Source organism: Rhizobium sp. NPDC090275, assembly GCF_044772225.1.
In the GTDB taxonomy this organism is placed as follows: Bacteria; Pseudomonadota; Alphaproteobacteria; order Rhizobiales; family Rhizobiaceae; genus Rhizobium.
The window spans coordinates 1-57004 of sequence record NZ_JBIVYL010000017.1; the positions used below are offsets into that span (position 1 = coordinate 1).

The following is a 57004-nucleotide window of genomic DNA, read 5'->3' on the forward strand; positions in this document are numbered from 1 at the left end:
ACGCGCTACTGTCCTGCCGGTGTTTACGAGTGGGTCGAGAAGGACGGGCAGGAGACCTACGTCATCAACGCCCAGAACTGCGTCCACTGCAAGACCTGCGACATCAAGGATCCCAATCAGAACATCAACTGGGTTCCGCCGCAGGGCGGCGAGGGGCCTGTTTATCCGAATATGTGAGACAGCCAAATCGGATTGATAATCAAATCGATGGCGGCGGACGCGTTCTTGCCGCGAAAACCGCCTTCGATGAGGCAGGCGTTGGTGACTAGCTGCCAACGGGTCCTTGCGCCGCTGTCCCGGCGCACAGCGCCTGCCTCAACCTTCACCATGAACTTACCGTCGGACGGCTGCACCGCAGCCGTCCCCCAATGCCGCAGCGTCACCGCTGCTGGCAGCCAAAATCCGGCGTCAGTTCTTCCTGGAGTAACCGAACATCGCTTTGACTTCGAGATATTCCTCTAGCCCAAACGTTCCATTCTGCCGGCCGTTGCCAGACTGCTTGTAGCCGCCCATCGGCGCACGCATGTCTCCGTTGTCGCCATTGAGGAATACCCGACCGGCCCGCAAGGCATTGCCAACCCGCCGTGCCGTCTCAGGCGAACTCGAAAACAGGTAGGCGCCAAGCCCATAGGGCGTGCCGTTCGCGATCTCGATCGCTTCTTCTTCGGTATCATAGGTCATTACCGAGAGAACCGGCCCAAAGATTTCTTGCTGCGCGATGGTCATTGCGGGCGTTACATCGGCAAAGATCGTAGGCTTCACGAAATAGCCTTGAGATTGCCCTTCGGGACGCGACGTGCCACCACATAACAGACGCGCTCCCTCCTTGATACCCAAGGAGATGAGGTGCTGAATGCGCTCGAACTGATTGCGATTAATAACGGGACCGAGAGTCGTGTCAGGAAGCTGCGGGTCACCAACCCTAATCTTGCCGACCTCGTCGAGCATGTAGTCCAAGACCGCTTGCAACTGCTTCCGCTGCACAAGTACACGGCTCGGCGAGTGACAGGATTGACCGGAATTGAACATTCCTCGTGTGACATTCCAGCGCGCAGCTTCCTCAAGATCGGCATCCGGCAGGATAATATTCGCCGATTTCCCTCCCAATTCCTGGACCACGCGCTTCACCGTTGGCGCTGCGTCAATTGCCACCTGAACTCCCGCGCGCGTCGAGCCGGTAAACGAAACCATGTCGATATCGGGGTGAGTGCTGATTGCATGGCCGACAGTTGGGCCGTCGCCGAAAACCAGATTGAAAACGCCGGCAGGCACATCCGCCGCGTCCAATATCTCCGCCAGAAGATGCGCGCTGACAGAAGAATACTCGGATGGCTTGAGAACAACCGGCGTGCCTGCAGCAAGCGCCGAGCAGAGTTTGCCGCAGATCGATTGGACCGGCCAGTTCCAGGGCGTAATCAGGCCCGCCACCCCGATGCTCTCCCGTCTAATGAGCGTGCCTTTCGTAACAACCTCGAACGGGTACTCTTCAATAAGGTCGATAGTCTGCTCTAATATTTGCAGCGGGCTCTTCGTGTGTACATTGACGCTCCGCGGTGCACCGAGTTCACGACTAATGGCCTCCGAAAGGTCAGCCTCGCGCTCCTTGAATGCATTTATAATCCTGCGAAATAAGGCAATCCGGTCTGCTTTGCTAGAACTGGCGAATGCCGGGAATGCGGACCTGGCCGCAGCAACTGCCCGATCGACGTCCGACGCGGAACCCATGGCGAGCGTGGCATAGACCTCCTCCGTGGCCGGATTGATCAAGTCGATCTGCCGGGGCTCGGCAGGTTCGACCCAGCGACCGCCAATATAGAACTTGTCGTAGTGTCTCATATTCAAATCCATCTTCTGGGCCTCGTGGCTGCAATTCACAAAACTTGCGCTCTCGGTGCAGCAAATTCAGTGCCAAAACCGAAGGCTTTCGCAGTCACAAGTCCCTCGGTCCGGACGAGTCACGCGTGTTGAAGTGGATGGATCGAAAGCACGGTCTGTGCACGACGAACTCTGTCACTCAGATGCGTCGTACACTAAGTATCCGAAAACCCGAACGGTGCCTCCATCCGCCGATAGCTGTCGGGAAGTATCTGGCGTCCCAGGGGCGGTTCAGAACGTGCCACGCATTCGGTGCGATGACAGATCTGACATGCGATTCCGATCGGCGTTGGCGCTTGGGTTTGAGGATGATCTACGTTGTAAACCAGCCGATCCGCATACTGTGCCTCACATACGATCGCTACCGCTCGTTCCGCTGACGAGCGACGGTGTCCAATCCCGCCAGCATGGACGGCCTTGGCTACGGAGAAGTAGCGTTTGCCATCAGGCAACTCCAACCACTGCGTGAATACTTGGCGCGGAGACGCAAAGCACTGGTGTACAGTCCACAAGGGGCAACCGCCCCCGTGCAGAGCGAAGGGGAATGAACCGCTATTCAACCTCTTGGAGACGTTGCCGGCAGGATCAACCTTGATGAAGAAGAACGGAATTCTTTCCTGCCCCGGCTTCTGCAACGTCGTGAGCCGATGCGCAGCCTGCTCAAAGCTCACGTTGAACTGCCGCGCCAGCAGCTCGATGTCGTAGCGACGGCTCTCCACTGCCCGCGCGAAAAGACCATAGGGCATTATAATAGCACCCGCACAATACGCGGCTATAGCTCGCGTTGCGAGCTTCGCAGCGTTCGTAGAGTTGAACTGTCCCTCCCCGACGGTCGCTTGGATTTCCTTCTCGAACTCCAGATATGCAAGCTGTTGAGCCATGAGAAAGTTCAGGCTCGATTGTTCCCGACCCTCGTCGACAAGCAGTTCCTTGCGATGCCAATCGAGCCGGCGCAACGACCCCATCATGACCTCGGCGGGGAGATAGCGCACCCTCACCTTATGTTCGCTTTGGAAATAGGATGGCAGACCACCCGCTTCGCTTATCCTTGCCGCAAGCCTTTCTGAGGCTGCGTCCAGCACTGGGAAGAAATTTCGTCGGGCAGACAGAAAGCTGCGGACCTCGGAAATTGGGTCTGCAGCAGGGGTGTCGCCTTGATGAAGACGTTTGTCGGCCAATGCGAATTGTTCTTCCCGGTAAGCTGTATGCAACCTAAGCATCGCCTCGGCAAACCCGGGAAAACTGTGAGCTACATCGGCAATCTCGAGTGGCCCGAAGTCAATATCACTGAGAATTGGATCTCTGATAGCGGACTGGAGACGCGCGACGAGGTCGGGGCCTGAGCTGCTCGTGAAGTCCGAGAAGTCGATCTTGTAGGCCTTCGCGAGCCTCAGCAACGTCTCAGCGGTAACAGGTCGCTGGTTGCGTTCCATCAAAGCGATGTACGAGGCCGATATCTCCAGATCGGCTGCCATTTCGGCCTGCGTCAGCCCGAGATCACGACGCAAGCGTCGAATTCGTGGCCCAAGATATACACCCTGCTTCTCCATACACTCATTACAACATTACAAAGAGACTTTGTAAAGTTTGACAACAAGACACCGCTGACTATCGCAAGCGTAGGGTCGTCACGGTAGTTTCTTCGCAACGCAGCACGAAGACCTTAGGAGGAACCATGTCTTATCAAGCGCTAGTTGAGGAAGCACAGAAACTGATTTCGTCGAATGAGAAGTGGACAGGCGTCAGCGCAGACGCTGTTGCGCGCATGCGTCTTCAGAATCGGTTTCAAACCGGACTGGACATCGCCCGTTACACAGCTGCGATCATGCGAAAAGACATGGCAGCCTATGACAGAGATCCCGCCAATTACACACAGTCTCTCGGATGCTGGCATGGCTTCATTGGCCAACAGAAGATCATCTCAATCAAGAAGCACTTCGGCAACACCGATCGACGCTACCTCTATCTTTCAGGCTGGATGGTCGCGGCTCTGAGGTCCGAATTCGGTCCGCTTCCCGATCAGTCGATGCACGAAAAGACAAGCGTTCCGGCACTGATCGAAGAACTTTACACATTTCTCCGACAGGCTGACGCACGCGAACTCGGGATGCTCTTCCGCGAGATCGACAAGGCACGCGCAAACGGAGACAAGGTCCGCGAACGTCAACTGCAGCACTCGCTCGACAATTTCCAGACCCACGTCGTTCCGATCATTGCCGACATCGACGCCGGCTTCGGAAATGCAGAAGCCACCTATCTTCTCGCCAAGAAGATGATCGAAGCAGGCGCGTGCGCCCTCCAGATCGAGAACCAAGTGTCGGACGAGAAGCAGTGCGGTCATCAGGATGGGAAAGTTACGGTCCCGCATGAGGACTTCGTCTCCAAGATCCGCGCGGTTCGGTATGCCTTCCTGGAACTTGGAGTCGATGACGGCATCATCGTCGCCCGTACGGACTCCCTGGGTGCGGGCCTAACCAAGCAGATCGCTTTCTCTGCAAAAGACGGTGATATCGGCGACCAATACAATTCCTTCCTGGATTGCGATGAGGTCGAAGCCAGCCAGATCACCAATGGCGACGTCCTCATCACTCGCGGTGGAAAAGTCATGCGACCGAAGCGCCTCCGCTCCAACCTGTTTCAGTTCCGCCAAGGCACGGGCGCAGACCGGTGCGTCCTGGACTGCATCAACGCTTTGCAAAATGGCGCTGACCTTCTCTGGATTGAGACCGAAAAGCCGCACATAGAGCAGATCGCCGAGATGGTTGACCGCGTGCGCGAGGTCATTCCCAATGCCAAGCTCGTCTATAACAACTCGCCGTCGTTCAACTGGACACTAAACTTCCGACAGCAGGTCTTCGACGCGTGGAACGAAAGCGGAAAGGACACATCGTCTTACGACCGCAGCAAACTGATGAGCGAGACGTATGATGGCACCGAACTTGCTACGGAAGCGGACGAACGCATCCGCACCTTCCAACGGGATGCAGCGAAACGGGCGGGCATCTTCCATCACCTGATTACCCTGCCAACCTACCACACGGCGGCATTGTCCACCGACAACCTTGCGAAGGAGTACTTCGGTGAACAGGGCATGCTTGGCTACGTTGCAGGAGTACAGCGCAAGGAGATTCGCCAGGGCATCGCGTGCGTCAAACACCAGAACATGGCCGGCTCCGACATTGGAGACGATCACAAGGAATACTTCGCAGGCGAAGCTGCGCTGAAAGCGGGTGGCGAACACAACACGATGAACCAGTTCGCAGCCTGAGCAGTAATAAATCGAAATCTAGCGAGGGGCGCTCCTGCGCCTCCTCGCACCGGGAGGAAAATCAATGCCAACGATCGAAGATCCGAAACCGCAGCCTGAGCGTTCGCGGGCAGTATTCTCGAACGAGGACTTCGAGCTCATCCGAGTTGCTATCCGGCACTACATGCAGGAACTGCGTGACCGCCCGGAGTCCATTAAGTATTCCAACCTCTATCACCGTCTCGGCCGCCTCGGCTGAATGAACGCCCAAGGGCGTGATGGATTGGACAAATCTGATCATGAGTGAGCGCAATCATCTGTGCGACGTTCAAGTGGAGCACGACGAGAGTCGATTGAACCCTGCCGTTTTACAGGAACAGTCGCTGGCGATCGAAGACTTGCTAGAGACGAGTCAATTCGAATTGGTCGGGCGCAATCACGGGCCTTACCGGCTGAAGCTGTCAACTCGTGGCTCCAGACTATCTTTGCATGTTGCCAACGAGGAAAACGTGCTGATTGTCTCGCACATCATGTCTTTCACTCCGTTCAAGGACATCATTTGCGAATATGTCATGATCTGCGAAGCCCATCTGCGGGCATCGATGACGGGCGATCCCTACCGAATAGAGTCGATCGATATGGGCCGGCGAGCCATCCACAACACCGGCTCAGAGCTTTTGCAACAACGGCTGTCTTCGCGGATCAAAACCGACCTCGACACGGCGCGACGGCTGTTTACGGTGATTGTGGCTCCATACACCGTAAGCCTTTTTGCCTGAGAGAGCGATGCTCCTGGCCAACGCGGACGTTTTTGCTGATACCGGTCTCATCTTAGCTTGACACCGGCACGGAAAAACCGCCGGCAGGCTTGCAGCGTTGGTAGCACGATGGAACAAATGTATTCCGCGGTTGGGACTATCGAGCGCGGATCTCCAGCACCGCGGCAGCCTCAGGCGACGTGCAGGACCTCTGCCGACAGAAGCAGAAGGAAGGTATCGTCATCCAGCCGCTCGGCGATCTCGCCGGTGTCGGTAACGTAATCGGTGCGCGGATGCGTTGCGACATCAAGCGCCAAACGCGATGTCAGTATCTGCTCGATAACAACGTAATGCGCGCCCGAGCTGCTCTCACAGTGAAAGCGGTTCGTCTCTTTGTACTGCGCCATGATCAAATTCCTCAAGAAATGACCGTCACGCCGTCAATACTTGGCAGCCGCCTGCCGATAGTCAAGAACACCCACCCTACTCAATAAGTTTTCTGTTAACAGAAGGATCAGTGCAGCGAGCGGCCCGGCTCAATGCGCGGGCTGCTGCTTTGCCCTCGCGACGATCTGCGTTGGGTTGACGAACTGTAGCGCGATCACCAGCCAGAACAGCGTCGTCACCATATAGACGACGGCCATGGCATCGATCGACTGGCCAGCCCGCACGCCGGAGGCAAACACCGCGTAATAGAGCGACACGACGAGGGTCTGCGTGGTCGGCCCGGCGATGAGGAAGGTGAGCTCGAACATCGCGATCGTGCGAACCAGCACCAAGAGCAATGCCGCCAGCATGCCCGGCAAGAGCAGCGGCAGCAGGATACGCACGAACAGGCTGGTGGTGCCAGCGCCGAAGACACGGGCGGCGGCTTCGATGCGCGGGTCGATCTGCTCGATGAAGGGGATCATCACCAGCACCACGAAGGGAAGCGACGGCACGACATTGATGAGAACGACGCCCCAGAAGGTTCCACCCAGTCCGAGTTGATAGAGCACCGTCGCCAGCGGGATGCCGTAGGTCAGCGGCGGAATGAGCAAGGGCAGAAGGAAGAGCAGAATGACCACGCGCTTGCCGGCGAAGTCGCGGCGCGCGAGCGCATAGGCAGTCATCACGCCGAGAATGCCGGAGATGATGACAACGGTGAAGACGATCTCGAAGGTGACGAGGACGACGCTGGAGAGCTGGAATTCTTTCCAGGCGCTGAAATACCATTTGGTCGTCCAGCCGGCCGGCAGCCAAGTGCCGAGCCATCGTGTCGCGAACGAGTTGACGACGACGGCGGCGATGACCGCAAGCAGGTTGAGGACGAAGAGCGTGGCCAGCGCCCATATGGCGAAACGCCAGATCTTCGAGGTGAGGCCTTGGTCGCGGATCATGGTCAGCCTTTCGTGCCGCCGGCGGGGCCGCGGTAGAAGAATGAGCGTGCGCCAAGAACGGCTAGCACCACAGCCAGTTCGACGCCGCCCATGATGAGCGCGATCGCCGAGCCCAGCGAGTGATCATACTGCTCGAACGCGGCCTGATAGGCGGCAATCGAGATGACGCGGGTCGGGCCTGCCGGTGCGCCGAGCAGCACGGCAGACGGAAACACCGCGAACGCCTGCACGAAAGCAAGGCAGAAGGTCACCGCCAGCCCCGGCACCAGCAGCGGCAGGAAAACGCGCATGAAACGCTGCCTCGGCCCGGCCCCAAGCGTGGCGGCTGCCTGCTCGATCGCCGGATCGATGCCGGTGATGTAAGACAGCGTCAGCAGGAAGGCGAAGGGAAAGCCGGTGATCAGCAGCGATGCGAACACGCCCCAGTAATTGTTGGTCAGCTTGATCGGATTATCGATGATGCCGATCATCAGAAGCGTGTGGTTGAACCAGCCGCGTGGTCCGAGAAATGTCAGCAAGCCGTCGGCGACGAAAACGGTGCCGAGCGTGATTGGTAGTACCAGGATGGTCGTCAGCAGACGCTGGCGATGCATCAACCGGACACGGAAAGCGACGGGCACGGCGAAGGCGAGATTGATGATCGTCACCGGCAGCGCCAGCCAGAGCGTCGCGCCGATGGTGTTGTACTGGAAGGGATCGCTGAAGAATTTAGCGTAATTGGCGTACCATGCTCCATCCTTCGGCGTCAGCGAATCCACGACGCCGTAGAGAAACGGATAGACGAACAGCGCGATCATGAAGGCAAGGCCGGGGAGGATCAGCATGGTGGTGCCGTCGAAGCCCCGGGCGGCCAGCCGCGTTCGCAGCGATGGCGCGCTCATCGTGCGCTGTCCCCGAAAACCAGCGCCCTGCCCGCGATCGGCTTCAGCCGGGTCGCCGTTCCGCGAGGCAACGCGTCGTCAGCGCGGAAATAGAGGTCGGATCCGTCGGCCGAGCGCGCCAGTCCGAAGAAGGCGCGGCCGCGATACTCCATGCTTGATACGGTAGCGGCGATCCCCTCGTCGGCTGCCACCAGATCCTCGGGGCGCACGGAGAGGATGGCGGCGTCGCCGGGCTTGAGCGGCGTGCGCATCGTGCCGGTGATCCGCGCGCCGGCGACGTCGATCTCTGCCTCGTCGCCTGAGACCGAGACTACCTTGCCCGGCACCCGGGTGCGAAACCCCATGAAGTCGGCAACGCCGACATTGACGGGGCGCTGATAGAGATCCTGCGGCGAGCCGATCTGCTCGATGTGCCCCTGGCTCATGACAACGATGCGGTCGGCGAGCGACAGCGCCTCGTCCTGGTCATGCGTGACGTAAATCGTCGTCGAGCCGATCTGATCATGGATGCCGCGGATTTCGGCGCGCATCTCCAGGCGCAGCTTGGCGTCGAGATTGGACAAGGGCTCGTCCATGAGCACGATAGGCGGGCGGATGACGATGGCGCGGGCGATCGCCACGCGCTGCTGCTGGCCGCCGGAGAGCTGCCCCGGAAGTTTGTCCGCCTGGCTTTCCAGGCGCACCAGCGCCAAGGCGTCGTTGATCCGCTTGTCGGCCTCCGGTCCCTTGATGCCCTGCATGGTGAGACCGAAGCCGACATTCTTGCGCACGCTCATATGCGGAAAGAGTGCGTAGCTCTGAAACACCATTCCGAACCCGCGACGCTCGGGCTCAAGCTGGTCGATGCGCTTGCCTCCGAGACGGATCTCCCCGCCAGACAGTCCCAGAAGGCCCGCGATGCAGTTGAGCGCCGTGGATTTGCCGCAGCCGGACGGGCCGAGCAGGGCCACGAATTCACCGGGCTCGATCGCAAGATCGATACCATCGAGCGCGTTGTAGGCGCCGAAGGAGCGGCTGAGCCCATCGAGTTCAAGACGCGCGGTGCCGCGCGAAGAGGCCACCGTATTCGCTACCGAGTTCAAACCACTCTCCATGTCACGACGAAAATGGCCGGCACCGGCTATGAAAGCCGGCGCCGGCGATGTCAGGGATCAGCCCTTCTTGGCGCCGATCTTTTCGTCCCAGATCCGGAAGGCCTCGACGAGCTGCTTCGGCTCAAGCGGCACTTCCAGCGGATTATTGGCGATCCAGTCGGCATATTCGGGCCGTCCGAACTCCTTGATCGTGTCCTGGCTTTCCTGTGGTGCCATCTCGATCGTGACGTCCTTGACGGCGGGACCCGGATAGAAATAGCCGGCGTCATAGGCGATCGCCTGCTGCTTGGGCTGCAGGATGTAGTTCAAGACGTCCATCAGCACCGCGATCTTCTCGTCGGAGACGCCCTTGGGGATAACGGCGTAATGCGCGTCCGTGACCCAATGGAAGCCTTCCAGCTTCTGCACCTTCGCCTCGGCGGGAACGATGCCGAGCGCACGCGGATTGATGTCCCAGCCGGTGGTGGAAACGACGATGTCGCGCGTCCCCTCGCCGAGTTCCTTCATCACCTGGCCGGTGCCGGTCGGGTAATATTCGATGTGCTCGCCAAGTGCCGCCAGATATTCCCAGGTCTTGTCCCAACCCTTGACCGGATCGCGCGGATCGCTGTCACCGAGCAGATAGGGCAGGCCCATGAGGAAGGTGCGGCCGGGGCCGGAATTGGCAGGGCGGGCATAGATGAAGCGGTTCTTGTTGGCCTTTGCCCACTCCAGCAGTTCGGGCGCCGATTTCGGCGGCGTGGCGACCTTGTCGGGCATGTATTCGATCAGCGGGCCCGAGGGGTAATAGGTGATGACGATGCCCTGATCCTTGGCGAGCGCCTGCATCTTGAATGCCTGCGGTTGCAGGATCTTTTCGATGTCGGGCAAATCCGCCTTGTGCGCGGCGAGGTCGAGCCAGAGGCCCTGGTCGAGACCGGCGGACAGCGCATCGGTGCCCGTCAGCACCAGATCGATATCGACCTTTCCGGCCGCCTGCTGCGCCTTGATCTTGCCCGGCAATTCAGGTGCCGGCGCCTTGGTGAAGGCGAAGTTCGAGACCCAATCGGCCTTTTCGGATGCATAGGCTTCAAACATGCCCTGCGTCAGCGCCAGATTGCCGGCGACGTCAGCGATGGTGATGGTCACGGGGCTTGCGGGCTTTTTGGCCTGCGCCCAAACCTTGACGGGAAGCATGGCGGCAACGGCAGCACTGGCTGCGGTTCCGACGAATGTTCTGCGGGTAAATTTCATGCTGTTCTCTCCTCCTCTTTTGGCCGCACAGAGCACAACAAATCCGTGCACGTGCGTATCCTGATCCATTTATGCGGTCGGATTTTGTGGCCGGCTTTGTTTGGAACCTCCTGAATTTCTTGCCAGAAACACCGTTCCTCCGCGGTGTATCTTGGCAGCCATGTAGAATTGATATACTAGTATGCACATTCAAGTCAACGTTAGGGCCCTACATGCATCCAGCCGCAGCCACCGCCATTCCCGAGCTCTCGGCGCAGGCCGAGCGGCCGGCAAAGCTGCGGCGCGTGACCACGGCGGACGCCATTTTCGACCGGCTCTATAACGACATCGTCTCGCTGAAGATGCCGCCGGGGATGGCGCTGCAGGAAAAGCGGATCGCCGAGGATTTCGCGGTCAGCCGCACTCCCGTTCGAGAGGCGCTGCTGCGGCTGTCGGAAGGCGGGCTCGTCGATATCTACCCGCAGTCGGGCACAGTCGTGTCGCGCGTACCGGTATCGGCGATCCCCGAGGCTGTCGTGGTGCGCAAGGCATTGGAGGGAACGACAGTCGAGCGCGCAACAGAGATTGCCTCGGCGTCTGATCTGTCCCGCCTCGATGCCATCATCACGCGCCAGCGGGCGCTCTCCATTCTGGGTGACACCTCCGGCTTTCACGAAGAGGATGAGGCCTTTCACGAGGCGATTGCGCAGATTGCCGGCTATCCGGGCATCTGGGGCATCCTCAAATCCGTCAAGGTCCAGATCGACCGTGCCCGGCGGCTGACGCTGCCGGTGCTCGGCCGCATGGAGAATGTGGTCGGCGAGCACGCGATCATTCGTGATGCGATCGCCGCGCATGATGTGGAGGCAGCGCGCGCCGCGATGACGCATCATCTGAGCGCAGTCATCCCTGACGTGGCGGAGCTGCGCACGCGATATCCCGACTATTTCTGCTGACGAACAGCGACACCAAAACAAAAGGCATTGAAGGAGGAAACAGATGCGGCAGGGTTGGAGATGGTTCGGACCGGATGCGCCGGTCGCGCTCGATGAGGTGAGACAAACCGGAGCCACCAACATCGTGTCATCGCTGCACCAGGTGCCGATCGGCCGCGCGTGGACCGAGGCCGAGGTGCGCGAGCGCCAGGCGATGATCGAGACGACGCCACCAGGGCGTTCGCAGCTTACTTGGTCCGTGGTCGAGAGCATTCCTATTCCCGATGCGGTGAAGCGCAAGGGCGGGCAGGCCAAGGCGGAGATCGAGGCTTGGATCGCAAGCCTTGAAGCGGTCGCGGCCTGCGGCATCCCGATCGTCTGCTACAATTTCATGCCCGTCGTCGACTGGACACGCACCGACCTCGACCACGAGATCGACACCGGCGCGACGGCGATGCGGTTCGACCACGAAAAGTTCGCCGCCTTCGATCTCTTCATTCTTCAGCGCAATGGCGCCGATGAGGCCTACTCGCAGGAAGACAAGGCGCGCGCCCGCAAGGCTTTCGACGCCATGTCCGAGAGCGACATCGCCGATATCACCCGCAACATTACCTCGGCCTTGCCGGGATCGACCACCGAACCACTGACCATTCCGGAGTTTCGCGACCGCCTCGCCGCCTATGCCGGCATCGATGCCGGCCGCCTGCGGCAGCATCTCATCGAGTTTCTTGGGGCGGTTGCGCCGGTGGCGGAGGCCCGTGGCGTCAAGCTCACGCTTCATCCCGACGACCCGCCGCGCTCGCTGTTCGGCCTGCCGCGCATCGCGTCCACCGCCGACGATTATGCGGCGCTGTTCAAGGCGGTCCCGTCGCCTGCGAACGGGATGTGCTACTGCACCGGCAGTCTTGGCGTACGCGCTGATAACGACCTGCCCGCCATCGCACGCCGGTTTGCCTCGCGCATTCATTTCGCGCATTTGCGAGCGACCAAACGCGAAGGCGACGGCCGCAGCTTCCACGAAAGCGCTCACCTCGAAGGCGATGTCGACATGGTCGCCGTGCTGAAGGAACTTGCCGCCGAGGACCGCAACCGAAAGGCCGAAGCGACGATCGTTTTCCGCTCGGACCACGGCCACCGCATGCTCGACGACCTCACCAAGACCACCACGCCGGGCTATCCAGCGATCGGTCGCTTGAGAGGGCTTGCCGAGCTACGTGGCATCCTCCACGCACTTGGCGCACCGCCAACCTGACTAGAGTGCGACCACTTCTTACAGAGAGGTGGTGATGCCGCCATCGACATAAAGCGTGTGCCCATTGACGAAAGAGGACGCCGGCGCTGCCAGGAACACGGCGGCGCCGATCAACTCGTCGATGTTGCCCCAGCGTCCGGCGGGCGTTCGCTTTTCCAGCCATGCGGTGAATTCCGCGCTATCGACCAGCGCCTGATTGAGCGGCGTATCGAAATAGCCGGGCGCGATGGCGTTTGCCTGCAGGCCGTGTTTGGCCCAATCGGCCGACATTCCACGCGTCAGGTTCTTCACCGCGCCCTTGGTTGCCGTGTAGGGCGCGATGCCCGGGCGGGCCAATTCACTCTGCACGGATGCGATGTTGATGATCTTGCCACGGCCGCGCGCGATCATGTGCGTTGCGACTGCCTGGCTGACGTAGAAGACGCTGGAAATATTGGTGCGCAGCAGCTGATCCCATTTGTCCGACGGAAACACATCGAGCGGCGCGCGAAACTGCATGCCGGCATTGTTGACGAGGATGTCGATCGGCCCGATATCGCGCTCGATCGCATCGACGGCGCTCTTCACCTCGTCATGATCCGTGACATCGAACATGGAGACATGAGCATCGTGGCCGACCTCCGACAGGCTACGCGATGCTGCGGCGAGCTTGCCGGCGTCGCGGCCGTTGATCACGACCGACGCGCCGTGTTCGGCGAGCCCCCGCGCCAGGGTCAGTCCGATGCCTTGCGACGATCCCGTCACCAGCGCGCGCTTTCCTGTGAGGTCGAACAGCGGAAATGTCATGCCAAGTCTCCATGCAGCCTGATCCGGTCTACATGCGCGCGAAACGCTGTGGCGGCAAGCCACCCGATGCCCAAAAGCATCAGAAGGAAAGATCGAGCGCCCTGCCCTCGAACAATCGATCGCGAGAGCCTTCAAGATGCGATTGCATCAGGTCACGCGCCTCCTCGGCCCGGCCTTCGGCAATCGCCTTGTAGATCGTGTTGTGCTCCTGGAAGACCTGTTCGAGACCTGGTCTTGGCCCCAGCAGGGATAGACCGTGCAGATGCATGCCGACAGCAATATGGGCTTTGAGCGCATCGATCGAGGCTGTGTAATAATGGTTGTTGGCGGCCTCGGTCACGGCGCGGTGGAAATTGAAATCCGCGTCGGTCCGGTGCAGCTGATGGCTCGTGGCTTCCCGGAGATCGGCGAGCGCCGAGGCGATCTTCTGGATCGCGGCCTCGTCGCGGCGCTTGGCGGCGAAATAGGCCGCGGCCGGCTCGATCGTCAGGCGGAATTCGTAGCAGCGCTGGATATCGGCGATCGTCTTGACTGGCGAATAGGAAAGATGCGTCGTCGGCGAGCTGTTGGCGCTGACGAAGGTTCCTGCTCCCTGGCGGGCATAGACCATGCCCTGGTCGCGCAGCTTGGCCAGCGCATCGCGAACGATCGGCCGGGAAACGCCAAGCATGGACGCCAGTTCGTGCTCGCCGGGAAGTCTTGAATCCGGCGGATAGTTTCCGGCACGAATACGCTCCTGCAGCTGATCGAACACGCGGTCCACCAGCTTCATAGGCTTGCCGCGCTCCGGCTTCGGCGCCGGGGTTGCCGGCGCACCGTTTGCTTCATCCACGTCCATTCTCCCCGCCGGCATTGTCTCACGCCGTCTGATTCTGAGGAATCAGTCTTAGCAAACTATCGGAATTCCCAAAGCCCCCGGATTTTACCGCACAACGGAAATGCCGACCATCGACATCGGTCACATCGAACCAGGGTATCCCCGCCTCTATCTCTCCCTTGGGCAGCAAGGTGCGAACACCGAGCGCCCGGAACACCGCCAGCGCCGTATCGCCACCGCCGACCATCAGCATATCGGGCCGCGTCTGCTTGATCGCTGATCTCACGCCCTTGGCGAAGCGATCGGCAACGGTTACCGCGTCCTCCGACATTTCCCCGGTGCAGCACAGGAGCGCCGGCAAGCCCAGTGTTTCTGTCTCATCTAGCGCGCCCATCAGCGCTGAGATCGACGCACGCAAACCGCCCGATGCCTCGAGCTGGGCCATCTGCGCGGCGGTGATCGGGTCGCGGGAGCCGAATGCGAAGAGTGTGTTGCGCGCCGGTTCGAACACAATCGTCGTATCGCGCCCTCTGCGAAGACGACGGGCAATGGCACTGCCGAGGCCGCGCGCGCCGACGGCAAGCGTGGTCTGCCAATCATGCCCGGAGACGAGCCGGTCTAGGTCCGCATCGCTGTCGGCATCGACGACAACAACCCGGTCTTCACGCCCCTCGAAAAGGGCGGCAATCGGCAACGGCGTTTCAACGCCGCGCCCGACCACATGGCCGTCGCGGGTAAAGCGTTCCTGGTCAGGAATGGCCGGGGCGATGGTGATCTCGCGATGGCCGAAGATGGCCGCGATGGCGGCACTTTCGGCCGCCACATTACCCTTCAGCCGGGAATCGATCTTCTTCAGGACGATATCGGGATGTGCGGCAAGAAGAGCGCTGGCCGCGAGGCCGGCCCTTCTCGCCGCTTCCCCCTCCGGGAGGGCGCGCGAAGCGGTGTTGACCACCACCACCTCGCAACCAGTCGCCAGAGCATCGTCGATGGCTTCGATCTCGATCGCCACGGCAACGGAAAGACCGGCGTCGACGAACGGAGTTCCCGTATCGAGCGCGCCGGTTAGATCGTCGGCGATGATCGCGACCTTCAGCGTCATGCAGCCTGTCCCGTGTTGACCGCGTGGCAGGCAACGAGATGGGCGGGCTTGGCTTCCTTCCACTCCGGCACGACCTTGCTGCACACATCCATGGCGATCGGGCAGCGCGAATGGAAGCGGCAGCCGCTCGGCGGATTGAGCGGGCTGGGCACGTCGCCCTGCAGGATCTGGCGGGTGCGGGTGCGCTCGAGCTCCGGATCGGTTTCCGGAACGGCCGACAACAACGCTTTGGTGTAGGGGTGCAGCGGGTTCTCGAACAGCTCCTCGCGGGTCGCGAGTTCCGCCAGGCGGCCGAGATACATGACGCCGACGCGGGTGCTGATATGGCGCACGACGGCAAGGTCGTGGGCGATGAACAGGTAGGTCAGGCCGTATTTTTCCTGCAGGTCGAGCAGCAGGTTGATGATCTGCGCCTGGATCGAGACGTCGAGCGCCGAGATCGCCTCGTCGCAGACGATGAACTTCGGCTGGCAGGCAAGCGCGCGGGCGATGACGACGCGCTGGCGCTGGCCGCCGGAGAGCTCATGCGGATAGCGCTGCGCGAAGCGGGTCGGCAGGCCGACGTCGGTCAGAAGTGCCGCGACGCGATCCTTCAGCTCGGCCTTGGTGCAAAGCTTGTGGAAGAGGATCGGCTCGCCCACTGCCTCGCCGATCGTCATGCGCGGGTTGAGCGTCGAATAGGGATCCTGGAAGACGATCTGCAGGTCGCGGCGGAAGGGCCGCATCTGCTTTTCATCCAGCGTCGCCAGATCCTGGCCCTTGTAGACGACCTTTCCCGAGGTCGCCTTGTAGAGATTGAGGATGGTGAAGCCGGTCGTCGACTTGCCGCAGCCGGATTCGCCGACGAGCGAGAGCGTCTCGCCCTCCATGATGTCGAGATTGACGTTGTCGAGCGCATAGACGGTAGCCGAGCGTTCGCCGAAGGCGCCGAGCTTGACGTGGAAGTGCTTGACGAGATTTTCGACCTTGAGCAGCGGTTGGGCACCCATCACGCGGCCTCCTGCATTTTCTGGACGACGAAGCAGGCGGTGCGGTGGTTTCCGGCGCCTGAAATGGGCTCAAGTTTCGGCACGCGCTCGTGGCAGACGGCTTCCGCCAGCGGACAGCGCGGGGCAAAGGGGCAGCCCTTGGGACGGCGGCCCGGCTCCGGCGGCGTGCCGCCGATCGAGCTCAGACGGCTTGCCGGCGCATCCGACAGCTTCGGGATGGAGGCCAGCAGGCCGCGCGTATAGGGGTGGCTCGGGCGAGCATAGAGCTCGTCGACGGGCGCATCCTCGACCACGGTGCCGGCGTAAAGCACGGCGACGCGGTCGACGAGACCGGCGATCAGCGCCAGATCGTGGGTGATCCAGACGACGGACATGCCGAGCTTGGCGCGCAGGTCCTTCACCAGATCGACGATCTGCGCCTGGATGGTGACGTCGAGCGCCGTGGTCGGTTCGTCGGCGATCAAAAGCTTCGGATTGCAGGCAAGGCCGATCGCGATCATCACGCGCTGACGCATGCCGCCGGAGAGTTCGTGCGGATAAGCCTGCAGCCGCTCTTCCGGACCCGGGATGCCGACGAGGCGCAGAAGTTCGACGGCGCGGGTACGCGCCTCGGCCTTCTTCATGCCGCGGTGGTAGATCAGCGGTTCGCAGATCTGGTCGCCGATACGCATGACAGGGTTGAGCGATGTCATCGGGTCCTGGAAGACGAAGCCGATATCGCCGCCGCGCACTTTGCGCAGTTCCTTGTTCGACATCTTCTGCAGGTCGTGGCCATCAAAGCTCGCCGAGCCCTTGGTGACCTTGATCTTGTTCGGCAGAAGGCGCATCAGGCTGAGCATGGTGAGGCTCTTGCCGCAGCCGGATTCGCCGACGACGCCGAGCGTCTCGCCCTTGTTGACGTAGAGGTCGATACCATCGACCACGACCGCCGGGCCGTTCCTGCCGTCGATCTCGACGGTCAGGCCGCGGACATCGAGCAGTTTCTCATTGGATCGCGTCGTGTTCATTACTTGGAACCCCGAGGATTGAGTGCGTCGTTGAGGCCATCGCCGAGGAAGCTGAAGGCGACCGAGGCAAGGCCGAGGACGGCGGCCGGGGCGGCGAGCAGATGCGGATAGTGCTGCCAGACACGCAGGCCGTCGGAGATCATGTTGCCCCAGCTGGGCGTGGGCGGATTGACGCCGACACCGAGGAAGCTGAAGGCGCTCTCCAGAACCATGGCCGTGCCGAGACCGGCGCTGACGGAGACGATCAGCGGACCAAGCGCGTTCGGAATGACGTAGCGCTTCATGATGATCCAGTTCGACAGACCGAGCGCCTGCGCGGCGGTGATATAGGGACGGCTGCGGATCGACAGGACCTGGGCGCGAACGAGGCGCGCATAGGGCGGCCAGGAGATCAGCGCCATCGAGCCGAAGACCAGCATGAAATCGACCCAAATCGTCTGGCGATAGAAGGGATTGAGGGTCGCCAGATACTGCGCTTCCATCCACTTGGTGATCGGCGACTTCAGCGATGCGTTGATGACGACGACGAGAAGCAGGTTCGGCACCGACATGGTCATGTCGGTCAGCCACATGATGACGCGATCGAACGGGTTGCCGAAGAAGCCGGCGATGGCGCCGAGCAAGGTCCCGATGAAGACCGCGATGACGGTGACGATGACGGCCACCAGGAAGGCCGTGCGGGTGCCGAAGACGACGCGGCTGAAGACGTCGCGGCCGAGATCGTCGGTTCCGAAGAGATGCGTCAGCGACGGAACGGCATTGCGGGCCTGCAGGTCCTGGCTCAGATAGTCATAAGGCGTCAGATAGGGGCCGAAGATCGCGGCGAAGGCCAGAATGAGCACGACAGCGAGACCGAAGACGGCAAGCTTGTTGCGCTTCAGGCGGTACCAGGCGTCGCGCCACAGGCTGACGGGTGCCTCTTCTTGCTGGGCGACGGGAGAGAGAGGGATGGCGGACATGGTCAGCGGCTCCTTCTTGCATCGTTGGCACGCGGATCAAGCAGCGGGTAGAGAACGTCTACCAGAAGGTTCGACATCATCACCAGGAAGGATCCGATAAGCGTGATCGCCAGAATGACGGGATAGTCCGAATTGGTCAGCGCCTGCACGGTCAGGCGGCCGAGGCCGGGCAGACCGAAGACGAGCTCGACGAAGATCGCGCCGTTGACGATGGTGATCATGATCAGGCCGAGCTGGGTGACGACGGGCGTCAGCACCGGGCGCAGGATATGGCGCAGCGCCACCACCATCTCGGGCACGCCCTTGGCGCGGGCGGTGCGGACGAAATCCTCCGACAACACCTCGATGACGGCGGCGCGCGTCTGGCGCACGATCAGCGCGATCGGCTGGAAAGAAAGGACGATCAGCGGCAGGAGAATGCGGACATCGAAGACGCCGCCCCAGCCATAGGGCACCTTGATCATCGGCATCAGCACGATCAAGCCAACCATCAGCAGCGGGCCGGCGACATAGGCCGGGATTGCCCAGAGGAAGAGCGCCGAGCCGAGGATGGTGTAGTCGAGGCGGCTGTTCTGGTTCATCGCGGCGATCATGCCAAGCGGAATGGCAATGACCGTCGTGAGGATGATGGAACAGAGCGCCAGCTTGAAGGATACGGGCGCGGCGGCCGAGACCATGGCCCAGACCGAGCGGCCCGATGTCAGCGAATTGCCGAACTGGCCGTGCAGGAGGTTCCAGATGTAAAGGCCGAACTGCTCGATGAAGGGCCTGTTCAGGCCGGCACTTTCGCGGATGGCTTCGATGCGCTGCGGGTTATAGGCGACATCGCCGGGTGCGCGCAGAAAGATCAGCTTGATCGGATCGCCAGCGCCATAGAAAGCCAGCGCATAGACGGCCAGCATGACGATAAGGACTGACGGAATCCAGATGGCAAACCGGGTTAGCACGTAGCGTAACAAGGTCACCTCCCACCGGTTGGTAGACACGTTTCCGCGCTCACGCGGACATGCGATGTCTTCTTGAAACTTGCGCGAAGGCCTTGCGGTCTTCGCGCGGTTGCTAAGTTGCCCAAAATCCGATTACGGACGGGCTATCTGTTCGTAGGTTTCTGACCGGCTCAGCCGATCGAAATGTCCCAGGGCGCCACGACCTGCCAGTCGAGGTTCTTCTCCATGCCCTTGACCTCCTTGGTGGCCCAGCGCGACATCGCCTGAGAGTACCACGGAATGAAGGCCCAATCTTCGCGGAATGCCTTCTGGGCATCCTGGGCGAGCTTGACGCGATCGGGATCGTCGGCCGCTTTGGTCGCGGCCTCAGCGAGTGCGGCATCGACCTTGTCGTTCTTGTATCCGCCGAGCTTGTTCTGGGCGTTGGACGAGGTCGAGGCAATGCAGCCGGCGAGATAGGAGACGGCGTCAGGAACACGGGTGCCGACGTCATCGCGGAAGATCTGCACCGCGTTCTGGTCCGGACCGGCATAGGAGTCCTGCTGCGGCTTCATGTCGACGGCTGTGATGCCGAGGTTCTGGCGCCACTGCTCGGCAATGTACTGCGCCGCTGCCTGGATGGCCGGGGCGGAGATGCCGACGAAGAGGATCTTCGGCAGGCGTTCCGGGCCGCCATAGCTCGATTCGGCGAGCAGCTTCTTGGCGGCGGCCGGATCGTAGGGGAAGGGCTCGAAGCCGGAATTGTCGGCGCCGGGAACCGAGTTCAGGATCTGGTCGGCCTTCTTGTGCGGACCATCGGGATAAGACGCCTTGAAGAGACCGTCGCGGTCGATCGCCATGATCAGCGCCTGGCGAACCTTCGGATCGTCCATCGGCGCGCGGGTGACGTTGAACCAGAAGTGCTGGCTGGTCGGGATCAGCGGGCCGGCGGAGAATTCGGGGCCGAGATCCTGGATGATCGTCGAGGTGACAAGCTCGGTATGTGCGTTGAATTCGCCCGACTTGATGAGCGACGTCGCGGTGACGTTGTCTTCGATCGAGGTGATTTCAATGCGCGCCAGCTTCGGCTTCGGGCCGAAGAAGTTCTCGTTCGGCTCGAACACCAGCTTGCCGGCGTCGATATCGATGCTGGTGAGCTTGAACGGGCCGGAATAGACGGCGCTGCTGTCGGGCTTGTACCAGTCCGCCACTTCCTCGCCGTCGCTGCCGCGAGACTGCGCGGCCTTGGTAATCGGCGCGATGTGGTTGGCAAGGCGCATGAAGAAGATCGGATCGGCTTCCGTCAGCGTGACGACGACGGTGCCTTCGTCAGGTGTCGCGACGCCCGTCAGCTCGTTGCCGGAACCGGCGCCGATTTCCTTGTAGCCTTGAACCTTGCTCAGCACCTGGTCGGCGCGCTGGCTCTTGGTGTTGGGCATGGAAGCAACTTCCCAGGAGCCCTTAACGTCGGCCGAGGTGATCTTGCTGCCGTCGGAGAAGGTTGCCTTCGGGTCGATCTTGAAAGTCCAGACCTTGTTGTCAGGCGATTCCCAGCTGGTGAAGACGTAAGGCTTGATCTTGCCTTCGCTGTCGAAATACATCGGCGAGGCCCACCAGATCGAGTTCCAGCGGAACGGAACGCCGCCGCCGCGCAGCGGCGACCAATCCTGGTTGAACGCCGGGTTGGCGACTTTCAGCACCTGGCCGTCATCGGCGAGCACGATGCGTGCATTCAGGCCGAAAACCGTCAGGCCAACGCCTGCGGCGAGGCCGAGCTTCAGCGCCTCGCGACGCGACATTCCCTGCTGCTGGTCTTTATTTTCCTTAGTCCGATCAGTCATTCCATCCTCCCATGACAAAACCGATGACGCTTGGCTCTTTCGCTCCATCCCGAAAGTGCGTCATGACATGGCGCAGACACTCGCTCGATAATGTAAATATGTCAACAAAAATTAATTCATCCACACTTCGATAAAATCGACAAAAATTTTCCTACATAATTTCAATGGCTTGAAAAATACGATCGATTGAAATGCTTATTGTCATATTGACAACATGCCAGGCGAAGATGAAGAAAACCGCATCTTGCAGGCCGGATTTCCCGCCTTTTGCCGCCATATGCGGCGTTCATCCGAGGAGGACGACATGAACAAGCACAAGATCACTGGTGTCTATAGCGCCGCCGCAACCCCACTCAATGCCGATGGAAGCCCGGATCTCGGCCTCTTCACTGAACATTGTCAACGACTGCTGTCCGAGGGATGCCACGGCGTGGCGCTGCTTGGCACAACGGGCGAGGCAAACTCGTTTTCATCGAGCGAGCGCAAGGCGATCCTCGAGGCGGCGCTGAAAGCCGGCATTCCCGCCGACAAGCTGCTGCCGGGCACCGGCGTCGTCGCCATCCAGGAGACGGTCGACCTCACCAAGCATGCCCTGTCGCTTGGCGTCACCAAGGTCGTGATGCTGCCGCCCTTCTACTACAAGGGCGTTTCCGACGACGGCCTGTTTACCGCCTATTCGCAGATCCTGGAGACGGTCGCCGACAGCAAGCTGCAGGTCATCCTCTATCACATTCCGCAGGTTTCCGGCGTTCCGCTATCGGTTCCTCTGATCGGTCGTCTGATCGAAGCCTTCCCCGGCACGGTGGTCGGCATCAAGGAATCGGCGGGCGATTTCAACAACATGCAGGCGATCATCGCCGCCTACCCCGGCTTCTCGGTTCTCGCCGGTGCCGATCCGCTGCTGCTGCCTCTGCTGAAGGCCGGCGGCGCGGGCTGCATTACAGCGACGTCCAATCTGGTCGCGGATTCGCTGCGCACCGTCTATGACAAGGTCCATGACGAGAGCGGCACTGAAGCGGTCGAGGCCGCGCAGGCGCGTATCAACGCTTACCGCACGCTCTCCAACTCCTATGTACAGATCCCGACGATCAAGGCGATGGTCGGCCTGAAGACCGGCAACTCGGCATGGAAGCGCACGCGCGCTCCGCTGATGCCGATCAGCGACGCAGATTACGCATCGCTTGCCGAAGCCTACAAGACGCTGCCCTAAAGGAGGACGACCATGGCCTTCACGGGTTCGCAACCGGACGCCGTTCCGGTTCTTATGACCGGCGAAATCATCGCCAATCCCACCACGGACGGGCGTTTCGACGCCTATCTCCCCTCCCCCTGCATCCAGAACCACGCCGCCAACCTGGCCTTCCTGCCGGATGGCACGCTGACCTGCGTCTGGTTTGGCGGCACGATGGAGGGCATGGGCGACATCTCGATTTACATGTCGTGCTTGGCGCCTGGTTCAACGCAATGGTCGCAGCCGGAAAAAATGTCGGACGATCCGGCAAAATCCGAGCAGAATCCGTTGATTTTCAACGCGCCTGGAGGAGATGTCTGGCTGCTTTACACGTCGCAGACATCCGGCAACCAGGATGGCTCGGTTGTCAAATGCCGGATCTCCACGGATGGCGGCCGCAGCTTTGGCGAGGTGCGCGTGTTGTGCGATATTCCCGGCACATTCGTGCGCCAACCGATCGTCGTGAATGGCGCGGGCACTTGGCTGCTGCCGGTTTTTCGGTGCATCGGACTGCCGGGCGAACGCTGGACAGGTGACGCCGATACCGCGGGCGTTCTGATCTCGCGCGACGCCGGCAAAAGCTGGGCGATGACCGAGGTGCCCGACAGCATAGGCGCGGTGCACATGAACATCGTGCCCTTGCCAGACGGCGAATTCGTCGCCTTCTATCGCAACCGTTTTGCCGAATTCGTGCTGTCCAGCCGCTCGCGCGACGGTGAGAACTGGAGCGCGCCGGAGCCGATCGACCTGCCGAACAACAACTCGTCCATCCAGGCGGTGAAGCTGGAAAATGGCGCAATCGCAATGGTTTACAACCACTGTAACGCTTCGATGTCCGATGCGCGGCGGCTGTCGCTCTACGACGAAATCGAGGGGGACGAGGCGGCAGCACCCGTCGCCAGCGAGCCCAGCCAGAGGCGCAAGGCGATCTGGGGTGTGCCGCGCGCGCCGCTCAGCCTCGCCTTTTCGACGGATGGCGGCCGCAGCTTTCCGCGCCAGATCGACCTCGATACCGGCGATGGCTACTGCCTGAGCAACAACTCGAAGGACGCCGTCAACCGCGAGTTTTCCTACCCATCGATCACGCAAGGGGCCGACGGCACGGTGCATATCGCCTACACCTACTACCGGCGCACAATCAAATATGTGCGGCTATCACAGGATGCGCTCGGCTGACGCCGAAATTGCGCCTCGCTTGTCAACTCGGCGTGCCAACGGATTCGTTTGGCGCGCCGACCTGGTAGTTTGTTGCTTTTAATTTACAAATTCGTTGCTCATGCTTGAGCGCATCGCTTGAAGCGCGGCCGCAGGCGACAAACTTCGCCGTTCGCCGATTAAATTCGTAATATCAATTAGATAAGTCGCCATGAAAGCCGGCGTAGTGGCCGATTATCCGCAGCACATCGCATTTTTCCAGCCAAACTTGATGTCCAAGCTTGCCAAGGCGAGAGAGCTGGTATAACAAATTTACATCTTGGCGGCGCCGAAAGATGCCGCAATACCGCAGGGGGAGGAGTAATCCGGTGGTCAGCTTGGATTCGCCTATCACAATCATCAGGCCCGAAATCATCGAATTCGGCGTCGGGACGGCGGAGCGACTGGGGAAATGGGCGAGCGACAAGGGCTATGCCCGCATCCTGGTCATTTCCGACGCATTCAATGCCACGCGTGTCGACACGCTCGGCCTCAAGGGTGAAGTCACGGTCTTCGCCGATGTGACGCCGGAGCCCGATACCGCCAATCTCGACAAGGTGCTTGCGGCCGCCAACGCGGCGGATGCGCAGCTGGTCGTCGGCTTCGGCGGTGGCAGCGCCATGGATCTTGCGAAGCTGGCGGCCGTGCTCGCCGGCTCGTCGCAGACGCTGCGCGAAGTCGTCGGTCCGAACAAGGTTCACGGACCCCGCCGCGTCGCGCTGGCGCAAGTGCCGACCACGGCTGGAACGGGGAGCGAGGCGGGCATTCGCGCGCTGGTCACCGATCCGGAGACGATGGCCAAGCTCGCCGTCGAAAGCATTCACATGCTGGCCGACATCGCCGTCATCGATCCGGCGCTGACCTTCACCGTTCCGGCCCGCACGACCGCGGCCACCGGCGTTGATGCCATGGCGCATTGTGTCGAGGCCTTCACCAACCGCAAGGCGCATCCTATGATCGACCTCTACGCGATAGAGGGAACGCGGCTGGTCGGTAAATATCTCGCCCGCGCCGTGAAAGATGGCGCCGACGCGGAAGCCCGCGCCGGCCTGGCGCTCGCCTCGCTCTATGGCGGCTTCTGTCTCGGGCCGGTCAACACGGCTGGCGGTCACGCGCTGGCCTATCCGCTCGGCACGCGCTGGCACATCGCCCACGGGGCCGCGAACGCGCTGATCTTCCCGCATGTGCTGGCCTTCAACACGCCATCGGTTCCTGAAAAGACGCGGGCGGTGATGGATGCGCTAGGCCGCAAGACATCGGACGACGTACAGTCGGTCTTCGATGCGGCCTATAGCTTCTGCGCCGATCTCGGCATCGAAATGAAGCTCTCGGCGCTTGGTGTGCCGGACAGCGATCTCGACGCCATGGCGGACGATGCCTTCGCCATTCGCCGCCTTCTCGACAACAACCCGCGCGATCTCGCGCGCGCCGACATACGTTCGATATACGAAGCCGCCTACTAGGTGCGTTTGACCCAACAAGGAATGTGACTGATGGACAGAAATGCAAAGGTCGCGGTGACGCTGGGTGATCCCGCTGGTGTCGGCCCAGAGGTGATCGTCAAGGCGCTGGCAACGTTGCCTGAGATCGAGCGCCGCGATTTCGTCATCGTCGGCAACACCGAAGCGCTTGAACGCGCCAATCGCTCGGCCGAGACGGGCCTGCACTTCGCGCCCGCCGGTTCCGCTGGTGAAGGCAAGATCGCTGTCGACGAGGTAGACCTTGGCGCTGCCCTGCCGGAAATCGGCAAGGTCAGCCCGGTCGCCGGCGACGCCTCGGTTCGCTATATCACCCGTGCCGTCGAGCTTGCGATGTCCGGCGAGGCCGATGTCATCGTGACCGCGCCGATCAACAAGGAGGCGATGAACCTCGCCGGGCATCATTTCGACGGCCATACCGGGCTTCTGGCGCACCTGACCGGCTCGAAGAGCTCGTTCATGCTGCTCGCGTCCGAGCGTCTCAACACCATTCACGTCTCCACGCACATCTCGCTGAAGGGCGCGATCGAGCGGGCGCGCACGGAGCGCGTGCTGGCGACCATCGAAGCCGGGCACAAGCATTTCCTGCGGCTCGGCAAGAAGGCGCGTATCGCCGTTGCCGGTCTCAACCCGCATTGCGGCGAGAACGGCCTGTTCGGCACCGAGGACACGGAATTCCTGGCGCCCGCCGTCGAACTGGCGCAGGCCAAGGGCATCGACGTCGTCGGGCCGATTTCGGCCGATACCGTCTTCGCCCGCGCCTATAACGGCGCCTTCGATCTGGTGATCGCGCAATATCATGATCAAGGGCATATCCCGATCAAGCTCGTGGCGTTCGAGACGGCCGTCAACGTATCGCTCGGCCTGCCGATCGACCGCGTCTCCGTCGACCACGGCACGGCCTTCGATATCGCCGGCACTGGCAAGGCCAATCACGTCAACATGCTCTCGGCGATTGCCTATGCACGACTGATGGCCCGCTCGCCGCGTCGTCAGGCGGCCTGATCCGAACGGAGATCTGAAACGTTCTGGCGCCATCGCGCCGGGGCCTGCCATTCTCTCGGGAGGAGATGCGCAATGGACAAGACGGTTATCGTGCTCGGCGGCCAGCTGGCGCCGGAGGGATTTTCTTTGCTGGTCGAAGCCGGCGCCACGGTTGTGACGACGGAGCCCTATATCGACCGACAGGCCGTGATCGACATCATGAAGGCCCACCGGCCGGATGCTGTGATCATCCGCCTGCTGACCGACAAGCTGGGGCCCGCGGAGATGAAGGCCGGCGGACGGCTCAAGCATATCGCCAAGCATGGGGTCGGGACCAACGATATCGACGTTGCGGTCGCCACCGAGCTCGGTATTCCCGTATCTATGACGACAGGCAGCAACGGCCACTCGGTCGCCGAACACGCGCTTGCGATGATCATGGCGCTCGCCAAGGATCTGCCGCGACAGGATGCTCTGATCCGTGACGGCGTCTGGGACAAGAACCAGTATCAGGGCCGCGAGCTGCGCGGCCAAACGCTCGGCATCGTCGGCTTCGGCTTTATCGGTCAGACGCTCGCGAAGATGGCCGGCGCGATCGGCATGGAGATTATCGCCTTCGATCCACATACGCCGGACAGCGCCTTCAACTCAGGTATCCGCCGCGAGACTGATCTGGATACGCTGCTTTCGTCGTCGGATATTGTCAGCCTGCACTGTCCACTGACGCCGGAAACGAACAAGCTCATCGATGCGCGCCGGATCGGGTTGATGAAACGCGGTTCTATGCTGATCAACACCGCACGTGGCGAAGTTGTCGATGAAGCAGCACTTACTCGCGCGCTGCAGGACGGCCATCTCGCCGGCGCCGGCCTCGACAGCTTCGAGCGCGAGCCGCCCGGCGTCGACAATCCGCTGTTCCAGCTGCCAAACACGCTTGTCTCGCCGCATGTGGCGGGCGTGACTGTCGATGCCAAGCGCGCGGTGTCGGTGATGGCAGCAAGGAATGTTCTGGATGCGCTTGATGGAAAAGCGCTCAAGCCACGCTTTCTCGCGCGCTGAGCACATCGCAGCTTCAACAACGACGGAGAGACTGGTGAGCGACACCAACGATATCCGCTACGCGCCGGACGCCCTGCGCAGCTTTGCCAAGGACCTGTACGCGGCCGCTGGCCTTGAGGACGACAAAGCCGAGGCCGTGTCCCGCTATCTCGTCGAGGCGGATTTGATGGGGCATACGACCCATGGCCTGGCGCTCGCCGGCTGGTATCTGCAAAGTATCGTCGACGGCGTGATGATGCGCGAGGGCAACCCCGAGGTCATATCGGACCGCGGGCCCGCGGTCGCCTGGAGCGGAAAGCGCCTGCCCGGCGCGTGGCTGACGTCGGAGGCAGTCAAGCTCGCCTGCGATCGAGCGGAAACCTACGGCACTGCGACGATCACCATCGCCAACAGCCACCATATCGGCTGCCTCGCCGCCTATTTGTCGATCGCGACCGACCGGGGCTACATGGTGAGCATCGCAAGCTCGAGCCCGTCGGGCGCGCAGGTCGCTCCATTCGGCGGGCGGAAGGGCGTCTACACGCCGAACCCTGTGGCGCACGGCATCCCCACGTCGGGCGATCCGATCCTGATCGATATCAGCGCCTCGATCACCACGGTCAACATGGCGCAACGCCTGATCCGGGAAGGGCGCCAGTATGAGCACGAATGGCTGATGGACGTAGACGGAAACCCCAGCCGCGACCCTAAGGTCATCGAAAGCGGCGGGACGCTGCTACCGACCGGTGGGCTGGACCATGGCCAGAAGGGATACGGCATGGCGCTGCATGTCGAAGCCTTCACGCAGGCGCTTTCAGGCTATGGCCGCGCCGATGCGCCGAAGGGGACGAATGCCGCCGTGACGGTCCAGGTGTTCGATCCGGCCGCATTCGGCGGTCGCGAAGCATTCCTGCGCCAAACCGGCTGGCTCGTCGATGCCTGCCACGACAATCCGCCACGCCCCGGCGTCGAGCGCGTCCGCCTGCCCGGTGAAAACGGACTGGCACGCAAGCGTGACGCGCTGGATCACGGAGTCCGCCTGTTTCCCGGGATTATCGACTCGTTACGCGGGCATGCCGAGCGGCTGGGCGTTGCGATGCCGGCTGTGTTGCCTTGACGCTCATCGCCTGCGGGCGATGAGCCAGACGAGATAAGGCGCGCCGGCGAGCGCTGCGAATAGCCCCAAAGGCAGCTCGTAGGGGAAAGTCGCCGTGCGCGCGCCGAGGTCGGCGATGATCATCAACAGCGCCCCGATCGCCGATGACGCCAGAAGCTGATGCGCCGGCTTTATGAAGCCCGCGCGGTGAGCGATATGCGGTCCCATCAGCCCGACGAAGCTCAAGGGCCCGACCAGCAGCGACGCCGCGCCGGTCGCCAGCCCGGCCACGAAGATTATCGAGGTGCGTGCCGAGCGCACCGGCACGCCAAGCGCAACCGGCACCGCGTTGCCGAGCGGCAGGATCGTCAGCCAGCGCGTGAAGAAAAGCACGACCCCCGTGCAGACGACCGCCAGAAGCGCGAGCAAGATCGACGACGTCGGCGTTGCCGTGTTGGACGAACCGCCGAGCCAGGACAGGATCTGCCATGAGCGCTGATCGCCGATCGCAAGCAGCGCCGACAGAATAGCCGACGTCAGCGAACTGACGGCGATGCCAGCGAGCAGCAGCCGTTCGGGCGAGAGCTGGCGCCGGCTGGCAAAGGCGACGACGATGATCATGACGATCATGGAACCGATACCGGCGCCGGCGAAAAGCTCGGCGACGCCGGCCGCCGGCACGATGGTAATTGCCGCCGCGAAGCCGACACCGGCGCCGCCACTGACACCCAGAACCTCCGGGCTTGCCATCGGATTGCCGGTCAGGCGTTGCAGAATGGTGCCCGCGATTGCCAGCAGGCTGCCCGCAGCGGCCGAGGCCAGCAGTCGTGGCCAGCGCATGGGCAAAAGATCAGTGAAGTCCTGCGCCGAAAGCAGTGTGAACCCTGCGGGCGTCCGCGCCAGGAAAATCACCAAGAGAGCGACCGCCGGCAGGAGAGCGAGAAGCAGGATCAGCCATGTGCGCGGCGCCCTCGCCTCGGCCACATGCGCGCGCTCCTCATGCAACTCGACCGGCTTTACCTTCGGCAGCAGCCAGAGCAGCAGCGGGCCGCCGATCAGGGCCGTCATCGCGCCTGTCGGAAAGGTCTCGCTGGTGGTGGAGCCGAGGAATTGTACCAGGCCATCGCACAGCCAGAGCAACAGGCCACCCGCGATGGGCGATGCGAGGATGATGGCATGCGGCTTCCTGACGCGGAGGCCGCGCACCAGGGCTGGCCCGGCAAGGCCGACGAAGCTGACCAGGCCGACGCTCGCCGCGACACCGGCCGCCAGGCCCACCGCGATGACCGCGACGGCTACGCGTATGCCAACGAGCCCGACGCCGAGCGATTTCGCGCCGCTATCGCCGAGGCCGAACAGTGCCAGTGGTCGCAGCAGCAGAATGCTGGCGGCAAGGCCGGCGAGCAATTCCAGTACCAGCGTCGAGGCGACCGACCAATCCTGCTGGCCGAGCGCGCCGCCGTTCCATGTCACCAGCGACATGAGGTACTCGCCCTGCGAGAGCGTCATCGCGGCCGATAGCGCGCCGCAGGTGATGCCGACGAGCAAGCCGGAAACAACCATGGTGACCGGATCGAAGCTGCGGCGCCAGCCGAGCAGGAAGACAAGCGCCGTTGCGCCGGCGGCACCTGCAAGCGCGACCAGCGCGCGGTAGCCATCGAGGATCGCGGGAAAAAACAGCGTCGTCGCGACGATGGCGAGCTGGGCGCCGGCCGAAACGCCCAATGTCGAAGGGTCGGCGATCGGGTTTCTGAGCAGACGCTGCAGCAAAGCGCCAGAGAGGCCGAGGGCGGCGCCGGCCAATATGGCGACAGCGGCTCTTGGAAAGACACCGTAAGCGAGGATGATCTGCTCGGTGGTCATGCCGTCGGGTACAAGCGGCAGCGATGGCCATGCTGCAAGCGGTAGGAAGGCGAGCGCCTGCTGCAGGAAGAGCAGGACCGCAAGCGCTGTCGCGGCGGCGAAGAAGATCCAGGCTGTGCGCGATGTCAAAGCGTCTCTCCGCCTTTGACGAGCGCTTCGCTCAAGAGCCGTGCGAAGCGAAGGCCCGCGGTGATGCCGCCATAGGGGTTGACGTTGCCGATGTTAACGACACGCCGATCTTTGATCGGCTTGAGCGATTTCCAGATCATGCTGTTACGCAAGCTGCTGCGCGCCTCGACGGGGATATCGGAGACGATGACGATACGCGCCTCGGGATTGGCGGCGAGGTTTTCCATGGGCACCGGTGCTGCGAAGGTGAAGCGCGATCGGTCCGTCCAGGCGTTCGGCAGGCCGAGCCGCTGCAGGATGTCTCCGAACATGCTGTCGGCGCCGAAGGCGCGGAAGTGACGGGAATCGCCGATATTGATGATGTAGGTCGGCCGCGCCGCGAAGGGAGCGAGCTGCTGGCGAAGGCCCGCAAGCAATGCGTCCTGATCGGCCAGCACTTTGGTCGCGGCATCCGTCTGGCCAAGCAGATCGCCCAGTTGCGAGACGGCGTTGAGCGCCTTGGCATAGGGCGGTTCGCCCTGGACGTAGAAAGGCAGCGAGTAGACGGGGGCTATCGCCTCCAGCGCCGGCTGATGCCTCACATAGAAGGGTGAGATCAGTATGAGTTCGGGCTTCAGCAGGTGCAGCAGCTCGAAGTTGGGCGAGCCGCGCAGGCCAAGATCGACGACGGAAGACGGGATCTCCGGTTCGACGGCGTCGCTGCGAAACTGAAGGAGCTCGGTCGCCGCGATCGGGGTGACGCCGAGCGCCATCAGGGTTTCGAGCATCGCCCAGTCGATCGCCGCGATGCGGCTTGGCGTTGCCGCCGCCTTAGCATCCCATGCAACGGCAAGGGCAGCGAGCAGGCCTAGAGCCTGCCGCCGCCCAATCAGAGCTGATTTATTGGAATTGTCTGAAATCATACGCCCACTTTATCTGCCGCCTACCAGTCAAAACTCAACCTGGCCATGACCGTGCGGCCATCACCATAGGTGCAGCCGAACGAGGAGCAGCTTGAGACATAATTCTTGTCCGCAATGTTCTTGAGGTTGAGCGACGCGGTAATGCCATCCTTCTTGTAGCGGATCGCAGCGTCCAGAAGCGCAACACCACCGAGATCGAATTTATTGGCCGTATCGCCATAGCGCTGTCCCACATATCTCACGCCACCGCCGATGCCGAAGCCATCGAGATCGCTTCCCTCCTGGAAGGTGTAATCGAGCCAAAGGCTTGCGGCGTTTGCCGGAACGTTGTCCAGGCGATTGCCATTGTCCGTTCGTCCCAGAATTTCCGTGTCCATGTACGTGTAGGCGGCGTGCAGGTCCAGCCCGTCGGTGAGACTTGCCACACCTTCGAGTTCGACGCCCCGCGCGTGTACTTCGCCGATCTGCGCGATTGTCGTTCCAAGGCCGCCTGGAAGGGACACTGTATTGGACACATTTTTCTGACGAAGGTCGAAAACAGCGGCGGAGAAGAAACCATTCCAGCCCTCGGGCTGATACTTGACACCGATCTCCACCTGCTTGCCTGTCGTCGGGTCCAGCAGCTGGCCCGTTGTCGGCACCGGAACCGGCTCGAAGGAGGTGGCGTAGCTGATATAGGGCGCGATGCCGTTATCGAAGACGTAGCCCAATCCGGCGCGGCCGGTCAGCTGGTGATCATCCTTGTCGAGCGGCCGCTCGACATTGGTTCTTCCATTCAAGGAGGTGCCGCTTGTGCTCGCCCAATCCTGCCTAAAGCCAAGCGTCGCGCGCCAATTGTTGTAGGCCATCTCGTCCTGGAGATAGATGCCAAGCTGCTGCAGATCGGAGACGACATGCGCGTCCGTCGTCTTGGACGTTAGCCTGATCGGACCACCATAGACGGGATTGAACGCATCAAGCGGCGTCGCGCTCCAGAATTGCGTGCTGGCATCGTTGGAGAAGTATCGGTAGTCGAGGCCAACAAGCAGCTTGTGATCGACATCCCCAGTATCGAACTCGGCGAGGAAGTTGTTGTCGATGTTGAAGGTGTTGAGGTTTTCGTCCTGGAAGGTCGCATTGCGATTGATCGTCCGGCCATCGGCCGCGAGACCTGAGGTGGCCATGCCGAGTGCCTGGTAATTCCAGTCGAAATTGGAATAGCGAACATTCTGGCGGAAGGTCCAGACGTCGTTCAGGCGATGTTCGAACTCGTAGCCAAGGTTCGTCAGCGTCCGCGAGGAACGGTCGAAGCTCTCATCGCCGACGAAGAAGTCGCGCGAGAGCCGATTGTTCGTCGCGTTGAGCGTCAGTTGGGCCGGCAGGCTGGATGGGGTACTCGGGTTGTCGTGCTGGACGCTGGTGAGGATCGTCAGCTTGGTGTCGTCATCGGGCTGCCATGTCAGCGCCGGGGCGATGAAGTAACGATCGTTATCGATATTGTCGGTCTGAGCGCCGGCCGCGCGCACCAGCCCCGTGACACGATAGGCGAAGTCAGAACCATCGCTGACCGGACCGCCGACGTCGAAGAACGAGCCGTAGGTGTCGTAGCTTCCGGCCTGCAGGCCGACCTCGCCGAAACGCTCGAACACCGGCCGCTTGCTGATCAGATTGATCATCCCGCCAGGATTGCCCTGGCCGTATATGACCGAAGCCGGGCCCCTTAGAACCTCGATGCGCTCGAGCTGGTAGGGATCGACGGGAGGCGCGCCGGCCGTGCGCATCATCCTCAAACCGTTCAGATATTGTGACTGGCGACCGTCGAAGCCTCGAATTCTGGGCGAATCGAAGCGCGGATCGGAGCCGTAGGGCGTGCCGGAAACACCAGGCGTATACTCGACCGCCTGCCCGACCGTTTCGGCGCCCTGGGCGCGAAGCTGATCGGTGGTGACAACGGAGATGGACTGCTGCGTCTCAAGCAATGACGTGCCCGTCTTGGTCGCCGTCGAACTGGTCTTCGCGACGAAGCCTTTTACCGGGGCCTTCGGATCTTCCGCACCCTTCGCCTGCACGGTGATCGGCGCAAGCGCGGTTGCGCTGTCGCCATCCTCGGCGCGCAACTGGCCCGGAGCCGATACCGATACTCCTACCACTGCCGTTGCTGCCAGCGCTTCCATGAAACTAAGGTGTCTTGCCACTCTATTGCCCAATCCAGTCACGATCCGAAAACTGGACTTGTTTAGTCACCTTATCCTATTTCATCCAATAAATGACAGGGGGTATTTTCATCATTCTTTCTTATGATATTTTCATGCGCTCATAGTTTATAATTATTCTGAAGCAGGACCACATGACGAACACGGACTCACGAAGGCCTGCCCGCAACCCTTCCTTCGAACTGCGCCACCTCAAATATTTCGTGGCGCTCGTCGAGGAGCGCAATTTCGAGCGCGCGGCAGCAAGGCTCGGCATCGCCCAGCCGGGCTTGAGCCAGCAGATCATGAGCCTCGAGGAGATTCTCGGAACATCGCTTCTCGATCGCACGAGACGGTCCGTCCATCTCACGCAATCCGGCCAGGTGCTCTACGACGAGGCAACCAAGATCCTCGCGCAGGCGGATGTCGCGATGGTGGCGGTCAACAGGGTCAGTCGCGGCGAGACCGGGCGCGTCTCGATCGGATATGTGGCGTCGGCCGCCTATTCCGGCGCGGTCGTGCAATCGATCAAGGCCTATAAGCGCGATCATCCCGGTGTCGAAATCGAACTGACGGAGATGGAACTGCGCAAGCAGCTCGCCCGCATCGTCGAGGGCCTGCTCGACTTCGCCTTCATTCGCGGCCCTGCCCCCATTCCGGAAGGCCTTGCCACCCATATCATCCGCCGCGAGCCCATCGTGCTGATGGTGCCGGATGGGCATCCGCTGACGCTGGAGCGCGGTGCCGCCAATCTCGCCGGTCTCGCTGGCGAGACATTCCTGACGCCGCAGCAACCGCGCGACGTCGGCTTCCACGGCACGACCTTTGCTGCCTGCAAGGAAGCGGGCTTCGAGCCGAACATCAATTCCACCTCCTGGGACTTCACGGGCATAGGCAGCATGGTTGCGATCGGCGCGGGCGTGGCGATCGTGCCGAAATCGCTCGAATGCGTCAGGCTGCCGGGTATCCGGTACGTGCCGCTGCCGCATGCCAACGTGACATCCGACCTCGTCGTCGCCTACAGAAAGACCGAAGCGTCTCCGGCTGTGCGGGCATTCATCGCTCACAGCAAACGCAACCTCTGACCCCCAAGATAGCAACCTCGCGCGAAACGCTCGGTTGATTTGAGCTTGAGACCGGTCGAGGCCCGTGCTTTCATCATCTCAGGCGGAAACCTGCGGGGGGAATTGCGACGTGACAGCTGATGCGGGAACGCTGCACCGCCCTCCCATTGGTAGCTTGCTGCAGCGAGAGTGGTTCCTTGCGATCAGCGCGCTCACCAGCCTCGCATTCCTGTTTCACGGTCCGGCGTTGTTCGCGCTGCTCGCCAATCCTATCTGGCTGACGCTCATCTTCATCTGGCTCTTCTCCGTCGTGCTTGGCTCGGCACTAGCAGTCGTGCGGCATGCCGACCACCTTGCCGAGCGCCTGGGCGAGCCCTACGGGACGCTGATACTGACCCTCGCGATCACCACGATCGAAGTCGTGGCGATCACCGCCGTGATGCAGCACGGCGAGAACAACCCGACGCTGGTGCGCGACACGCTGTTTGCCGTCGTCATGATCATCCTGAACGGGATGGTAGGGCTATCGCTGCTCCTCGGCGCTTGGCGGCGGCATGAGCAGAGACATAACCTGCAGGGCGCAAACGCCTATCTCGGCGTGATCGTACCCCTGGCAACGCTCAGCATGATCATGCCGAACTTTACCCATCCTAACGGCGGACCGGGCTATTCGACCGTCCAGCAGACAGTCCTGGCGTTCATCTCGGTCGGGCTCTACGGCGTGTTCCTGATGCTGCAGACAGGACGCCATCGGGGCTTTTTTATCGACGATACGGAAGAAGCCATGCCCGCGCGTCACCATGCCGATCACCAGGGGCCGCTCTGGTGGCCGATCGTGATGCTCGCTCTCTATATGTCGCTGGTGGTGTTCCTGGTGGAGCAACTGGCGCCGCCAATCGACTATTTCATCGAAACGCTACGCGCGCCGGCGGCCCTTGGCGGCGTGATCATGGCCGTTCTGGTGGCGACGCCCGAGGCGATCAGCGCGGTGCGCGCGTCGGTCGCCAATCACCTGCAGCGATCGGTGAACATCTTCCTTGGCTCGGTGCTCTCGACCATCGGCCTCACCGTCCCCGCCATGCTTGTAATCAGCCATCTCACGGGAAACCCCGTTATTCTCGGCCTCGATCACAGCAGCCCGATTATGCTGGTGCTGACGCTCGCCTTGAGCATCATCACCTTCTCGAGCGGCCGCACGCATCTGATGCAGGGAGCGGTGCACCTCGTTCTGTTCGTCGCCTACGTTCTTTTGATCTTCGAGACTTAGAGGCGATCAGCTTGCCCGATCACCCTTCGCGTCGAAGACGTGAACATGCTGCGCGGGGAAGCTGACATTGACATCAGGCCCTGCCGCCAGCGCCGCCCGATCGAGCGTGAAGATCTTGAACGGCAGACCGTGCAGCGAGAGGTGTAGGATGATGCCGAAGCCCGTCGGCTCGATCAGCTCGACGCTTGCCTTCATCCCCGTCTCTTCCGACGTCATGACGACATGTTCGGGACGAATGCCGAGCGTCACCTTGTCGCCGTCTGCAAGCTTGAGCGGTTTGGAGAGCGCGACAACGGTGCCGTCCTTCAGCTGCGCGCCGCCGTTTCTATAGGTCGCCTCGAGGAAATTCATGCCCGGCGAGCCAATGAAGCCCGCGACGAAGAGATTGGCGGGGCGATCATAGAGTTCGAGCGGGCTGCCCACCTGCTGCACCACCCCGCCATACATGGCGACAATCCGGTCCGCCAGCGTCATTGCCTCGATCTGGTCGTGGGTCACGTAGATCGAGGTCGCCTTCAGGTCGCCATGCAGTTTCTTGATTTCGGCCCGCATCTGCTCGCGCAGGCGGGCATCAAGGTTGGACAGCGGTTCATCGAACAGGAACGCCTTCGGCTGGCGTACGATCGCACGGCCCATGGCGACGCGCTGGCGCTGACCACCGGATAGCGCCTTGGGGCGGCGTTCGAGCAGCGGGTCGAGCCCAAGCTTCGACGCCGCCGCGCCGACGACGCTGGCGATCTTGTCTTTGGCCGTCTTCCTGAGCTTCAGACTGTAGCTCATGTTTCCGGCGACGTTCATGTGCGGATAGAGGGCATAGGACTGGAACACCATGGCGATGTCTCGATCCTTCGGGTGCAGCTCGTTGACCCGGTTTCCGGCAATCCGGATCTCGCCCGAGGTCACGTCCTCGAGGCCGGCGATCATCCTAAGCAATGTGGACTTGCCGCAGCCGGACGGGCCGACGAGCACGACGAACTCGCCATCCTCAATCTTCAACTCGACGTCCTGCAGGACGTGGACATGGCCAAAGGATTTCTTGACGTTCTGGATATCGATCGATGCCATGTGATTAACCCTTGACCGCGCCGGCCGTCAGGCCCTGGACGAGGTAACGCTGGATGAGAAGGAAGAAGAGACCGGCCGGGATGAGCGCGAGAACACCCGCTGCCATCATCTGTCCGAAATCGACCGAGAATTTGCCCACGAAGGTCAGCAGCCCGACCGGGAAGGTCGCGGCGTCGTTGCCGTTGATCAGCATCAGCGCGAAGAGCAACTCGCTCCAGGCCGCGGTGAAGACGAAGCCGAGCGTGGCTGCGATCCCCGGCAATGTCAGCGGCAGGATGATCTGGCGAAACGCGGTGAATTGCGTCGCGCCGTCGATCATCGCCGCTTCCTCGAGATCCTTCGGAATGCCGTCGAAGAAAGACTGCATCAGGAAGGTGGCAAAGGGCACGTTGAAGGCGGTGTAGACGACGACGAGGCCGGTCAAGCTGTTGGTCAGATGCAGCGGCGTCAGGATCTTGAAGATCGGCGCGACCAGCATGACCAGCGGGAACATCTGCGTCAGCAGCATCAGCGCCACGATCCAGTATTTCGCCCGGAAATTGAAGCGCGAGAGCGCATAGCCCGAAAGCGAGGCGCAGATGGTGACGACGACGGCGGTCGAGGCAGATACGATCAGGCTGTTCTTGAAGAATGTCGGAAAAGCGCTGTGCTGGAGAACGAAGCTGTAATGCTCCCAGGTCGTGCGCGACGGCCACATCCGGACACCTTCGGAATAGAGAAGGTCGTTGGGCGTCACTGAGACCTTGAGCAGCCAGAACAGCGGAAACAGCGCGAAAACGATGTAGCACAGGATCGCCAGACGGTGCGCGATGGTGGGGATGATGGATCGTCTCATGGCTCAATCCTTGTTCAGCAGGGTCTGCCGCAGCAGGATGATCAGCATGGAATAGGCGAGCAGCAGCACCAGCAGCACAAGCGCGATCGCCGAGGCGTATCCGAAATCGAGCCTCTTGAACGCCTGGGTGAAGATATAGCTGGCAACGATCTGCGTACGGTCGGCCGGGCCACCGCCGGTCATGACGACGATGAGATCGGCGAAGTTCGACACCCATACGGTGCGCAGAAGCACGGTGATCGCGATCGTCGGCGCGAGAAACGGCAGCGTGATCGAGCGGAAGCGCTGGAACCATGTGGCGCCGTCGATCGAGGCCGCTTCGTAGAGGTCGCGCGGGATTGCCTGAAGGGCAGCGAGCAGCGTGATGGCGAAGAAGGGAATACCCCACCAGACATTGGCGATGATCGGTCCCCACATGGCATATTGCGGGTCGGACAGGATGTTGCGCGGTTCGCTCATCAGGCCGAGCGCGTAGAGCCAGTGCGGGATTGGCCCGATGACGGGATTGAACAGCCAGGCCCAGTTGAGGCCGGCGAGAAACGACGGGACGGCCCAAGGCAGGAACACCAACGCCTGAACGAGGCCCCTGCCCCAGAACGGCTTGTCGAGCAGAAGCGCGAGGATGAGCCCGAAGATGAACTGCAGCACGACCGACGCGCCGGTCCACCAGAGCGTGTTCTTCAGCGCGCCATAGAAGGCGGCGTCCTTGGAGAGGTCGCGAAAATGCTCCAGCCCGACAAAGCCGCCGGAAAAGGGGTTGAGAAGCTGGATATCGCGGAACGCATAGGACACGCCGATCACCAGCGGCACCAGCATCACGGCGATGATGAGGACGAGCGATGGGGCGCTGTAGAGATAAGGTTCCGAGGCATCGGCGACGCGCTTCAGCCACGACCTTCGGTCACGGCGACTGTCGAGCGTATCGGCGGTCATGGTCATCTTGGGCGGCTTTCATGGTTCGACTATACGATCCCAATGGGGACTAGGCCCCCTCATCCGCCTGCCGGCAACTTCTCCCCGTTGGGGAGAAGGGATTTGCCGCGACGTCTCCGTTCCCTTCTCCCTTTGGGGGAGAAGGTGGCCCCGTAGGGTCGGATGAGGGGGCTGCTTGCTCTGAGCCCGCTTACTTCTTCGCGAGGTACTTCTGCTGAGCCTTGGTCAGATAGTCCGCCCACTGGTCAGCCAGTTCCTTCGGCGTGATATCGCCGAGAAGCGCCTGCTGCGTTGTCTTGATGGCGAGCGAATCCTTGAAGAAGGCGAATTCCTCGAGGTAGGTCGGCATCACGGTCGGAACGATGTTCTTGTCAGCCAGTTCGTCAAACCAGCCCTTGAACTGCTCGCTGGCGTAGAAGGGATCCTTCTCGGCGGAGGTGTGAACCGGCAACGCGCCGGTGCGCTTGTTCCACTCGATATTGCCTTCAGGCGATTCAAGCGTTTCGATCAGCTTCCAGGACAGATCCTTGTTCTGGCTGGTGGTGAACATCGACCAGCCGGCGAAGCCGATCGTTGTAAAGCCCTTGCCGCTCGGGCCGACAGGCATCTTGGTGACGCCGAAGTCTTCCGGCTTCATGCGCTGGGCAACCGCGATCAGAGCATCCGGATCCTGGTCGAGCATCGCGCAGGTGCCGGAATAGAAGCCGGCGACGGTCTCGTTGAAACCCCAGTTGACGCTGTCCTTCGGTGCCAAGCCCTTCTTGTAGAGATCGACGACCCATTCGAGACCCTTGGTCCAGCCTTCGCTGTTCATGGTCGAGGTGCCGTCGTCGTTGAAGAACTTGTTGGAGCCGGCCATGGTGGCGCCGAACATCACCCAGCCGTTCAGGCCGCCCGGTCCGCCGCGCAAGCAGTAGCCGGACTTGCCGGGGAGCTTGGAGACTTTTTCGGAGGCGGCGACGAATTCGTCCATCGTCTTCGGCGGCTCGGAAACGCCGGCTTCCTTGAAGAGGTTCTTGTTGTAGAAGAGCGCGCGCAGATAGAAGCCGTAGGGCAGCATGTAGGCGGTGTTCTTGACGTCGCGGCCGAGTTCCAGCGCGCGCGGCGTCAGGCCCTTGGTGTATTCCCACTTTTCGAGGTAGGGCTCGAGGCTCTCAAGCATGCCGTTATTGGCATAGAGCGAGAGCCAGGTATCCGGCATTTCCATGACGTCAGGGGTGTCGCCCGCCGATACCATGGTCGCGAACTTCTGGAACGCTTCGTTCCAGGGCAGCGAAATGATATCGACCTTGGTGCCGGGATTGGCGGCTTCGAATTTGCCGACAAGCGATTTCAGGGTTTCGGTGCGCTCGGGGCTGGTGATCACCTCGACGAGCTTCAGCGTCGTGTCGGCCATCGCCGTACCCGCCATCATCGTGGCCAGCAGCGTTGCGGTTATCAGTCTTTTCATGCTCAGTTCCCCCTTCCAGGTTTTTCCTCTGTTTCTGGACTTTTACGAAGCGACGGAAAGCGCCTCCTCGATGTCTCTCCACAACGCCTCGGTTCCTTCGAGGCCGACATGGAGGCGTACGGACCGCGCATGGATCCCGAAGGTATGCGCGGAATTGGGCTGTGCCTTCTGCTGAAGGACGACCTCGCCTGGTACGATCAGGCTTTCATGCCCACCCCAGCTCACTCCCAGTTTGAAGAGCTTGAGGTGATCGGCGAAGGCGCGGATATCGACGCCTTCGCGGAATATGAACGAGAACAGACCCGATGTGCCGTTGAGGCCGGCCGGCAGGCGGTTGGCAAGGCCCGGATGGCAGACCGTCTCGACGACATCGAGATCCTGCAGGCGCTTGGCGATCGTCATGCCGGCCGCCTCGTGCGCCTTCATGCGGATCGGCAAGGTGCGCATGCCGCGGATCAACAACCAGGCATCGAAGGGCGACAGCTTGCCGCCGAGATAGGGATAGGATTCCGCCTTGACGCGGGCGACCATCTCCTTCGATCCGGCCACGACGCCGGCGACGACATCGCTGTGGCCGCCGAGATATTTGGACGCCGAGTGAATGACAAGATCGACGCCAAGCGTGATTGGCCGCTGGAACACTGGGCTCGCCCAGCTGTTGTCGATCATCGAGATCACACCATGCTGCTTCGCCAGAGCGGCGAGAGCGCCGACGTCATGCGCTTCCATCACCCAGCTCGTCGGGCTTTCCATGTAGAACAGCTTGGCGCCGGGCAGCGCCTTGGCGACGGCCTCCTCGTCACGACCGTCGACATAGGTCACCTCGACCTTCATGCGCTTCAGGACCGTGCCGAACAGCCGGAAGGCATCGGGATAGACATGCTTGACGGCGACGATGCGGTCGCCCGGCTCGACGAAGGCGAGCACCGCCGACGAGATCGCCGCCATGCCGCTGGCAAACCCCAGCGCGTCTTCCGCACCCTCGAGCTTCGCCAGCATCTCCTCGAACATGCGCACAGTCGGATTGAGGCCACGGGTGTAGATCGGGCGCACCTTCTCTCCGCGATAGGAGGCGATCATGTCGTCGTAATCGGAGAAGGTGAATAGCGACGTCTGGAAGATCGGCGGCACCACCGCTTCGGCGAAGTTTCCTTCGTCGTGCGCGGTGATGAGGGATGCGAATTCGAACGGGTCTGAACCGTTGCTCATTGGGACATTTCCTTGATGTCTTCCTCGACGACAGCGAGGATTTTCAGTGTCTCTTCGCGCGCCGCCTCGGGATCGCGCGCGGCGATCGCGTTGAAGAGCGTGCGGTGAAAGGGAAAGGAACGGCGGGCGAAGTCCTGCCGCTCGAAAGGGTGCTGCCAGAACTGCCAGAAGGTCTCGCGCATCTGCTCGAGAAGCTGGCGAAACAGCGGGTTATGGCTGGCGTCATAGATGGCGAGGTGGAAAGCTAGGTCCTCCGGACCCGAGGTCCCCTTCTCGAGATGGACGCGCTCCATCTCGTTGAGCTTCTCTTCTATGACGACAAGGTCCTGAGCGGTGCGCTTCTTCGCGGCCACCATGCCTGCCTCGCACTCGATGCCACGGCGCACTTCCAGCGTCTGCAGCAGGGCGTTGCGCAGGTCCGTCGCATGCAGCGACAGCGGCATGTGAATGGTCGCCTTGGAGATCGGCTTCAGCAGATAGGTCCCGCTGCCCTTGCGCGTCTCGATCACACCGAGCGCCTGGAAGTGCCGGATCGCCTCGCGAATGGTCGAACGACCGACCCTGAGGTCCGCCATCAGCTCGCGCTCAGCCGGCAAACGGTCACCAGCCTGCAGGCGCGCATCTTCCACATAGTCCGCCAACGCATCCGTTACCTGACGCGCGCGATCCATCGCTGGAAGCGGCCGGATTACCGGCCTATCGCTGTTTGGTGCCTTCATGGTTCCCCAATATTTTTTATAGGCAGCCGACCTTTAAATTGGTCTGACATCTTAGCATTTCACATAGATTAGTGACTCGTCAAGATGCCGTGACTGGCCGAGTCAAAATCTTGACTTGGCGAGCCGACCGACGCTCATCGAAACATTGAAATTGTCTTTCCGAACCACGATCTAGATGGCATCAGGAGGCCTCCAATGACGTCAATCATCATCGTTCTCTGCGCCGCTTTGTGCGCGTTTTCCATCGCGCGATACTTCGCGGCAAGAACGCGCCTCCTTGAGAAGAAGATCGATGAGGCCATCGCCCGCAAGCTGCGCGCCTCTCCCGTCTTGGCCGAAATGCAGGAGATCCGGGAAACAAACGCCGTCATGCGCAATCTGCTGATCGATATGGTCGAAAACGAAGCCTCGGCCGCGCCGACCGATATTCAGACAGCCGATCAGGAACGCGCCTACAAGCTTCGCCATCAGAGACGGCGTGAGATTTTCGGCGAGGCGGTCTTCGTTCTTCAGCGCACCGAAGGTGCTCGCGCTCGAAATTCTCAGAAGACGGTAGGCTGAACGACTTGGCTGCCGAGTAAACCATTCCGTACAACGAATAGTGAATTCGGTGGCATTGCAATTGTTAGTGTACCACCTAAATTGTGTCGGAAAGTGGACACATTTGGAGAAGCGCACATGTCACGATCCTACGGCAATATCGAGGATTCAAACGTTCCCACACCATTGACGATCGACCTTGGCGAAGCCGTGCGCTCCGCAAGGACCGTGGCTGGCTACAGCATTGAACAGGTGGCCGTGACCTGTGGGCTGACCGAGATGGAAATTGCCAAGGTCGAAGCCGGGCATGAGGGAGATCGGCGGCTTGTCACGCGGATCGCCAAGGCCCTCGGGACAACCGCGACCGCACTGTTTCCGTCCGTCGCCGCCTAACTCTGCATATCGAATATCGGTTCAAGCACTGCCCCGACATTCAACGGCCGGAGCGGGGACTGTTGCGCTGGGCGATTGACCGACCCACTCACAGATTCAGTCTTGTCATCTACCCCTAGAACGCAAAACGCCCCTCAATGGATCTCATTGAGGGGCGTTTCTGTCAGATCAGAGCCTTAGTAGTGGACGGACCGGCTATCGATCGGCGTCGTCTTCGGCGGAGCGAACTTCGTCAGGTTGATACCCTCGACGGCGACGCGATATTCCTCGATGCTCGGCGTACGGCCAAGGATCGCCGAGAGAACGACCAGCGGCGTGGAGGCGAGCAGCGACTCGCCCTTCTTTTCCGCGGTGTCTTCAACGACTCGACCCTGGAACAAGCGGGTCGAGGTGGCGAGAACGGTGTCACCCTTCTCGGCCTTTTCCTGGTTGCCCATGCACAGGTTGCAGCCCGGACGCTCGAGATAGAGGATGTTCTCGTACTCGGTGCGGTTCGCGGTCTTTGGCTTCACGTCATCGAATTCGAAGCCCGAATACTTCTGGAGGATTTCCCAGTCGCCTTCGGCTTTCAGCTCGTCGATGATATTGTAGGTCGGTGCGGCGACGACGAGCGGCGCCTTGAACTCGACCTTGCCCTCGTTCTTCTCGATGTTCTTCAGCATCTGAGCGACGATCTTCATGTCGCCCTTGTGCACCATGCAGGAACCGACGAAGCCGAGGTCCACCTTCTTGGTGCCGCCATAGTAGGAGACCGGGCGGATCGTGTCGTGGGTGTAGCGGCGCGAGACATCGGCGTTGTTGACGTCTGGGTCGGCGATCATCGGCTCGTCGATCAGGTCGAGATCGACGACGACTTCGGCGAAATACTTCGCGCTATCGTCAGGCGTCAGCGCCGGCTTTTCGCCCGAGCGGATTTCGGCGATGCGGCGATCGGCCTTGGCGATCAGACCCTTCAGTGTCTGCGCCTCGTTGTCCATGCCCTTGTCGATCATGATCTGCATGCGCGACTTGGCGATCTCCAAGCTCTCGATCAGCGTCTCGTCTTCGGAGATGCAGATGGAGGCCTTGGCCTTCATCTCGGCCGTCCAGTCGGTGAAGGTGAAGGCCTGGTCGGCGAGCAGCGTGCCGATATGGACCTCGATGATGCGGCCCTGGAAGACGTTGTCGCCATGCTGCTTGAGCATCTGCGCCTGGGTGGCGTGCACGACGTCGCGGAAGTCCATGTAGGGCTGCATCGTGCCCTTGAAGGTGACCTTGACCGACTGCGGGATCGGCATGGTGGCTTCGCCGGTGGCGAGCGCCAGCGCGACAGTGCCGGAGTCAGCGCCGAAGGCGACGCCCTTCGACATGCGGGTATGGCTGTCGCCGCCGATGATGATGTCCCAATCGTCCACGGTGATGTCGTTCAGCACCTTGTGGATGACGTCGGTCATCGCGTGGTAGCTGCCCTTCGGATCGCGAGCGGTGATGACGCCGAAATTGTTCATGAAGGACATGAGCTTCGGAATGTTGGCCTGGGCCTTCTTGTCCCAGACGGATGCCGTGTGGCAGCCCGACTGATAAGCGCCGTCGACCAGCGGCGAGATGACGGTAGCCGCCATCGCTTCCAATTCCTGCGCGGTCATCAGGCCGGTCGTGTCCTGGGAGCCGACGATGTTGACCTTGACGCGAACATCGGAGCCGGCATGCAGCACCTTGCCGGGTGTTACGCCAACAGCGTTGCGGTTGAAAATCTTCTCGACCGCGGTCAGACCCTGGCCATCAATGGCGATTTCCTTGTTCGGTGCGAAAACCGGGGTGGCTTCGACGCCGAGCGTCTGGGCGGCGAAGGTTTGGAGCTTCTTGCCGAAGACGATGGCGTAGGACGAGCCGGCCTTCATGAACTCCATTTTCTGCGGCGTGAAGGAAGACGCGACATCGACCAGCTCGTTGCCGGCTTCGTCGCGCAGCTTCTTGTTCTTCGCGTCGATCTTCAGAACGGTACCGGTCTCGACCGAGAACTTCTGGTCAAGGATCGGGTTACCTTCGTTGTTGAGGATCGGCTTGCCGTTTTCGTCGAGCTTCTTCACCCAGTTCTTCAGGTTTAGGCCGATGCCGCCGGTGACGTCGACCGTGGTCGCGAAGATCGGCGAGATGCCGTTGGTGCCGGCAACGACTGGGGCGAAGTTGACGAAGGGAACGTAGGGGCTTGCCTGCTTGCCGGTCCACAGCGCCACATTGTTGACGCCGGACATGCGCGAGGAGCCGACGCCCATCGTGCCCTTTTCGGCGATCATCATGACGCGCTTGTCCGGGTGCTGCTGCTGCAGGGCGACGATCTCGGCCTGCGCCTCAGGCGTGATCATGCACTGGCCGTGCAGCTGGCGGTCGGAGCGCGAGTGCGCCTGGTTGCCGGGCGACAAGAGGTCAGTCGAGATGTCGCCTTCGGCGGCGATGAAGGTCACGACCTTGATCTCGTCCTCGACATCGGGAAGCTTGGTGAAGAATTCGGCCTTGGCGTAGCTCTCGAGAACGTCCTTGGCGACGGCATTGCCGGCCTTGTAGGCATCGCGCAGGCGGAACATGTCGGCGTCGTAGAGGAAAACCTGCGTCTTCAGCACGTCGCCGGCCTGACAGGCAATTTCGGCGTCATTGCCGAGCGCTACGTCGAGCAGCACTTCGACCGAGGGGCCGCCCTTCATGTGCGACAGCAGCTCGAGGGCGAACTTCGGGGAGATCTCAGGGGCGATGGTCTCGCCGAGGATGATCTTCTTGAGGAAGGCGGCCTTGACGCCGGCGGCGCTCGTCGTGCCCGGCAGCGTGTTGTAGATGAAGAATTTCAAAGCATCGGCGCGGTATTCGCTGCCGGCATCCTCGATCAGGGCAATGATTTCGCCGGTCAGTGCGCCGTCATCGATCGGCTTGGGGGCGAGCCCTTGAGTTTCTCTGCTTTTGATCTCGGCCAGGTATTCCAGGTAAAGGTTCATCGCAATCCCAACGTCATGGTGTGTGGGGCGCTGACGCGCAGCGCCACCGAACGGCAGTGTTCATCAACCGAGGTCTTTACAGCTTTCATGCGCGTCAACCAAGGCCATCCGTGCAGATACCGCACTTCAGCAAAAAAAATATTACTTTAGATCGGCCAACGGCGATTTTCGGCGGCAGACGCGCTCGCGTTCTAGCCTGTGCTCCGTCACCGCATCGCAAGCCAATGCGCGTTTGACCAACATCAAGAACTATAACTTTTCATAGGGTTGGAGCCCAGTCGTTAACCATCTTTTCAACACTGTGAACGATTGTGGCAGGGTAACTTCAACCGGGTGAACATGATGTCCACTATTCCATCACAGCATGGCCAGCCGCCCCTTATGGCGGAAAATGCGCTGTTGCCGCCACGGCTTCGTTCCGCCGGCTTCCACATTGGCTTCCAATCCATTCATCCGTCGCCCCTCGCGCGACTGCCCGCCGTATCGGGCTAGTCGTTCAATTTCGTGCTTAAACTCCGGGGACGACGGACCGCGCGATATCGTGGACGGCGCTTCCCGCCTATTTCATTGGGAAAATCATATGCAGGAAGACAATCAGAACCCGCAGGGCATTGCTGCTCTGGCGGAGCAACTCGCGGTTCTCGGAAACGCCAACCGTCTCGCGATCCTGACCAACCTCGCCGAGGGCGAAATCCAGGTCAACGTGCTTGCCAAGAAACTCGGCCTCGGCCAATCGGCGCTCTCGCAGCACCTCGCCATCCTGCGGGCCTGCGAATTCGTCTCGACGCGGCGCGCCTCACAATCCGTATTCTACTCGCTACAGCCGCGCTCGATCGCGGCGACGTTGGCAAATGTCCGCGACCTGCTGGTTGGCGCCCGCGATGGCGAGGCGGAACGCGCGATCGGGTAGCGTCCTTATACTGAAAGCGCTTGGTACCCACGAGGCTATACTCAGTGCGTGGCGGTGCGGGCTAAAAATTGACCATTTGGTCAGAAAATAGCCGAGGCCGCGCGCAACACCAAAAGGATGGGAAGATCTTTCCATTTAAATCAATGTGATAGCATCTGGCACGACTCTTGCGAACGAGTTTCCGTATCGTTTGTTTCAAGAGGGGCATCCAGTGACCAAAGCAAAAGATAAGGGCGACAACACACTTCTCTCATCGCTTCCGGAGCTATCCAGACGCAAGCTGCTCGGCGGCGTCGTCGCGGCCGGCGCCAGCACCGTTTTTGGAAATTTCACGATCTTCTCGCGCCAGGCGCATGCCGCGGAGCCGCTTCGCGTCCTCTGCTGGCCGGGCTACGAGGAAAAGGACGTCATCGCCGAATTCGAGGATCTGCACAAGACGAAGGTCGAGTTCAAGATCTACATCGGCGGCGAGCAGATGCTCCAGTTCTTTTCGCAGACCGCCCCCGGCACGTTCGACGCCATTATCTCGGATGCCGAATACGTGCAGAAGCTGAAAGCGCAGAAAGCGATTGAAGCCTACTCCACCAAGGGCTTCGACGAACTCGCCAACTACCATCCGAAATTCCGTGACTTTGCTCCGACCAAGGGGGAAACCGAAGGCACGGTCTACGGCATCCCCACACGCTTCTCCTTCTACGGCATCTCGTACAATACCGAGGAGATGTCAGCCGAGGAAGCCGCGGACTGGTCTTCGCTCCTCAATCCGAAATACGAGGGCAAGATCGGCATGTTCGACTGGTATCTGCCGAACCTCGGCAATGCCAGCCTGGCGATCAATCCCGGCAACCAGACGCCGTATACCATCGATGACGCGCAGCTCGCTCAGGTCAAGGAGTTCCTGATGAAGCTCCGGCCGCAGATCGGTATGTTCGGCTCCTCCAACCAGCCAATCGCGCAGGCGATGCTTGCCGGCGATGTCGTCGCCTCGCCCACGGGCGACCTCGACATCGACCTGAAGCTTGCCGGCTACGACAACTTCGCCTCGACCATCCCGAAACAGGGTGGCATCCGCTGGCAGGAAGTGGCGACAGTCTGCTCGGCGAGCAAGAACAAGGATCTCGCCATGGAGTGGGTCAAGTACATGACCTCACCGAAGGTCCAGTCCAAGCTCGTCTATACCAAGGCGTTCAAGGCGCGCGGTCCGAACATGAAGATCGTCGATTATTGGGACGACGACCAGAAGAAGCTGCTCTCCTACGTTCCCGACCCGGAAAACCCCGGCAAGATGCTCGTCGAGACGCTAATCGATCGCTCGATGCCGCGCGGTCTCCCGTCCAACCAGCCGGAGCAGGCCTGGATCGACATCTTCAACGAGTTCAAGACGGCCTGATTGCCGCCTGCTGATGAAACGCGCGCCGCCCGGCATCGATCGGGCGTCGCCTACCCGTATGCATTCAGGAACATCCATGACCGCGACCACCGCTCCAGATCTCGAACTGCTTTCGGTCACCAAGCGCTTTGACAGCTTCACCGCCGTCGACGGTGTCAACCTCAAGGTGGGGCGTGGTGAGTTCATCGCCATCATGGGACCATCGGGATGCGGCAAGACCACCCTTCTGCGCATCCTGGCAGGGCTGGAGACAGTGACCTCAGGCCAGCTGCATATCCGCGGCAAGGATGTGTCCGACGTGCCTGTCAATCTGCGTTCGACGCGGCTGGTCTGGCAGAACTACGCATTGTTTCCGCATCTCGATGTCGCCGGCAACATCGCCTTCGGGCTGACGCTGCGGGCGCATGACAAGGCGATCGTGGCCGGCAAGGTCAAGGCAATCGCCGAGCTCGTCGGCCTCTCCGATTTTCTCGGACGACGCATCGGCCAGCTCTCCGGCGGCCAGAAGCAGCGCGTGGCGCTTGCCCGAGCCCTCGTCACCGAACCCGAGATCCTGCTGCTCGACGAGCCGCTGTCGGCGCTCGATGCGCATTTGCGGATCCGCATGCAGGGCGAGTTGCGCCGCATCCAGCGGCAGCTCGGCATGTCCTTCATCTATGTCACGCACAATCAGATCGAGGCCTTCTCGATGGCCGACCGCGTCGTGGTGATGAACAAGGGGCGGATCGAACAGATCGACACTCCCGAGGAAATGTACGCACGCCCGAAGACCGAGTTCGTCGCACGCTTCGTCGGATCCAACAATCTCTTCCATGGCCGCGTGCACGCTATCGAACCGGGCTATGCCGTCATTCACTGCGCGCATGGTCAGGTCAACGTCGCGACGCAAATGCCACCCGCCATCGGCACGCCCGTTTTCGTCGTCGTCCAAGCCGACAAGATGACCAGTATTCCGACCGGCGCGCCACACGAAAACCGAGTCGATGCCACCTTGCGCGGCCGCGAATATGCCGGCTCGCACAATATCTACCTCATGGATCTGATCGACGGCACCGAGATCAAGCTCACATCACAAGCCAGCCTGCCGATCGAGATCAACGCTGCCGTTTCTGCCTACTTCGCCCCCGAGAACGCAACGCTGATCGAAGGAGGCGCATGATGGCGGCCGCGGAAGCGACGAGGCGACTGAAAACGCCGAACGACAGTCCTCTGAAATTCTGGTTTCTGGCACCGCTGGTGCTCTGGCTGGGCGCGCTCTTCCTGTTGCCTTTGCTGTTCTTGCTGTGGGTCGGCTTCTGGCGGGTCGAGAACTTCCAGGCGATCCCTGGCTTCTCACTCGACAATTATCGGGAAATCTTCGCGAGCTTTTTCAAGGGATCGCGTTATGGCCTGGCGCTCCTCCAATCCCTCTGGGTGGCGTGTACCACGGCCGTCTTCGCGGTTACCTTCTCCTACCTCATCGCGCTGGCGCTGGCCTTCGCCGTTCCCGCCCGCTGGCAGCGGCTTGCACTTCTGCTTGCCATCGCGCCCTTCTGGTCGAGTTACGTGCTGCGGCTCTATTCCTGGCAGACGATCCTGTCGCGCAACGGCGTCATCAACTCGGTGCTGAAGCAGCTCGGCCTGTCTGATCTGCGCATCGAGGTGATCTACACACAGATCGCCACACGCGTTGGCCTCATCCACTATCTCGCGCCGATCCTGGTCGTGATCCTCTATGTGAGTATCCTGGCGATCGACAAGGTCCTGATCGAAGCGGCACGGGAACTGGGCGCCACCCGTTGGCAGGCCTTCACCCGTGTCATCCTGCCGCTCAGTCGCTTCGGCTTGATGACGGCGGGCAGTTTCGCCGTGATCGTCGGCCTCGGCGACGCGCTGTCGGGCAACCTGCTCGGCGGTGGCGCCGGGCGCTCGATCATCGGCAAGCTGCCGACCTATGCCAGCATGATCATGTCCGATTACTCGAGTTCCACCAACCTGCCGAGAACATCGGCACTCGCCACCATCCTGATCGTGGTGATGATCGCCGCCCTTGTCATCGGCTTCGTTGCGGCTGAACGGGCACGCCGGAGGACAGCATGATGGCCCGCAATCCCTGGATTTTCCTCGGCCGTTTGTGGCTTGGACTTGCTTATGGCTTTATGTTCCTGCCGCTCGTGGTGCTGATCCTCTTCTCGTTTCAGAAGAACCGATTTCCTGGCTTTCCGCTGCAGGGCTGGACGACCAGCTGGTATGAGAAGCTTTTCTCGGACGGAACGCTGATCAGCGCGCTCGGGCACACGATGATTGTATCGCCCGCAGCTGCAACCGTCGCGACGATCATCGCCTTCTTCGCTGCATATGCGCTGAACCGCTTCCACTTCCGTGGCAAGACCGCTCTTCTGGGGCTGGTGACCCTGCCGATCCTGATCCCGCCGTTGATCCTCGGGGTCGGCTTCCTCGGGCTGCTTGCGCGCGTGCATCTATCTGGAACACTGTTTGCGGTCTTCCTCACCCATGTGGTGCTGATCACCGCACCTGCGCTCGCAATCATCCAGCTCCGCCTGGCGCAGATGCCAGGCTCGCTCGAGGAAGCCGCCTGGGATCTCGGCGCGACCGAGTGGCAGACTGTCTGCAAGGTGGTCCTGCCCTTCGCCCTTCCTGGCATCTTCGGCGCCTGGCTGCTGGCCTTCACCTTCTCGTTCGACGAATTCATCATCGCCTGGTTCGTGTCGGGCTTCCAGCCGACATTGCCGGTTGCGATCTACTCGGTGTTGGTCGCAGCGATCGATCCTTCGCTGAATGCCATCGGCACGATCGTCTTTGCGATCTCCTGCGCGGTCCTGATCGGCCTCGAGCTCGTGCTCCTCCCCTTCCTCGTGTGCAAACCCGGCGGCGACGCCTGAACGACATCGGACACGCACATGACCCTACTGATCCGAAACGCGTCGATCCTCGCGATGGACAAGGACAACGGCACGACGCCATTTACGGCCGACATGCTGATCGAAGACGGCAAGATCGCCGCCATAGGTGCAAACCTGCCACGGCCGGTCGAAGCGCGCGAGATCGACGGTCGCGGCAAGCTGCTGATGCCGGGGCTGGTCAACGCGCACCTTCACTCCTCGGAGACCTTCTTCAAGGGCAGATACCAGCACATGCCGCTGGAGATATGGATGCTTTACGCCTACCCGCTGCTGATGAAAGGCCCGATTTCACCGCGCCTGCTCTATCTCAGAAGCCTGCTGGTCGCGATGGAATCGCTGAAATCGGGCGTGACCACCATCGTCGACGACTTCTTCGACCCGCCCGGCTTCGATCTTGATCGGCTGCGGCTGGTGTTCGACGCCTACGACGACGCCGGAATCCGCGCCAACGTCTCCCATTGCGTGATCGACAAGCACGTCTTCGACACCATGCCCTATCTGAGAGAGACAATTCCGGCCGCCATGCAGGCCGAGGTTGATGGACCATCGATCACGCCGGATGCCTATATGGATTACTGCCGCGCCGTCTTCGCCTCCCAGCATGGGCGCGCCGGCCGATTGGGCTTCATGATTTCGGCGTCGGCGCCGCAGCGCTGCTCGGTCGAAATGATGCAGGCCTGTACGTCGCTCGCAATCGAAAAGGCGGTGCCCTACCACACGCATATTCTCGAGACCAAGACGCAGGCCGTGACCGGCACCGAGTTCTACGGCAAGAGCCTGATCCGCTACATGCACGATCTCGGTCTGCTGACGGCCAACACGACGATCGCTCATTCGATCTGGGTGTCGGACGAAGACATGGCGCTGATGGGCGCCGCCGATTGCTCGATCGCCCACAATGCAATCTCCAACCTGAAACTAGGCTCCGGCATTGCCCCCATCCGCCGGCTGCTGGATGCCGGAGTCAACGTCGGCCTGGGTACGGACGGTCTCTGCAGCAACGATACCGCCCGCATATTTGACGTCATGCGCTTCGCGGCCCTGCTGCACGGCGTCGCCACCCCCGATACCGATCGCTGGGTCAGCGCCTCGGAAATCCTGCGCTCGGCAACAATATCGGGCGCGCGAACGGCGATGCTCGATGGCATCACCGGCTCGCTTGAAGTCGGCAAACGCGCCGATGTCATCATGATCGATCTCGGCGGATACGATTACATGCCGATGAACGCGCTCGACCATCACCTGGTCTACTGCGAGAACAGCGCAGGAATCCGCATGGTCATCGTCAACGGTGTCGTCACCGTCGAGGACGGTAAGCTTCTCACGGTCGACGAGGATGCAATCTTCGCGGAACTTCGCGAACTGCTGCCGGCCTACATGAAGGAACATGCCGAACTGGAGCGGCTGAACGCGCGGTTCGAGCCCTACATGCGCGAGATGTATCGCCGCGCAACCCTGCAGGATGTCGGTATGAACCGCTTCCAGGGCGACTTGCCGCTGTGGCCCGGTCAAAACAGCGCGGCGGGCAGGTAGCGAGATGATGTCTCCGGCCGAATTCATTCGCCGCAAGCGCAATGGCGAAGCCCTTGCCGCTTGCGATATCCGTCATTTCGTCGAGGGCATAGGCAACGCCACGGTCTCCGAAGGGCAGATCGCCGCCTTCGCCATGGCCGCTTTCCTGAACGGCATGTCGCCCGATGAAACCGCGGCGCTCACCCTTGCAATGCGCGATTCCGGCGACGTTATTGACTGGTCCGATACGCCGCTTGAAGCAGCGACAATCCTAGACAAGCACTCGAGCGGCGGCACCGGCGACGAGAAGGTCAGCCTTATCGTGGCTCCGTTGGTTGCAACCTGTGGTGTTCACATGCCGATGATCTCGGCCAGGGGCCTTGGCCACACCGGTGGAGAGGTCGATTTGATGGAAGCGATACCGGGCTGCGATATCGCGCCTCCGGCAGATGTTTTCAAACAGGCGGTCGAACAGGCTGGCTGTGCCATCATCGGCCCGACGGGAAGGCTCGCTCCGGCCGACGCCGCGATCTACTACGTCCGCGATGTCACCGCGACCGTTGAGTCCGTCCCGCTTATCACCTCGTCCATTCTCTCGAAGAAACTGGCTGCCGGGATTTCCGGGTTGGTCATGAGCGTGAATTTCGGATCGGGCGCCTTCATGCCCACCGTCGCTGATGCGAACCGCTTGTCATCAAGCCTGATCGCGGTTGCGAAGCAGGCCGGCCTGCCAATGGTCACGCTGGTGACCGATATGGACGAGGTCATGGGCGACGCCGTCGGCAGCCGACTGCAGGTTCTCGAAGCTATCCGCTTCCTTGACGGCAGCCACCGCGATCCCCGCATGCTCTCGCTCGTGATGGCGCTTTGCGCCGACATCCTGCTGATGGCCGGCATTTGCGGCGACGAGACAGAGGCGCTTGGACTGCTTCGGCAGCGGCTTGATGATGGTTCGGCACTCAAGCGCTTCGGCATGATGGTCGCTTCGCTTGGCGGTCCACCGGACCTCGTCGAAGCGTGGGGACGCCACCTTGAGACAGCCCCTTATGTCATGCCCGTCACCGCGCCCACGTCCGGATACGTAGCAAAGGTCGACGCTTTTGCGATCGGGCTCGCGATGGTTGGTCTTGGCGCCGGGCGAAAACTGCCGACCGACAGCATCGACCACGGCGTCGGCCTGACGGGGATGGTCCATCTTGGCGATGCCGTTCGGGCGGGCGACACGCTGTGTGTCGTCCATGCGCGTGACGCAGCCGCCTTCGGTGCAGCAGCCGAAGCCATCCGCCGCGCCATCACGATTTCGCCCGATCGGCCCGCGACCAACCCTGTCATCGTCGGCCGAATGACAACACGCGATATGTCCACAAGAGATCTGGAGACCTGAATGTCCTTCGCCCAACGTTACGCCATTACCGACGTCTGCATTCTGGTGAAGGATGCCAGCCGATCCGTGGATTTCTACGTCGACAAGCTCGGTTTCGAGCTCAACCGCAGGGCCGAAGGCTTTGCCGAATTCAACGGCGCCGGCCTAACGCTTGCTTGCTGGGAGATCGATCACATCAGTAGCCACGCGGGCATCTCGAACGCAAAGGCCGACGGGCCGCACAAGGTCTGTGTGGCCGTCCGACTTCCAACGGACAAGGAAATTGACGAAGCCTTCGCCGATCTCTCCGCCAAGGGTGTCGCGATGTACGGTCCGCCGGCCGATTTCGTATGGAACGCCCGCGCCTTTTATTTCACAGGCCCAGATGACGAACTCTGGGAAATCTATGCCTGGAAGGACGGCGGTTCGGTCGGCAATTTCTAGCCGACCGTTGCTGCAGCTAGGCCTTCGCCTCCACCGGCGCGTAGGTCCAGGGATCGATGCTCGCGGGACGCCCAGCGAGCGAAAGACTTGCGGTGCGAGGCGCCGTCTGCGAGATCACTTTGCCGCGGCGAACCACCGCCAGCTTGCCGGCCTTCAACCGAACCGCCTCGATGGCATCGCGGGCCTCGATCAGCACGAAATCAGCGTTGCAGCCGGGCGCGATACCGTAGCCCTCAAGGCCAAACGTCTTTGCAGGATTGGTAGTGATCGCCTGGAAGCAGGCCTTGACTGCATCGCGGCTGGTCATGTGGCCGGTATGGACGGCCATATGGGCAACCTCGAGCATGTCCGCATTGCCGAAGCTGTACCACGGATCCATGCATGAATCCTGGCCAAAGGCCACATTAACGCCGAGCGCCATCAGCTCCGGCACGCGCATCATCCCGCGCCGCTTCGGATAGGTGTCGTGGCGCCCCTGCAGCACGATGTTGGCGAGCGGGTTTGGAATGCACTGGATGTTCGCTTCGGCGATCAGCGGCAGCAGCTTGGAAACATAGTAATTATCCATCGAGTGCATCGATGTCAGATGCGAACCGGCGACGCGCCCCTGCAGCCCGAGACGTTGCGTCTCGTAGGCAAGGCTCTCGATGTGGCGCGACATCGGATCATCGGTCTCGTCGCAATGAAGGTCGACCATGAGGCCACGATCGGCGGCGAGTTCGCACAGCGCCTTTACCGACAATCGTCCATCCTCCATGGTGCGCTCGAAGTGCGGGATGCCACCGACGACATCGACACCCATGTCGAGCGCCCGCACCAGGTTTTTCGCCGCGCTCGGCGAGCGAAAGAAGCCGTCCTGCGGGAATGCGACCAATTGCAGATCGAGGTAATCCTTGACGAGGTCCTTCACCTCCAGAAGCGCCTCAACGCCCACGAGCCTGTCATCGCAGACATCGACATGCGAGCGCACAGCAAGCAGGCCCTGCGCAACGGCAAGATCGCAATATTTTAGCGCACGCTCGACGACCGCTTCCCTGGTCAGCAGTGGCTTCAGTTCGCCCCACAGCTGGATACCCTCCAACAAGGTACCGGAGCGGTTAAGACGGGGTGTCCCAAGCGACAGCGTCGCGTCCATGTGGAAGTGAATATCGATGAACGGAGCAGATACCAGCTTGCCGCCGGCATCAATCACCTGACCGGCCTCGGCCTCGATATTGCGCTCGACCGCGACGATCTTTCCGGCCTCGACGGCGATGTCGACATCGGCGTGGTCATCGGCAAGGTTGGCGTGGCGAACGATAAGGTCAAATGTCATGAAATCGGCTCCGCAACAGGCAATTGATCTGCTTCTCAGTCTATGGAATTCTCTAGTGACAGCAATAGGTTGCGGTGTAATTTGTCGCGTTTTCAGGTACTTTATCGTCCTGATTATAATTTGGACAAATAACAAGTCCGCGCGCATTGAATGTCGGTGGGACCACACCGGCAAAATCGTCACAAAACTGCGCGCACGTCACGAAATCGTCACGCGGCTCTGCCATGCGTTCTGGCCGTATTGCAGTTTCATTACCCGGGTTCCTAATGACATCGTTTCCCATAGCCTCGCGTCTCTCGCCCAACGCCTCCTCGCGCCTTATCACCCTCGCATCGACGGTGGTGAAAGCGGGCGAAACGGCCCGCCGGTCGTTGCAGCGCCGACGCATCAGCGATGTGGTGTCGAAGGGGCCGCGCGATTACCAGACGGAGATCGATGTTGCCGTCGAACGCATCATAGTGACCGACATGATCGCGGCCTTCCCTTCGTACTCCATCAAGGGCGAGGAAGATGTCGGCAACCGGGTGGTGGGCGCGGACGCACCGATCATCTACATCGACCCGATCGACGGAACGACCAACTTCGCCTGGGGCATCCCGCATTTCGGCATGACCATAGCAATTGCCGAGGGCGGACGGATCGTTGCCGGCGTGGTCTATGATCCGATGCTCGACGAACTGTTCAGCGCCGAGCTTGGCGGCGGCGCCTATCTCAACGGCGAGCGCATTTCCTGCGTTGACAACGCCGATATCGAAAACGTCGTCGTCGGCGCCGGCCTGCCCGTTCCCGGTCAGGTCAAGGCTGTTGCAACGGACGTCTATTTCGATGCGCTGAAGAGGCTGATGGGCAACACCGCCGGCGTGCGGCGCCTTGGATCAGCAGCATTGTCGATTGCCTATGTCGCGAGCGGCCGTCTGGACGGTTTCTTTGAAGATGGCCTGTCGCCGCATGACTACGGCGCCGCCGCACTGCTGGTAACCGAAGCGGGCGGTACGGTCTCGGCCTTCAACGGCGGCCCTGTGACGGCGAATGGTGACATCCTCGCCGCCAACACCGCGCTGCACCCCTGGCTCGTCAAAGGGTTTGAGCGCGAGTAGCGCTCATAGCGCTCATAGCGCTCGGGAAGGCGTTGCGCCGTTCGCGGTGCCACCGCTAGCGGGTAAGTCCGCAACCGCCCTCTACCGTCACCGCGTCGGCCAACCGTGCGGGCGGGCTTCCAGCCGAAGCAACGACTGTGTTTAAAACCGTACCGCAGCAAAATATTCTATCTTTTCTATAGAAATAGAAATACATCTCTTCATTCTCAATTCGCCGCTGCTTATCGTCGAAGGAATGGCCGCTACCATCAAGGATTTTCCATGACCGCGGAATTCATCAGCGTGAGCTCTCCAAACGCGTCGAACGACCTGAACCCGCTGCCGGACGCGCCCTCCGGCCCGCTCTTCGCGGCACACGGCATAGCGAGAAGGCTTCGCGGTATCTCGATATTCTCTTACATCTGAAACATCTGCACGTGCGAGCCGGCCTTAGGCTCACCGCACACCTCGAATAAGCGGGAAGGCCCGTGAAAGGAACTTTGA

54 protein-coding genes (1 of these 54 cut by a window edge) are annotated in these 57004 nt (G+C 61.3%); 27 read left to right on the top strand and 27 right to left on the bottom strand.

The window, feature by feature from the left end:
* A partial coding sequence (locus tag ACIQUB_RS29295) for a 4Fe-4S dicluster domain-containing protein (RefSeq protein ID WP_402935115.1) occupies window positions 1–177 on the top strand: 177 nt, incomplete at its 5' end.
* 231 nt (window positions 178–408) lie between these two features.
* On the opposite strand, the gene ACIQUB_RS29300 is transcribed toward ACIQUB_RS29295, so the two are convergent.
* Window positions 409–1836, bottom strand: coding sequence for an aldehyde dehydrogenase family protein (locus tag ACIQUB_RS29300; protein ID WP_402934919.1), 1428 nt, complete (start codon window positions 1834–1836; stop codon window positions 409–411).
* Window positions 1837–2030: 194 nt separating this feature from the next.
* Window positions 2031–3425 carry a short-chain fatty acyl-CoA regulator family protein gene (locus tag ACIQUB_RS29305; protein ID WP_402934922.1) on the bottom strand — a complete coding sequence of 465 codons (1395 nt, stop codon included), beginning with the start codon at window positions 3423–3425 and terminating at the stop codon, window positions 2031–2033.
* Between the two features lie 125 nt (window positions 3426–3550).
* On the opposite strand from ACIQUB_RS29305, the gene ACIQUB_RS29310 reads away from it, so the two are divergent.
* The 3 genes from ACIQUB_RS29310 (at window position 3551) to ACIQUB_RS29320 (ending at window position 5901) form a co-directional block, all read left to right on the top strand.
* Window positions 3551–5143 (top strand): isocitrate lyase, encoded by a 1593-nt coding sequence (locus tag ACIQUB_RS29310; RefSeq protein ID WP_402934925.1) that lies wholly within the window; start codon window positions 3551–3553, stop codon window positions 5141–5143.
* A 64-nt stretch (window positions 5144–5207) separates the two neighbouring features.
* The gene (locus ACIQUB_RS29315; protein ID WP_402934927.1) at window positions 5208–5381 is read left to right on the top strand and encodes a hypothetical protein; all 174 of its coding nucleotides are present in this window, start codon (window positions 5208–5210) and stop codon (window positions 5379–5381) included.
* Between the two features lie 40 nt (window positions 5382–5421).
* Window positions 5422–5901: a UPF0262 family protein gene (locus ACIQUB_RS29320; RefSeq protein ID WP_402934930.1), complete on the top strand. Its 480-nt coding sequence runs from the start codon at window positions 5422–5424 to the stop codon at window positions 5899–5901.
* Window positions 5902–6071: 170 nt separating this feature from the next.
* On the opposite strand, the gene ACIQUB_RS29325 is transcribed toward ACIQUB_RS29320, so the two are convergent.
* The 5 genes from ACIQUB_RS29325 to ACIQUB_RS29345 form a co-directional block, all read right to left on the bottom strand.
* A complete protein-coding gene (locus ACIQUB_RS29325; protein ID WP_018901290.1) occupies window positions 6072–6287 on the bottom strand; it encodes a hypothetical protein in 216 nt (71 codons plus the stop codon).
* A 129-nt stretch (window positions 6288–6416) separates the two neighbouring features.
* Window positions 6417–7259, bottom strand: coding sequence for an ABC transporter permease (locus tag ACIQUB_RS29330; protein WP_402934934.1), 843 nt, complete (start codon window positions 7257–7259; stop codon window positions 6417–6419).
* A gap of 2 nt (window positions 7260–7261) precedes the next feature.
* Entirely contained in the window at window positions 7262–8140 is an 879-nt protein-coding gene (locus ACIQUB_RS29335) for an ABC transporter permease (RefSeq protein ID WP_047503937.1), read from the bottom strand.
* Window positions 8137–9234: an ABC transporter ATP-binding protein gene (locus tag ACIQUB_RS29340; RefSeq protein ID WP_402934938.1), complete on the bottom strand. Its 1098-nt coding sequence runs from the start codon at window positions 9232–9234 to the stop codon at window positions 8137–8139. The genes ACIQUB_RS29335 and ACIQUB_RS29340 overlap by 4 nt, the downstream gene beginning before the upstream one ends.
* A gap of 57 nt (window positions 9235–9291) precedes the next feature.
* Window positions 9292–10467, bottom strand: a complete 1176-nt coding sequence (locus tag ACIQUB_RS29345; protein WP_402934941.1) for an extracellular solute-binding protein — start codon at window positions 10465–10467, stop codon at window positions 9292–9294.
* Window positions 10468–10679: 212 nt separating this feature from the next.
* On the opposite strand from ACIQUB_RS29345, the gene ACIQUB_RS29350 reads away from it, so the two are divergent.
* On the top strand, window positions 10680–11402 hold the full coding sequence (locus ACIQUB_RS29350) for a GntR family transcriptional regulator (protein ID WP_402934944.1): 723 nt from the start codon (window positions 10680–10682) through the stop codon (window positions 11400–11402).
* A 43-nt stretch (window positions 11403–11445) separates the two neighbouring features.
* Entirely contained in the window at window positions 11446–12633 is a 1188-nt protein-coding gene (uxuA, locus tag ACIQUB_RS29355) for a mannonate dehydratase (RefSeq protein ID WP_402934947.1), read from the top strand.
* A gap of 18 nt (window positions 12634–12651) precedes the next feature.
* On the opposite strand, the gene ACIQUB_RS29360 is transcribed toward uxuA, so the two are convergent.
* The 9 genes from ACIQUB_RS29360 to ACIQUB_RS29400 all read right to left on the bottom strand — a co-directional run bounded on the left by ACIQUB_RS29360 (window position 12652) and on the right by ACIQUB_RS29400 (window position 21337).
* On the bottom strand, window positions 12652–13419 hold the full coding sequence (locus tag ACIQUB_RS29360; RefSeq protein WP_402934950.1) for an SDR family oxidoreductase: 768 nt from the start codon (window positions 13417–13419) through the stop codon (window positions 12652–12654).
* Between the two features lie 79 nt (window positions 13420–13498).
* On the bottom strand, window positions 13499–14257 hold the full coding sequence (locus ACIQUB_RS29365) for a FadR/GntR family transcriptional regulator (RefSeq protein WP_018901283.1): 759 nt from the start codon (window positions 14255–14257) through the stop codon (window positions 13499–13501).
* 19 nt (window positions 14258–14276) lie between these two features.
* The gene (locus ACIQUB_RS29370) at window positions 14277–15338 is read right to left on the bottom strand and encodes a four-carbon acid sugar kinase family protein (protein WP_402934954.1); all 1062 of its coding nucleotides are present in this window, start codon (window positions 15336–15338) and stop codon (window positions 14277–14279) included.
* Complete coding sequence (locus ACIQUB_RS29375) at window positions 15335–16327, bottom strand: ABC transporter ATP-binding protein (RefSeq protein WP_402934957.1); 993 nt, start codon at window positions 16325–16327, stop codon at window positions 15335–15337. The genes ACIQUB_RS29370 and ACIQUB_RS29375 overlap by 4 nt, the downstream gene beginning before the upstream one ends.
* Window positions 16327–17334, bottom strand: coding sequence for an ABC transporter ATP-binding protein (locus tag ACIQUB_RS29380; RefSeq protein ID WP_047503954.1), 1008 nt, complete (start codon window positions 17332–17334; stop codon window positions 16327–16329). Before ACIQUB_RS29380 ends, ACIQUB_RS29375 begins: the two co-directional genes overlap by 1 nt.
* Entirely contained in the window at window positions 17334–18293 is a 960-nt protein-coding gene (locus ACIQUB_RS29385; protein WP_018901279.1) for an ABC transporter permease, read from the bottom strand. The genes ACIQUB_RS29380 and ACIQUB_RS29385 overlap by 1 nt, the downstream gene beginning before the upstream one ends.
* A gap of 2 nt (window positions 18294–18295) precedes the next feature.
* Window positions 18296–19252: an ABC transporter permease gene (locus tag ACIQUB_RS29390; protein ID WP_026283501.1), complete on the bottom strand. Its 957-nt coding sequence runs from the start codon at window positions 19250–19252 to the stop codon at window positions 18296–18298.
* 158 nt (window positions 19253–19410) lie between these two features.
* The gene (locus ACIQUB_RS29395) at window positions 19411–21060 is read right to left on the bottom strand and encodes an ABC transporter substrate-binding protein (protein WP_402934964.1); all 1650 of its coding nucleotides are present in this window, start codon (window positions 21058–21060) and stop codon (window positions 19411–19413) included.
* Window positions 21061–21211: 151 nt separating this feature from the next.
* Window positions 21212–21337: a hypothetical protein gene (locus ACIQUB_RS29400; protein WP_402934967.1), complete on the bottom strand. Its 126-nt coding sequence runs from the start codon at window positions 21335–21337 to the stop codon at window positions 21212–21214.
* Between the two features lie 27 nt (window positions 21338–21364).
* Here ACIQUB_RS29400 and ACIQUB_RS29405 point away from each other — a divergent pair, with 27 nt between their 5' ends.
* From ACIQUB_RS29405 to ACIQUB_RS29430, 6 genes are all read left to right on the top strand, one after another.
* The gene (locus ACIQUB_RS29405) at window positions 21365–22270 is read left to right on the top strand and encodes a dihydrodipicolinate synthase family protein (RefSeq protein WP_402934970.1); all 906 of its coding nucleotides are present in this window, start codon (window positions 21365–21367) and stop codon (window positions 22268–22270) included.
* A gap of 12 nt (window positions 22271–22282) precedes the next feature.
* Complete coding sequence (locus ACIQUB_RS29410; protein ID WP_402934973.1) at window positions 22283–23467, top strand: exo-alpha-sialidase; 1185 nt, start codon at window positions 22283–22285, stop codon at window positions 23465–23467.
* 347 nt (window positions 23468–23814) lie between these two features.
* Complete coding sequence (locus ACIQUB_RS29415; protein WP_402934975.1) at window positions 23815–24948, top strand: iron-containing alcohol dehydrogenase; 1134 nt, start codon at window positions 23815–23817, stop codon at window positions 24946–24948.
* Window positions 24949–24978: 30 nt separating this feature from the next.
* Window positions 24979–25968, top strand: a complete 990-nt coding sequence (gene pdxA / locus ACIQUB_RS29420; protein WP_402934978.1) for a 4-hydroxythreonine-4-phosphate dehydrogenase PdxA — start codon at window positions 24979–24981, stop codon at window positions 25966–25968.
* A gap of 72 nt (window positions 25969–26040) precedes the next feature.
* Window positions 26041–27006, top strand: a complete 966-nt coding sequence (locus ACIQUB_RS29425) for a hydroxyacid dehydrogenase (protein WP_402934981.1) — start codon at window positions 26041–26043, stop codon at window positions 27004–27006.
* Window positions 27007–27040: 34 nt separating this feature from the next.
* On the top strand, window positions 27041–28102 hold the full coding sequence (locus tag ACIQUB_RS29430) for an Ldh family oxidoreductase (protein WP_402934984.1): 1062 nt from the start codon (window positions 27041–27043) through the stop codon (window positions 28100–28102).
* 3 nt (window positions 28103–28105) lie between these two features.
* Here ACIQUB_RS29430 and fhuB read toward each other — a convergent pair whose 3' ends face one another.
* Genes fhuB through ACIQUB_RS29445 form a run of 3 tightly spaced genes read right to left on the bottom strand, consistent with a single transcriptional unit; the run spans window position 28106 to window position 33128 of the window.
* Complete coding sequence (gene fhuB, locus ACIQUB_RS29435; protein WP_402934987.1) at window positions 28106–30073, bottom strand: Fe(3+)-hydroxamate ABC transporter permease FhuB; 1968 nt, start codon at window positions 30071–30073, stop codon at window positions 28106–28108.
* Window positions 30070–30975, bottom strand: a complete 906-nt coding sequence (locus ACIQUB_RS29440; protein ID WP_402934990.1) for an iron-siderophore ABC transporter substrate-binding protein — start codon at window positions 30973–30975, stop codon at window positions 30070–30072. The genes fhuB and ACIQUB_RS29440 overlap by 4 nt, the downstream gene beginning before the upstream one ends.
* 20 nt (window positions 30976–30995) lie before the next feature.
* Window positions 30996–33128: a TonB-dependent siderophore receptor gene (locus tag ACIQUB_RS29445; protein WP_402935118.1), complete on the bottom strand. Its 2133-nt coding sequence runs from the start codon at window positions 33126–33128 to the stop codon at window positions 30996–30998.
* A 173-nt stretch (window positions 33129–33301) separates the two neighbouring features.
* Between ACIQUB_RS29445 and ACIQUB_RS29450 the strand changes: the two genes are divergently transcribed.
* Both ACIQUB_RS29450 and ACIQUB_RS29455 read left to right on the top strand, forming a co-directional pair.
* A complete protein-coding gene (locus ACIQUB_RS29450; protein WP_402934993.1) occupies window positions 33302–34231 on the top strand; it encodes a LysR family transcriptional regulator in 930 nt (309 codons plus the stop codon).
* Window positions 34232–34340: 109 nt separating this feature from the next.
* Window positions 34341–35477, top strand: coding sequence for a calcium:proton antiporter (locus ACIQUB_RS29455; protein ID WP_402934996.1), 1137 nt, complete (start codon window positions 34341–34343; stop codon window positions 35475–35477).
* Window positions 35478–35483: 6 nt separating this feature from the next.
* Here the strand turns inward: ACIQUB_RS29455 and ACIQUB_RS29460 are convergent, their stop codons facing one another.
* The 6 genes from ACIQUB_RS29460 to ACIQUB_RS29485 all read right to left on the bottom strand — a co-directional run bounded on the left by ACIQUB_RS29460 (window position 35484) and on the right by ACIQUB_RS29485 (window position 41688).
* Window positions 35484–36542, bottom strand: a complete 1059-nt coding sequence (locus tag ACIQUB_RS29460) for an ABC transporter ATP-binding protein (protein WP_402934999.1) — start codon at window positions 36540–36542, stop codon at window positions 35484–35486.
* Between the two features lie 4 nt (window positions 36543–36546).
* Window positions 36547–37377 carry a carbohydrate ABC transporter permease gene (locus tag ACIQUB_RS29465; protein ID WP_047503993.1) on the bottom strand — a complete coding sequence of 277 codons (831 nt, stop codon included), beginning with the start codon at window positions 37375–37377 and terminating at the stop codon, window positions 36547–36549.
* A 3-nt stretch (window positions 37378–37380) separates the two neighbouring features.
* Window positions 37381–38316, bottom strand: coding sequence for a carbohydrate ABC transporter permease (locus ACIQUB_RS29470; protein ID WP_018901263.1), 936 nt, complete (start codon window positions 38314–38316; stop codon window positions 37381–37383).
* Between the two features lie 184 nt (window positions 38317–38500).
* Window positions 38501–39760 (bottom strand): sugar ABC transporter substrate-binding protein, encoded by a 1260-nt coding sequence (locus ACIQUB_RS29475; protein ID WP_018901262.1) that lies wholly within the window; start codon window positions 39758–39760, stop codon window positions 38501–38503.
* 42 nt (window positions 39761–39802) lie between these two features.
* Window positions 39803–40969, bottom strand: a complete 1167-nt coding sequence (locus ACIQUB_RS29480) for a PLP-dependent transferase (RefSeq protein WP_112437303.1) — start codon at window positions 40967–40969, stop codon at window positions 39803–39805.
* On the bottom strand, window positions 40966–41688 hold the full coding sequence (locus ACIQUB_RS29485; RefSeq protein WP_047504002.1) for a FadR/GntR family transcriptional regulator: 723 nt from the start codon (window positions 41686–41688) through the stop codon (window positions 40966–40968). Before ACIQUB_RS29485 ends, ACIQUB_RS29480 begins: the two co-directional genes overlap by 4 nt.
* A 195-nt stretch (window positions 41689–41883) precedes the next feature.
* On the opposite strand from ACIQUB_RS29485, the gene ACIQUB_RS29490 reads away from it, so the two are divergent.
* On the top strand, window positions 41884–42249 hold the full coding sequence (locus tag ACIQUB_RS29490) for a hypothetical protein (RefSeq protein ID WP_402935006.1): 366 nt from the start codon (window positions 41884–41886) through the stop codon (window positions 42247–42249).
* Between the two features lie 117 nt (window positions 42250–42366).
* Window positions 42367–42621 carry a multiprotein-bridging factor 1 family protein gene (locus ACIQUB_RS29495; RefSeq protein ID WP_402935009.1) on the top strand — a complete coding sequence of 85 codons (255 nt, stop codon included), beginning with the start codon at window positions 42367–42369 and terminating at the stop codon, window positions 42619–42621.
* Window positions 42622–42797: 176 nt separating this feature from the next.
* Here the strand turns inward: ACIQUB_RS29495 and ACIQUB_RS29500 are convergent, their stop codons facing one another.
* Window positions 42798–45587, bottom strand: a complete 2790-nt coding sequence (locus tag ACIQUB_RS29500) for a bifunctional aconitate hydratase 2/2-methylisocitrate dehydratase (RefSeq protein ID WP_402935012.1) — start codon at window positions 45585–45587, stop codon at window positions 42798–42800.
* 580 nt (window positions 45588–46167) lie between these two features.
* On the opposite strand from ACIQUB_RS29500, the gene ACIQUB_RS29505 reads away from it, so the two are divergent.
* The 8 genes from ACIQUB_RS29505 (at window position 46168) to ACIQUB_RS29540 (ending at window position 54109) form a co-directional block, all read left to right on the top strand.
* Window positions 46168–46497 carry an ArsR/SmtB family transcription factor gene (locus tag ACIQUB_RS29505; protein WP_402935015.1) on the top strand — a complete coding sequence of 110 codons (330 nt, stop codon included), beginning with the start codon at window positions 46168–46170 and terminating at the stop codon, window positions 46495–46497.
* Window positions 46498–46708: 211 nt separating this feature from the next.
* Window positions 46709–47887: a PotD/PotF family extracellular solute-binding protein gene (locus tag ACIQUB_RS29510; RefSeq protein WP_402935018.1), complete on the top strand. Its 1179-nt coding sequence runs from the start codon at window positions 46709–46711 to the stop codon at window positions 47885–47887.
* A 76-nt stretch (window positions 47888–47963) separates the two neighbouring features.
* Window positions 47964–49046 carry an ABC transporter ATP-binding protein gene (locus ACIQUB_RS29515; RefSeq protein ID WP_402935021.1) on the top strand — a complete coding sequence of 361 codons (1083 nt, stop codon included), beginning with the start codon at window positions 47964–47966 and terminating at the stop codon, window positions 49044–49046.
* Window positions 49046–49966: an ABC transporter permease gene (locus tag ACIQUB_RS29520; protein ID WP_402935024.1), complete on the top strand. Its 921-nt coding sequence runs from the start codon at window positions 49046–49048 to the stop codon at window positions 49964–49966. Before ACIQUB_RS29515 ends, ACIQUB_RS29520 begins: the two co-directional genes overlap by 1 nt.
* Window positions 49966–50769: an ABC transporter permease gene (locus tag ACIQUB_RS29525; protein ID WP_402935027.1), complete on the top strand. Its 804-nt coding sequence runs from the start codon at window positions 49966–49968 to the stop codon at window positions 50767–50769. The genes ACIQUB_RS29520 and ACIQUB_RS29525 overlap by 1 nt, the downstream gene beginning before the upstream one ends.
* Before the next feature lie 18 nt (window positions 50770–50787).
* Window positions 50788–52323, top strand: coding sequence for an amidohydrolase family protein (locus ACIQUB_RS29530; protein WP_402935030.1), 1536 nt, complete (start codon window positions 50788–50790; stop codon window positions 52321–52323).
* 7 nt (window positions 52324–52330) lie between these two features.
* Window positions 52331–53686: a thymidine phosphorylase gene (locus tag ACIQUB_RS29535; protein ID WP_402935033.1), complete on the top strand. Its 1356-nt coding sequence runs from the start codon at window positions 52331–52333 to the stop codon at window positions 53684–53686.
* Window positions 53687–54109, top strand: coding sequence for a VOC family protein (locus tag ACIQUB_RS29540; protein WP_402935036.1), 423 nt, complete (start codon window positions 53687–53689; stop codon window positions 54107–54109).
* Window positions 54110–54125: 16 nt separating this feature from the next.
* Here ACIQUB_RS29540 and ACIQUB_RS29545 read toward each other — a convergent pair whose 3' ends face one another.
* A complete protein-coding gene (locus ACIQUB_RS29545; RefSeq protein WP_402935039.1) occupies window positions 54126–55424 on the bottom strand; it encodes an amidohydrolase family protein in 1299 nt (432 codons plus the stop codon).
* 266 nt (window positions 55425–55690) lie between these two features.
* Between ACIQUB_RS29545 and ACIQUB_RS29550 the strand changes: the two genes are divergently transcribed.
* From ACIQUB_RS29550 to msuE, 3 genes are all read left to right on the top strand, one after another.
* Entirely contained in the window at window positions 55691–56521 is an 831-nt protein-coding gene (locus tag ACIQUB_RS29550; protein WP_402935042.1) for an inositol monophosphatase family protein, read from the top strand.
* A gap of 261 nt (window positions 56522–56782) precedes the next feature.
* Window positions 56783–56926 carry a hypothetical protein gene (locus ACIQUB_RS29555; protein ID WP_402935124.1) on the top strand — a complete coding sequence of 48 codons (144 nt, stop codon included), beginning with the start codon at window positions 56783–56785 and terminating at the stop codon, window positions 56924–56926.
* A gap of 77 nt (window positions 56927–57003) precedes the next feature.
* A protein-coding gene (msuE, locus tag ACIQUB_RS29560; RefSeq protein WP_402935045.1) for an FMN reductase crosses the window boundary here: on the top strand, window position 57004 shows a 1-nt sliver of it. Its footprint extends 560 nt past the window's final position; only 1 of the gene's 561 nt is visible here; its start codon straddles the right edge of the window (only 1 of its three bases is visible, at window position 57004); the stop codon falls past the right edge of the window.

Coding starts and splice junctions, on each gene's coding strand:
- ACIQUB_RS29530 (WP_402935030.1), top strand. CDS start 50,788: ATGACCCTACTGATCCGAAACGCGTCGATCCTCGCGATGGACAAGGAC.
- ACIQUB_RS29315 (WP_402934927.1), top strand. CDS start 5,208: ATGCCAACGATCGAAGATCCGAAACCGCAGCCTGAGCGTTCGCGGGCA.
- ACIQUB_RS29345 (WP_402934941.1), bottom strand. CDS start 10,467: ATGAAATTTACCCGCAGAACATTCGTCGGAACCGCAGCCAGTGCTGCC.
- ACIQUB_RS29325 (WP_018901290.1), bottom strand. CDS start 6,287: ATGGCGCAGTACAAAGAGACGAACCGCTTTCACTGTGAGAGCAGCTCG.
- ACIQUB_RS29380 (WP_047503954.1), bottom strand. CDS start 17,334: ATGAACACGACGCGATCCAATGAGAAACTGCTCGATGTCCGCGGCCTG.
- ACIQUB_RS29545 (WP_402935039.1), bottom strand. CDS start 55,424: ATGACATTTGACCTTATCGTTCGCCACGCCAACCTTGCCGATGACCAC.
- ACIQUB_RS29425 (WP_402934981.1), top strand. CDS start 26,041: ATGGACAAGACGGTTATCGTGCTCGGCGGCCAGCTGGCGCCGGAGGGA.
- ACIQUB_RS29400 (WP_402934967.1), bottom strand. CDS start 21,337: ATGGCGGCAAAAGGCGGGAAATCCGGCCTGCAAGATGCGGTTTTCTTC.
- ACIQUB_RS29360 (WP_402934950.1), bottom strand. CDS start 13,419: ATGACATTTCCGCTGTTCGACCTCACAGGAAAGCGCGCGCTGGTGACG.
- ACIQUB_RS29440 (WP_402934990.1), bottom strand. CDS start 30,975: ATGATTTCAGACAATTCCAATAAATCAGCTCTGATTGGGCGGCGGCAG.
- ACIQUB_RS29465 (WP_047503993.1), bottom strand. CDS start 37,377: ATGAGACGATCCATCATCCCCACCATCGCGCACCGTCTGGCGATCCTG.
- ACIQUB_RS29525 (WP_402935027.1), top strand. CDS start 49,966: ATGGCCCGCAATCCCTGGATTTTCCTCGGCCGTTTGTGGCTTGGACTT.
- ACIQUB_RS29335 (WP_047503937.1), bottom strand. CDS start 8,140: ATGAGCGCGCCATCGCTGCGAACGCGGCTGGCCGCCCGGGGCTTCGAC.
- ACIQUB_RS29505 (WP_402935015.1), top strand. CDS start 46,168: ATGCAGGAAGACAATCAGAACCCGCAGGGCATTGCTGCTCTGGCGGAG.
- uxuA (WP_402934947.1), top strand. CDS start 11,446: ATGCGGCAGGGTTGGAGATGGTTCGGACCGGATGCGCCGGTCGCGCTC.
- ACIQUB_RS29490 (WP_402935006.1), top strand. CDS start 41,884: ATGACGTCAATCATCATCGTTCTCTGCGCCGCTTTGTGCGCGTTTTCC.
- ACIQUB_RS29460 (WP_402934999.1), bottom strand. CDS start 36,542: ATGGCATCGATCGATATCCAGAACGTCAAGAAATCCTTTGGCCATGTC.
- ACIQUB_RS29370 (WP_402934954.1), bottom strand. CDS start 15,338: ATGACGCTGAAGGTCGCGATCATCGCCGACGATCTAACCGGCGCGCTC.
- ACIQUB_RS29445 (WP_402935118.1), bottom strand. CDS start 33,128: ATGGAAGCGCTGGCAGCAACGGCAGTGGTAGGAGTATCGGTATCGGCT.
- ACIQUB_RS29385 (WP_018901279.1), bottom strand. CDS start 18,293: ATGTCCGCCATCCCTCTCTCTCCCGTCGCCCAGCAAGAAGAGGCACCC.
- ACIQUB_RS29540 (WP_402935036.1), top strand. CDS start 53,687: ATGTCCTTCGCCCAACGTTACGCCATTACCGACGTCTGCATTCTGGTG.
- ACIQUB_RS29410 (WP_402934973.1), top strand. CDS start 22,283: ATGGCCTTCACGGGTTCGCAACCGGACGCCGTTCCGGTTCTTATGACC.
- ACIQUB_RS29375 (WP_402934957.1), bottom strand. CDS start 16,327: ATGGGTGCCCAACCGCTGCTCAAGGTCGAAAATCTCGTCAAGCACTTC.
- ACIQUB_RS29535 (WP_402935033.1), top strand. CDS start 52,331: ATGTCTCCGGCCGAATTCATTCGCCGCAAGCGCAATGGCGAAGCCCTT.
- ACIQUB_RS29515 (WP_402935021.1), top strand. CDS start 47,964: ATGACCGCGACCACCGCTCCAGATCTCGAACTGCTTTCGGTCACCAAG.
- ACIQUB_RS29310 (WP_402934925.1), top strand. CDS start 3,551: ATGTCTTATCAAGCGCTAGTTGAGGAAGCACAGAAACTGATTTCGTCG.
- ACIQUB_RS29405 (WP_402934970.1), top strand. CDS start 21,365: ATGAACAAGCACAAGATCACTGGTGTCTATAGCGCCGCCGCAACCCCA.
- ACIQUB_RS29555 (WP_402935124.1), top strand. CDS start 56,783: ATGACCGCGGAATTCATCAGCGTGAGCTCTCCAAACGCGTCGAACGAC.
- ACIQUB_RS29300 (WP_402934919.1), bottom strand. CDS start 1,836: ATGAGACACTACGACAAGTTCTATATTGGCGGTCGCTGGGTCGAACCT.
- ACIQUB_RS29495 (WP_402935009.1), top strand. CDS start 42,367: ATGTCACGATCCTACGGCAATATCGAGGATTCAAACGTTCCCACACCA.
- ACIQUB_RS29470 (WP_018901263.1), bottom strand. CDS start 38,316: ATGACCATGACCGCCGATACGCTCGACAGTCGCCGTGACCGAAGGTCG.
- ACIQUB_RS29550 (WP_402935042.1), top strand. CDS start 55,691: ATGACATCGTTTCCCATAGCCTCGCGTCTCTCGCCCAACGCCTCCTCG.
- ACIQUB_RS29520 (WP_402935024.1), top strand. CDS start 49,046: ATGGCGGCCGCGGAAGCGACGAGGCGACTGAAAACGCCGAACGACAGT.
- ACIQUB_RS29500 (WP_402935012.1), bottom strand. CDS start 45,587: ATGAACCTTTACCTGGAATACCTGGCCGAGATCAAAAGCAGAGAAACT.
- ACIQUB_RS29350 (WP_402934944.1), top strand. CDS start 10,680: ATGCATCCAGCCGCAGCCACCGCCATTCCCGAGCTCTCGGCGCAGGCC.
- pdxA (WP_402934978.1), top strand. CDS start 24,979: ATGGACAGAAATGCAAAGGTCGCGGTGACGCTGGGTGATCCCGCTGGT.
- ACIQUB_RS29450 (WP_402934993.1), top strand. CDS start 33,302: ATGACGAACACGGACTCACGAAGGCCTGCCCGCAACCCTTCCTTCGAA.
- ACIQUB_RS29485 (WP_047504002.1), bottom strand. CDS start 41,688: ATGAAGGCACCAAACAGCGATAGGCCGGTAATCCGGCCGCTTCCAGCG.
- ACIQUB_RS29320 (WP_402934930.1), top strand. CDS start 5,422: ATGAGTGAGCGCAATCATCTGTGCGACGTTCAAGTGGAGCACGACGAG.
- ACIQUB_RS29330 (WP_402934934.1), bottom strand. CDS start 7,259: ATGATCCGCGACCAAGGCCTCACCTCGAAGATCTGGCGTTTCGCCATA.
- ACIQUB_RS29475 (WP_018901262.1), bottom strand. CDS start 39,760: ATGAAAAGACTGATAACCGCAACGCTGCTGGCCACGATGATGGCGGGT.
- ACIQUB_RS29480 (WP_112437303.1), bottom strand. CDS start 40,969: ATGAGCAACGGTTCAGACCCGTTCGAATTCGCATCCCTCATCACCGCG.
- ACIQUB_RS29340 (WP_402934938.1), bottom strand. CDS start 9,234: ATGGAGAGTGGTTTGAACTCGGTAGCGAATACGGTGGCCTCTTCGCGC.
- ACIQUB_RS29395 (WP_402934964.1), bottom strand. CDS start 21,060: ATGACTGATCGGACTAAGGAAAATAAAGACCAGCAGCAGGGAATGTCG.
- ACIQUB_RS29305 (WP_402934922.1), bottom strand. CDS start 3,425: ATGGAGAAGCAGGGTGTATATCTTGGGCCACGAATTCGACGCTTGCGT.
- ACIQUB_RS29365 (WP_018901283.1), bottom strand. CDS start 14,257: ATGGACGTGGATGAAGCAAACGGTGCGCCGGCAACCCCGGCGCCGAAG.